The 57,671-nt window shown below is 33.5% G+C and carries 60 protein-coding genes and 1 pseudogene (2 of these 61 running past the window's edge); 37 read left to right on the top strand and 24 right to left on the bottom strand.

Going from position 1 to position 57,671, the window contains the following annotated elements; all coding sequences use genetic code 11:
- Both JE46_RS08450 and JE46_RS08445 read left to right on the top strand, forming a co-directional pair.
- Positions 1–299, top strand: the end of a protein-coding gene (locus JE46_RS08450) for a glycosyltransferase family 2 protein (RefSeq protein ID WP_031454832.1). It extends 511 nt beyond the left edge of the window; the window shows 299 of its 810 coding nt (coding positions 512–810); its start codon lies off the left edge, out of view; the stop codon is at positions 297–299.
- A 10-nt stretch (positions 300–309) separates the two neighbouring features.
- Entirely contained in the window at positions 310–1,254 is a 945-nt protein-coding gene (locus tag JE46_RS08445) for an NAD-dependent epimerase/dehydratase family protein (protein ID WP_031454831.1), read from the top strand.
- Here the strand turns inward: JE46_RS08445 and JE46_RS08440 are convergent.
- Positions 1,244–2,293 carry a glycosyltransferase family 9 protein gene (locus JE46_RS08440; RefSeq protein WP_031454830.1) on the bottom strand — a complete coding sequence of 350 codons (1,050 nt, stop codon included), beginning with the start codon at positions 2,291–2,293 and terminating at the stop codon, positions 1,244–1,246. The two genes, JE46_RS08445 and JE46_RS08440, sit on opposite strands and share 11 nt — an antisense overlap.
- A 120-nt stretch (positions 2,294–2,413) precedes the next feature.
- Complete coding sequence (locus JE46_RS08435; RefSeq protein ID WP_031454829.1) at positions 2,414–3,229, bottom strand: 2,3,4,5-tetrahydropyridine-2,6-dicarboxylate N-succinyltransferase; 816 nt, start codon at positions 3,227–3,229, stop codon at positions 2,414–2,416.
- A 264-nt stretch (positions 3,230–3,493) separates the two neighbouring features.
- Here JE46_RS08435 and JE46_RS08430 point away from each other — a divergent pair, with 264 nt between their 5' ends.
- From JE46_RS08430 to JE46_RS08405, 6 genes are all read left to right on the top strand, one after another.
- Complete coding sequence (locus JE46_RS08430) at positions 3,494–4,123, top strand: PAS domain-containing protein (RefSeq protein WP_031454828.1); 630 nt, start codon at positions 3,494–3,496, stop codon at positions 4,121–4,123.
- A 153-nt stretch (positions 4,124–4,276) separates the two neighbouring features.
- On the top strand, positions 4,277–5,014 hold the full coding sequence (locus JE46_RS08425; RefSeq protein WP_031454827.1) for a class I SAM-dependent methyltransferase: 738 nt from the start codon (positions 4,277–4,279) through the stop codon (positions 5,012–5,014).
- 46 nt (positions 5,015–5,060) lie between these two features.
- Positions 5,061–5,306: a hypothetical protein gene (locus tag JE46_RS08420; RefSeq protein ID WP_031454826.1), complete on the top strand. Its 246-nt coding sequence runs from the start codon at positions 5,061–5,063 to the stop codon at positions 5,304–5,306.
- Complete coding sequence (locus JE46_RS08415; protein ID WP_031454825.1) at positions 5,296–5,577, top strand: type II toxin-antitoxin system RelE/ParE family toxin; 282 nt, start codon at positions 5,296–5,298, stop codon at positions 5,575–5,577. Before JE46_RS08420 ends, JE46_RS08415 begins: the two co-directional genes overlap by 11 nt.
- A gap of 41 nt (positions 5,578–5,618) precedes the next feature.
- Positions 5,619–6,035, top strand: a complete 417-nt coding sequence (gene ruvX, locus JE46_RS08410) for a Holliday junction resolvase RuvX (protein WP_031454824.1) — start codon at positions 5,619–5,621, stop codon at positions 6,033–6,035.
- Between the two features lie 125 nt (positions 6,036–6,160).
- On the top strand, positions 6,161–7,654 hold the full coding sequence (locus JE46_RS08405) for a malate:quinone oxidoreductase (RefSeq protein ID WP_031454823.1): 1,494 nt from the start codon (positions 6,161–6,163) through the stop codon (positions 7,652–7,654).
- 46 nt (positions 7,655–7,700) lie between these two features.
- Here JE46_RS08405 and JE46_RS08400 read toward each other — a convergent pair whose 3' ends face one another.
- The gene (locus JE46_RS08400; protein WP_031454822.1) at positions 7,701–9,923 is read right to left on the bottom strand and encodes an FUSC family protein; all 2,223 of its coding nucleotides are present in this window, start codon (positions 9,921–9,923) and stop codon (positions 7,701–7,703) included.
- A gap of 197 nt (positions 9,924–10,120) precedes the next feature.
- Here JE46_RS08400 and def point away from each other — a divergent pair, with 197 nt between their 5' ends.
- The 3 genes from def to mazG all read left to right on the top strand — a co-directional run bounded on the left by def (position 10,121) and on the right by mazG (position 12,098).
- Positions 10,121–10,711, top strand: a complete 591-nt coding sequence (def, locus tag JE46_RS08395) for a peptide deformylase (RefSeq protein ID WP_031454821.1) — start codon at positions 10,121–10,123, stop codon at positions 10,709–10,711.
- Positions 10,712–10,751: 40 nt separating this feature from the next.
- On the top strand, positions 10,752–11,231 hold the full coding sequence (locus JE46_RS08390) for a DUF5606 family protein (protein ID WP_031454820.1): 480 nt from the start codon (positions 10,752–10,754) through the stop codon (positions 11,229–11,231).
- Positions 11,232–11,327: 96 nt separating this feature from the next.
- Positions 11,328–12,098, top strand: a complete 771-nt coding sequence (gene mazG, locus JE46_RS08385; RefSeq protein ID WP_031454819.1) for a nucleoside triphosphate pyrophosphohydrolase — start codon at positions 11,328–11,330, stop codon at positions 12,096–12,098.
- On the opposite strand, the gene JE46_RS08380 is transcribed toward mazG, so the two are convergent.
- On the bottom strand, positions 12,093–12,779 hold the full coding sequence (locus JE46_RS08380) for a Crp/Fnr family transcriptional regulator (protein WP_031454818.1): 687 nt from the start codon (positions 12,777–12,779) through the stop codon (positions 12,093–12,095). The genes mazG and JE46_RS08380 overlap by 6 nt on opposite strands.
- A 201-nt stretch (positions 12,780–12,980) precedes the next feature.
- On the opposite strand from JE46_RS08380, the gene JE46_RS08375 reads away from it, so the two are divergent.
- The 8 genes from JE46_RS08375 (at position 12,981) to JE46_RS08340 (ending at position 21,934) form a co-directional block, all read left to right on the top strand.
- Positions 12,981–15,359 carry a heavy metal translocating P-type ATPase gene (locus JE46_RS08375; RefSeq protein WP_031454817.1) on the top strand — a complete coding sequence of 793 codons (2,379 nt, stop codon included), beginning with the start codon at positions 12,981–12,983 and terminating at the stop codon, positions 15,357–15,359.
- A gap of 119 nt (positions 15,360–15,478) precedes the next feature.
- Positions 15,479–15,670, top strand: coding sequence for a cbb3-type cytochrome oxidase assembly protein CcoS (gene ccoS, locus JE46_RS08370; protein ID WP_031454816.1), 192 nt, complete (start codon positions 15,479–15,481; stop codon positions 15,668–15,670).
- Positions 15,671–15,762: 92 nt separating this feature from the next.
- Positions 15,763–17,949, top strand: a complete 2,187-nt coding sequence (gene ccoN, locus JE46_RS08365) for a cytochrome-c oxidase, cbb3-type subunit I (RefSeq protein ID WP_031454815.1) — start codon at positions 15,763–15,765, stop codon at positions 17,947–17,949.
- A gap of 7 nt (positions 17,950–17,956) precedes the next feature.
- On the top strand, positions 17,957–18,151 hold the full coding sequence (locus JE46_RS08360; RefSeq protein WP_031454814.1) for a cytochrome c oxidase subunit IV: 195 nt from the start codon (positions 17,957–17,959) through the stop codon (positions 18,149–18,151).
- Between the two features lie 2 nt (positions 18,152–18,153).
- On the top strand, positions 18,154–19,065 hold the full coding sequence (locus JE46_RS08355) for a cbb3-type cytochrome c oxidase N-terminal domain-containing protein (protein WP_031454813.1): 912 nt from the start codon (positions 18,154–18,156) through the stop codon (positions 19,063–19,065).
- Positions 19,066–19,101: 36 nt separating this feature from the next.
- Complete coding sequence (gene ccoG / locus JE46_RS08350) at positions 19,102–20,520, top strand: cytochrome c oxidase accessory protein CcoG (RefSeq protein WP_031454812.1); 1,419 nt, start codon at positions 19,102–19,104, stop codon at positions 20,518–20,520.
- Between the two features lie 186 nt (positions 20,521–20,706).
- A complete protein-coding gene (locus tag JE46_RS08345; RefSeq protein ID WP_031454811.1) occupies positions 20,707–21,156 on the top strand; it encodes a FixH family protein in 450 nt (149 codons plus the stop codon).
- Between the two features lie 76 nt (positions 21,157–21,232).
- A complete protein-coding gene (locus JE46_RS08340) occupies positions 21,233–21,934 on the top strand; it encodes a sulfite exporter TauE/SafE family protein (protein WP_031454810.1) in 702 nt (233 codons plus the stop codon).
- 54 nt (positions 21,935–21,988) lie between these two features.
- On the opposite strand, the gene JE46_RS23830 is transcribed toward JE46_RS08340, so the two are convergent.
- From JE46_RS23830 to prfB, 13 genes are all read right to left on the bottom strand, one after another.
- Positions 21,989–22,234, bottom strand: a complete 246-nt coding sequence (locus JE46_RS23830) for a type II toxin-antitoxin system RelE/ParE family toxin (RefSeq protein WP_236010795.1) — start codon at positions 22,232–22,234, stop codon at positions 21,989–21,991.
- Between the two features lie 42 nt (positions 22,235–22,276).
- Positions 22,277–22,516 carry a hypothetical protein gene (locus JE46_RS08335; RefSeq protein WP_031454809.1) on the bottom strand — a complete coding sequence of 80 codons (240 nt, stop codon included), beginning with the start codon at positions 22,514–22,516 and terminating at the stop codon, positions 22,277–22,279.
- An 81-nt stretch (positions 22,517–22,597) separates the two neighbouring features.
- Complete coding sequence (locus tag JE46_RS24255) at positions 22,598–22,837, bottom strand: hypothetical protein (RefSeq protein WP_167343423.1); 240 nt, start codon at positions 22,835–22,837, stop codon at positions 22,598–22,600.
- Between the two features lie 235 nt (positions 22,838–23,072).
- Positions 23,073–23,483 carry a hypothetical protein gene (locus JE46_RS08325; protein WP_157505893.1) on the bottom strand — a complete coding sequence of 137 codons (411 nt, stop codon included), beginning with the start codon at positions 23,481–23,483 and terminating at the stop codon, positions 23,073–23,075.
- Between the two features lie 455 nt (positions 23,484–23,938).
- The gene (locus tag JE46_RS08320) at positions 23,939–26,269 is read right to left on the bottom strand and encodes a hypothetical protein (protein ID WP_031454806.1); all 2,331 of its coding nucleotides are present in this window, start codon (positions 26,267–26,269) and stop codon (positions 23,939–23,941) included.
- A gap of 307 nt (positions 26,270–26,576) precedes the next feature.
- Positions 26,577–27,941, bottom strand: a complete 1,365-nt coding sequence (gene hemN / locus JE46_RS08315; protein ID WP_031454805.1) for an oxygen-independent coproporphyrinogen III oxidase — start codon at positions 27,939–27,941, stop codon at positions 26,577–26,579.
- Between the two features lie 120 nt (positions 27,942–28,061).
- Positions 28,062–28,538, bottom strand: coding sequence for a hypothetical protein (locus JE46_RS08310; protein ID WP_031454804.1), 477 nt, complete (start codon positions 28,536–28,538; stop codon positions 28,062–28,064).
- A 105-nt stretch (positions 28,539–28,643) separates the two neighbouring features.
- Positions 28,644–28,991, bottom strand: coding sequence for a hypothetical protein (locus JE46_RS08305; protein ID WP_031454803.1), 348 nt, complete (start codon positions 28,989–28,991; stop codon positions 28,644–28,646).
- 100 nt (positions 28,992–29,091) lie between these two features.
- Positions 29,092–29,514, bottom strand: coding sequence for a DoxX family protein (locus JE46_RS08300; protein WP_031454802.1), 423 nt, complete (start codon positions 29,512–29,514; stop codon positions 29,092–29,094).
- 119 nt (positions 29,515–29,633) lie between these two features.
- The gene (locus JE46_RS08295) at positions 29,634–31,262 is read right to left on the bottom strand and encodes an acyl-CoA carboxylase subunit beta (RefSeq protein ID WP_031454801.1); all 1,629 of its coding nucleotides are present in this window, start codon (positions 31,260–31,262) and stop codon (positions 29,634–29,636) included.
- 213 nt (positions 31,263–31,475) lie between these two features.
- A complete protein-coding gene (gene lpxD, locus JE46_RS08290; RefSeq protein WP_031454800.1) occupies positions 31,476–32,474 on the bottom strand; it encodes a UDP-3-O-(3-hydroxymyristoyl)glucosamine N-acyltransferase in 999 nt (332 codons plus the stop codon).
- A gap of 329 nt (positions 32,475–32,803) precedes the next feature.
- On the bottom strand, positions 32,804–33,247 hold the full coding sequence (gene msrB, locus JE46_RS08285; protein ID WP_031454799.1) for a peptide-methionine (R)-S-oxide reductase MsrB: 444 nt from the start codon (positions 33,245–33,247) through the stop codon (positions 32,804–32,806).
- A gap of 120 nt (positions 33,248–33,367) precedes the next feature.
- Positions 33,368–34,466, bottom strand: a protein-coding gene (gene prfB / locus JE46_RS08280; RefSeq protein WP_123922078.1) for a peptide chain release factor 2 whose coding sequence is annotated in 2 segments (ribosomal slippage) — positions 33,368–34,402 and positions 34,404–34,466 — 1,098 coding nt in all. Because the reading frame shifts where the segments join, the coding sequence is not laid out codon by codon here.
- A gap of 151 nt (positions 34,467–34,617) precedes the next feature.
- On the opposite strand from prfB, the gene JE46_RS08275 reads away from it, so the two are divergent.
- Positions 34,618–35,637, top strand: coding sequence for a threonine aldolase family protein (locus JE46_RS08275; RefSeq protein ID WP_031454797.1), 1,020 nt, complete (start codon positions 34,618–34,620; stop codon positions 35,635–35,637).
- A 57-nt stretch (positions 35,638–35,694) separates the two neighbouring features.
- Here the strand turns inward: JE46_RS08275 and JE46_RS08270 are convergent, their stop codons facing one another.
- On the bottom strand, positions 35,695–36,663 hold the full coding sequence (locus JE46_RS08270; protein ID WP_031454796.1) for a hypothetical protein: 969 nt from the start codon (positions 36,661–36,663) through the stop codon (positions 35,695–35,697).
- A gap of 12 nt (positions 36,664–36,675) precedes the next feature.
- Positions 36,676–36,996 (bottom strand): YbaB/EbfC family nucleoid-associated protein, encoded by a 321-nt coding sequence (locus JE46_RS08265; protein ID WP_031454795.1) that lies wholly within the window; start codon positions 36,994–36,996, stop codon positions 36,676–36,678.
- Between the two features lie 65 nt (positions 36,997–37,061).
- On the opposite strand from JE46_RS08265, the gene JE46_RS08260 reads away from it, so the two are divergent.
- Together JE46_RS08260 and JE46_RS08255 are read left to right on the top strand one after the other, a co-directional pair.
- Positions 37,062–39,197 carry a S9 family peptidase gene (locus JE46_RS08260; RefSeq protein ID WP_035136464.1) on the top strand — a complete coding sequence of 712 codons (2,136 nt, stop codon included), beginning with the start codon at positions 37,062–37,064 and terminating at the stop codon, positions 39,195–39,197.
- Between the two features lie 70 nt (positions 39,198–39,267).
- Complete coding sequence (locus JE46_RS08255) at positions 39,268–40,308, top strand: PLP-dependent cysteine synthase family protein (RefSeq protein ID WP_031454793.1); 1,041 nt, start codon at positions 39,268–39,270, stop codon at positions 40,306–40,308.
- A gap of 64 nt (positions 40,309–40,372) precedes the next feature.
- On the opposite strand, the pseudogene JE46_RS23825 reads toward JE46_RS08255, so the two are convergent.
- The 4 genes and pseudogenes from JE46_RS23825 to JE46_RS08240 all read right to left on the bottom strand — a co-directional run.
- Positions 40,373–40,759 (bottom strand): annotated as a pseudogene (locus tag JE46_RS23825) (peroxiredoxin family protein); the annotation flags it as partial.
- Between the two features lie 18 nt (positions 40,760–40,777).
- Positions 40,778–41,539 (bottom strand): DUF4369 domain-containing protein, encoded by a 762-nt coding sequence (locus tag JE46_RS08250; protein WP_031454792.1) that lies wholly within the window; start codon positions 41,537–41,539, stop codon positions 40,778–40,780.
- 260 nt (positions 41,540–41,799) lie between these two features.
- Positions 41,800–42,240, bottom strand: a complete 441-nt coding sequence (locus JE46_RS08245) for a KTSC domain-containing protein (protein WP_026983258.1) — start codon at positions 42,238–42,240, stop codon at positions 41,800–41,802.
- Between the two features lie 329 nt (positions 42,241–42,569).
- Positions 42,570–42,821, bottom strand: a complete 252-nt coding sequence (locus JE46_RS08240; protein ID WP_031454791.1) for a hypothetical protein — start codon at positions 42,819–42,821, stop codon at positions 42,570–42,572.
- Between the two features lie 85 nt (positions 42,822–42,906).
- Between JE46_RS08240 and JE46_RS08235 the strand changes: the two genes are divergently transcribed.
- The 12 genes from JE46_RS08235 (at position 42,907) to JE46_RS08185 (ending at position 52,289) form a co-directional block, all read left to right on the top strand.
- Positions 42,907–43,449, top strand: coding sequence for a hypothetical protein (locus JE46_RS08235; protein WP_031454790.1), 543 nt, complete (start codon positions 42,907–42,909; stop codon positions 43,447–43,449).
- Positions 43,449–43,595 carry a hypothetical protein gene (locus JE46_RS24250; RefSeq protein WP_167343422.1) on the top strand — a complete coding sequence of 49 codons (147 nt, stop codon included), beginning with the start codon at positions 43,449–43,451 and terminating at the stop codon, positions 43,593–43,595. The genes JE46_RS08235 and JE46_RS24250 overlap by 1 nt, the downstream gene beginning before the upstream one ends.
- A gap of 93 nt (positions 43,596–43,688) precedes the next feature.
- Positions 43,689–43,922 carry a hypothetical protein gene (locus JE46_RS08230; protein ID WP_031454789.1) on the top strand — a complete coding sequence of 78 codons (234 nt, stop codon included), beginning with the start codon at positions 43,689–43,691 and terminating at the stop codon, positions 43,920–43,922.
- Positions 43,912–44,292 carry a YchJ family protein gene (locus tag JE46_RS08225; RefSeq protein ID WP_031454788.1) on the top strand — a complete coding sequence of 127 codons (381 nt, stop codon included), beginning with the start codon at positions 43,912–43,914 and terminating at the stop codon, positions 44,290–44,292. The genes JE46_RS08230 and JE46_RS08225 overlap by 11 nt, the downstream gene beginning before the upstream one ends.
- Before the next feature lie 106 nt (positions 44,293–44,398).
- A complete protein-coding gene (locus JE46_RS08220; protein WP_031454787.1) occupies positions 44,399–45,517 on the top strand; it encodes a vWA domain-containing protein in 1,119 nt (372 codons plus the stop codon).
- An 88-nt stretch (positions 45,518–45,605) separates the two neighbouring features.
- A complete protein-coding gene (locus JE46_RS08215) occupies positions 45,606–47,069 on the top strand; it encodes an AAA family ATPase (protein WP_031454786.1) in 1,464 nt (487 codons plus the stop codon).
- A gap of 62 nt (positions 47,070–47,131) precedes the next feature.
- On the top strand, positions 47,132–47,500 hold the full coding sequence (locus JE46_RS08210; protein ID WP_262494096.1) for a GlcG/HbpS family heme-binding protein: 369 nt from the start codon (positions 47,132–47,134) through the stop codon (positions 47,498–47,500).
- A gap of 136 nt (positions 47,501–47,636) precedes the next feature.
- Entirely contained in the window at positions 47,637–48,230 is a 594-nt protein-coding gene (locus JE46_RS08205; protein ID WP_031454785.1) for a 2OG-Fe(II) oxygenase, read from the top strand.
- A gap of 117 nt (positions 48,231–48,347) precedes the next feature.
- Positions 48,348–49,022, top strand: coding sequence for a response regulator transcription factor (locus tag JE46_RS08200; protein WP_031454784.1), 675 nt, complete (start codon positions 48,348–48,350; stop codon positions 49,020–49,022).
- A 1-nt stretch (position 49,023) separates the two neighbouring features.
- On the top strand, positions 49,024–50,427 hold the full coding sequence (locus JE46_RS08195; protein ID WP_031454783.1) for a sensor histidine kinase: 1,404 nt from the start codon (positions 49,024–49,026) through the stop codon (positions 50,425–50,427).
- Positions 50,428–50,504: 77 nt separating this feature from the next.
- Complete coding sequence (locus JE46_RS08190; protein WP_031454782.1) at positions 50,505–51,221, top strand: universal stress protein; 717 nt, start codon at positions 50,505–50,507, stop codon at positions 51,219–51,221.
- A gap of 120 nt (positions 51,222–51,341) precedes the next feature.
- Complete coding sequence (locus JE46_RS08185) at positions 51,342–52,289, top strand: bestrophin family protein (protein ID WP_031454781.1); 948 nt, start codon at positions 51,342–51,344, stop codon at positions 52,287–52,289.
- Positions 52,290–52,507: 218 nt separating this feature from the next.
- Here JE46_RS08185 and JE46_RS08180 read toward each other — a convergent pair whose 3' ends face one another.
- Positions 52,508–53,932 (bottom strand): aminotransferase-like domain-containing protein, encoded by a 1,425-nt coding sequence (locus tag JE46_RS08180; RefSeq protein WP_031454780.1) that lies wholly within the window; start codon positions 53,930–53,932, stop codon positions 52,508–52,510.
- Positions 53,933–54,108: 176 nt separating this feature from the next.
- Between JE46_RS08180 and JE46_RS08175 the strand changes: the two genes are divergently transcribed.
- The 3 genes from JE46_RS08175 to JE46_RS08165 all read left to right on the top strand — a co-directional run.
- Positions 54,109–55,020, top strand: a complete 912-nt coding sequence (locus JE46_RS08175) for an EamA family transporter (protein WP_031454779.1) — start codon at positions 54,109–54,111, stop codon at positions 55,018–55,020.
- Positions 55,021–55,116: 96 nt separating this feature from the next.
- On the top strand, positions 55,117–55,971 hold the full coding sequence (locus JE46_RS08170) for a DMT family transporter (RefSeq protein WP_031454778.1): 855 nt from the start codon (positions 55,117–55,119) through the stop codon (positions 55,969–55,971).
- A 466-nt stretch (positions 55,972–56,437) separates the two neighbouring features.
- Positions 56,438–57,671: the 5' portion of a Glu/Leu/Phe/Val family dehydrogenase gene (locus JE46_RS08165; protein ID WP_031454777.1), read on the top strand. It continues 53 nt past the right edge of the window; only the first 1,234 of its 1,287 coding nucleotides appear in the window; it begins with the start codon at positions 56,438–56,440; the stop codon falls past the right edge of the window.

Here is a 57,671-nt window from a genome sequence, read left to right as displayed (position 1 = left end):
CAATTACGCCAACAACTCCATCATTTAACAACTGTAATTCATCTGGTTTTAAGGAGGATATGATTGCAATTAATGGTTATGATGAAAGAATGAAATATGGAGGTCCTGACAGAGAATTTGGAGAACGTCTTGAGAATTTTGGTGTAAAAGGAAAACAAATCCGACATAAAGCAATAGTTTTGCACCTGGATCATGCACGTGGTTATAAAACTCCTGAATCTTTAGCCGCAAATTTGGCCATTAGAAAAGAAGTAAGAGATAAAAAAATAGTTTGGACACCTTACGGAATTGTAAAATAATTTATTGTAAATGAAAATATTAGTTACCGGAGCAGCAGGTTTTATAGCTTCACATCTTTGTGAAAAATTAGTTTCAATGGGTCATTTGGTCTTTGGAATTGATAATTTTAATGATTATTATGATGTAAAATTAAAAGAAATCAATGCTTCTGATTTGGTAAACAAAGGCGTTACTATTTTTCGGGAAGATTTAAATTCTGATTTAAAATCGGTTTTCGAAAACCAATATGATTATATTTTTCATTTAGCAGCACAGCCCGGAATTTCTGCTGAAACACCATTGCAGGAATATGTAGATAATAATATTTATGCAACACAAAATTTATTAGATTCTGTTGTAAAGTATAATCCGGATTTAAAATTATTTGTAAATATTGCTACATCATCGGTTTATGGAAAAGAAGCCACAGTAAATGAAACAGCTATCCCAAAACCGGCTTCTTATTATGGGGTTACGAAACTTGCAGCAGAACAATTAGTATTGAGTTTAAAAATTGAAGGCAAGATAAAGGCTTGTTCAGTAAGACTTTATTCTGTTTATGGCCCACGTGAACGTCCTGAGAAATTATATACTAAACTGATTGAAAATTTATATTATGATAAACCTTTTCCACTTTTTGAAGGCAGTATTTACCATGAACGCAGCTTTACCTATGTAGGCGATATCGTTGAAGGACTGGCAGCTATCATTGGGAAAGAAGAGTTGGTAAACGGTGAAATTATAAACCTTGGAACAGACGAAGTAAATACTACACAAGAAGGAATTACAGCTGTTGAGGAAATTATGAATAAAAAATTAATTATTGATCACCACCCACCAAGAAAAGGCGATCAGTTAAAAACGGCTGCAATAATTGATAAAGCAAGGACTTTATTGAATTACAATCCAAAAGTGAGTTTGAAACAAGGTTTACAGGAGCAGGTAAATTGGTATTTTGAGAAATTTATAAACTAATTCGTTTCACAAATTCCTGTAAAGATCCTTTGTATAAATTACTATCAAATTTATTATAAAGTTCTAATGATTTACTCTTAAACTCTTTTGGATGCTTGTTTTCGTATATATCCGGAAAAAAGTCTTTCAGGTGTACTGCGATATGATTTTCTTTATCGCTCAACATGTTCCAGGACGATTTGTTTATCCATGGACTAAAAATAGTAAAGGTTTTGATATTGAGTGCTTTTGCCATGTTTACAGCGCCACCCTCATTTCCAATTAAGGCATCGCATTGTGATAAAACGGCAAGAAATGCGCGTAAACTTTTAGTGTAAAAATCAAATACAATTCTTTGTTGTGTTTGTGTTTTGCATAAATCATAAATAATTTTTGCTTCTTCTTCCTGATCAGGCATAAAATTAAAAAGTAGCTGAACGTCTTGCTCTGCAATAATGTCAAGAGTTTCGGCCATTTTTTCAGGAGGCAGGCTTTTGCTTTTCCCACTTCCTAAAACACTTATCATAATGATTTTTAATGCAGGGTTCAATCGTTCCTTAATTGCGGTTTTTGCCTGATTTATTTCGGTATGGGTCAAATAAATTTTAGGAAATATTATTTCAGTTTTAACTTTTAATAAAGCTTCGACTAATTGTAATCGATGGTAAACAGCTGAACCTTCGACATTTTTTTTCTGAATTACAGTAATAGTAAACAACAGCGAAGTATACCATTTTTTAAACCCAATTCTAATTTTTGCGCCAGAGAAATATGCCGGTAAGATACTTTCCCATTTTCCGTAAGCATCAATTACTGCGTCATATTTTTCTGGAGCTAAACTGGATCCAAAAGAAATTAGCTTAAATAAACCTTTGTGTTTTTGAGGTTCAAAAAAAACGATTTTATCAATAAATGGATTGTTTTCTACAACCGCTAAAGTATTGGGTTGGATCATGTAATGAATTTCCCAATTTGGCTGATGTTTTTTAATCGTTTCACAAATGACAGTACTTGTTAACACGTCACCAATCATTTTATTTTGAATTACAAGCACCTTCATATATTGAATCGTTTTAGTTAAGTACAAATTGCAGCAAAAATAGAAATACTTTTTAAAATAAAAATTCCAAACTCCAATCAACAGTTTGGAATTTGGAATTTAAAATATTTGAGTCTTAAATTATACGGCTACGTCATATTCGCGTAACGCATTATTTAATGAAGTTTTCAAATCTGTAGATGGTTTACGTGTACCAATAATTAAGGCACATGGAACCTGAAACTCACCAGCAGCGAATTTTTTTGTATAACTTCCAGGAATTACTACCGAACGTGCAGGAACAAAACCTTTCATTTCTACAGGAGTTTCTCCGGTAACATCAATAATTTTAGTAGAAGCAGTCAAACATACATTTGCACCCAAAACAGCTTCTTTACCTACGTGAACACCTTCAACAACAATACAGCGTGAGCCTACAAAAACACCATCTTCAATGATAACAGGAGCTGCTTGTAATGGCTCTAAAACGCCTCCAATACCAACACCGCCGCTTAAGTGTACATCTTTACCAATTTGAGCACAGCTTCCAACAGTTGCCCACGTATCTACCATTGTTCCGGCATCAACATAAGCACCAATGTTTACATAACTCGGCATCATGATAACACCACTCGAAATATAAGAACCATAACGGGCAGAAGCTCCGGGAACTACACGAACACCTTTTTCAGCGTAATCTCTTTTTAACAACATTTTGTCATTGTATTCGAAGATTCCGGCTTCCCATGTTTCCATTTTTTGGATAGGGAAATACATCACAACTGCTTTTTTTACCCATTCGTTTACCTGCCATCCGTCACCTTTTGGTTCAGCAACACGAAGTTTTCCTGAATCTAATAATTCGATAACTTCTCTGATCGCATTAGTAGTTGTTTCTTCTTGTAATAAAGCTCTGTTTTCCCAAGCTTGTTCAATTATAGTTTGTAAAGAACTCATAAGTTTAAATTTTTGGCAAAGATAGGGTATTTGTATAAAATCAAAAAGGTAAATCAATTTGAAAGTGTTATAAATATAACTTTTTGTTTTTAATTTGATAAATTCTGTTTTGTCTGAATGGGATCTGAAAATGACAATTATTTAATGTTTATTATATGATAAAAATCAGATTTGGTAATTTTTGTTCTTATTAGTTTTGCAGCACAATTTCTGATAAAAGAAAAGGAATTGAAATAATTTAAACAATCATTATAGTAAGTCAATATGAATCAGGAAAATCAGCTTCAAAACCGAATTGCAGTTATTGATAAAGAAGTCACGTGGGACAAAACACAAGTAATTATGAGTAAAACAAATGCTTTTGGTATTATAGAATATGCCAATGAAGTTTTTGTAGATGTTTCTGGTTATGAAGATTATGAACTAATGGGACAACCGCATAATATTATACGTCATCCCGATATGCCAAAAGTAATTTTCAAAGTGCTTTGGGAAAATCTGAAACAAGGAAAAAACTTTCATGCAATTGTGAAAAATTTAGCCAAATCGGGAAGGTATTACTGGGTAATTACAGATTTTGAAATTGCAAGAGATGAAAACGGAGTGATTGTGAATTATTTTGGAAGAAGACAATCCGTTCCTCAGGAGGTTATTTCTTTGCATATTGAGCCGCTTTATAAAAAGTTACTTCAAATTGAAGCAGCGAGCGGCGTTGAATTTAGTGAAAAATACCTGATTGGCTTTCTTGAAGAAAAAAAGAGAAGTTATGTTGAATATATTAAGGAGTTGATTTATGAACATGAAAAAGCGCAGTCAAAATTTGCTAATTATGAAATTAAGGCAGAAGATGAAGAAGAGGAGAGAGGTTTTTTTAGTAGATTATTCGGTAGATAATGCTACTTTATAATAAATTTTTAGTTGTTTTAAATTTGGTTAAAATCCGTTTTGAATTTTTCAGAACGGATTTTTTGCAGTTTAGGCGGTTTTATAAAAAGAGGGCTAAAATAAAAGTTATACCTTTAGGATATTGATTTAAAATTCATATTCATGAAAGATAATTTTTCAAAACAGGCAGTGGATTATTCTAAATTTCGTCCTCAATATCCTGAGGAAATGATTCAATATATAATTTCGTTTGTTGATACTAAATCGACTGCTTTGGATCTGGCTACAGGAAACGGGCAGGTTGCCCATAAACTTTCGGCTTATTTTGATAAAGTATTTGCAACAGATATAAGCCAGAAGCAACTAGACAATGCTACTCAGGCTAATAATATAATGTATAGTAAAGGATCTGCTGAGAAAACTTCTTTCGGAAATCAGCAATTTGATTTGATTGTTGTGGCACAAGCTGTACACTGGTTTGATTTTGATCCATTTTATAAAGAAATTTACAGAATATTAAAACCGGAAGGCATTTTTGCTGTCATGGGTTACGGATTATTTTCTACCAATCCGGATTCAGATAAAATCCTGAGACATTTTTATTATGATATTGTAGGCTCTTATTGGGATGTGGAAAGAAGGTATCTGGATGAAAATTATGAAACGATTCCATTTCCGTTCGATGAAATTTCGGCAGAGAAATTTCAAAATCAATTTATCTGGACTTTTGAAATATTAATAGGATATCTCCAGACCTGGTCTTCGGTTCAGCATTATATTTCAAAGAATAATCAAAATCCGATTGATTTAATTTATGATGAATTGAAAGTTTCCTGGCAAAAAAGTAATCAGGAAGTTACATTTCCATTATTGCTGAGAATTGGAAAATTAAATCCATAAGGCATAGGCAGAAAAGTTTTATATTTGTATTGTAAATGAAACTATTATGGAAGTGATTAGATTGGAATTTAAATCAGAAATTAAAGAGAAAATCTTAGAAGTATTGAGTTCATTTTCTTCTGATGAATTGAAAATTGTTGAAGAAATAACTTTTTTTGATCCTGATTTTGAGGAAAATAAGAAGAAATTGAATACTACATATGCTAAGATTAAAAATGGAACTGCAAAATTCTATACTTTAGAAGAAGTAGACGCTATGCTTGAAGAAACGATTTCAAAATATGAAAATTAGACTGCAGGAAGAGTTTTTGTTTGCCTTGGATTTACAGGTTGACTACATTTCAAAAGATAAACCAATAGCAGCCAGAAAATTTAAAAATGATTTACTGCGAAATATTAGAAAAGATCTTAAAAATCCTTTTCATTTTAAGAAGTCTCAATATTTCAACAATGAAATGATAAGAGATTATGTGTTTAAAGGTTATGTCTGTGTTTATTTTATTGATGAGTCAGAAGATTTTATTTCTGTTTTCGGATTTATAAAGCATAAAGATTCTCTTTAAGTTTCTGAAATTTACTTTCTATCTTTAATAAAAATTTAAAAATGCCCAGAATCCTTTCCATAGACTACGGACAAAAACGAACTGGAATAGCCGTTACTGATGAAATGCAGATTATTGCATCGGGCTTAACCACGATTCCAACGAATACTTTAATAGATTTCCTAAAAGATTATTTTGCAAAAGAGAAGGTAGAAGCGGTTATAATTGGTGAGCCGAAACAAATGAATGGCCAGCCATCTGAAAGTGCATCTATCATAAAAGGTTTCGTAACTCATTTTTCTAATATTTTTCCGGAGATGAAAGTCGTTCGCGTAGATGAGCGTTTTACTTCAAAAATGGCTTTTCAGACAATGATCGATAGTGGACTAAGCAAAAAGCAGCGTCAGAACAAAGGACTGATTGATGAAATTTCCGCAACGATTATGCTTCAGGACTATCTTTCTTCTAATCGTTTTTAACTTTTGAGGCAATAAATTTCACTTTATTTAGAAAAAAATATGATTTTCTAACTTTTATCATGTCGAAAAACCTTTTTTTTTGAGATTATAAAAGGTAACTTTGCATTTTTAAATAAAATAGTGTTATGCCTGACAATACAATACGTTCCAATAGTGAAGTAGTGCTTATTGGAGCTGGAATTATGAGTGCTACTCTTGGGGTAATTTTAAAAGAATTACAACCTGATATAAAGATTGAAATTTACGAAAGATTAGACATCGCAGCAGCTGAAAGTTCTGATGCATGGAATAATGCCGGAACAGGACATTCTGCTTTTTGTGAATTAAATTATACACCTGAAAAAGCTGATGGTTCTGTAGATCCTAAAAAAGCCATTAGCATTGCTGAAGCTTTTGAGGTTTCACGACAGTTTTGGTCTTATTTAGTAGAGCAAAATAAGGTGCCATCACCTGAAAATTTTATCAAAAGTGTGCCTCATATGAGTTTCGTTTGGGGTGATAAAAATGTTCAGTACTTAAAAACTCGTTATGAAGCTTTGCAGACTAATCCATTATTTGCCGAAATGTTGTTTAGTACCGATTTTGAGCAGCTAAAACAATGGATGCCTCTTGTAATGGAAGGAAGACAACCTGACGAAAAACTGGCAGCCACTACAATGGCCATTGGTACCGATGTGAATTTTGGTGCGTTGACCAGAAGTATGTTTAATTATTTAGAAAAATTAGACGGTGTTTCTTTGTATTTTAATCATGAAGTTCAAAAATTAAAACAACGTGATGATAAATCATGGAGAATTAAAATAACTGATTTAGGGTCTGGCCAAAAAAGAAAAGCATATACTAAATTTGTATTTATTGGTGCGGGTGGTGGCTCGTTGCCATTACTGGAAAAAGCCAATGTACCAGAAGGAGATGGTTATGGAGGTTTCCCGGTAAGTGGGCAATGGTTAAAATGTACAAATCCGGAGGTTATCGCCAAACATCAGGCAAAAGTATACGGAAAAGCAAGTGTTGGCGCTCCGCCAATGTCGGTTCCTCACATTGATACACGTGTAATTGATGGTGAAAAAGCATTACTTTTTGGACCTTTCGCAGGATTTTCAACCCGTTTCTTAAAAAATGGATCTTATTTAGATTTACCATTATCTATAAAAGCAAATAACTTAATTCCGATGCTATCAGCGGGATTTAATAATATTCCGCTAACAAAATATTTAATTGAGCAGGTTCGTCAGTCTCCAAAAGACAGAATTAAGGCTTTGCGTGAATATTTGCCATCAGCAAGATCTAAAGACTGGGTTCTTGAAAAAGCAGGTCAGCGAGTTCAGGTGATCAAAAAAGGTGAAAACGGAGGTGGGGTTTTAGAGTTTGGAACAGAAGTTATTAATACGCATGACGGAACATTAGCCGTTTTATTAGGAGCATCTCCAGGAGCTTCTACAGCAGTTTCGATTATGGTTGATTTAATTGGAAGATGTTTTTCAGATCAAATTAAAACGCCGGAATGGGAAGCAAAATTAAAAAACATGATTCCTTCCTACGGGCAAACTTTAAACGATAAGCCAGAGCTTTTAACAGAAATCAGAAAACAAACTTCAGAAGTTTTAAAGTTAAAATAATCAGTTAAATTTTCTGTTTACTAATATATCAACAAATCCAGATGAATTAATCTGGATTTGTTGCTTTAATCTCTTTTGTAATTTTTAATATTTTTTCGGATAAATTGCTCATCCAGATTAATTGCTCAATAACCAATTGAGCCTCCTGCATTTTTGCCTGCCTTGTTTCTTTGTCCAGTTCTTCATCTGTTGCTAAACGAGTGAAGTTTTTACGTTTCATTTCTTCAAATTGTAAGGTAACATCTTCTTTGTCAAAAAAAGTATCTGTTATAATAGTTTCGTTCCTTAAAATTGAAACGGCATTATCTAAATTAGAAAGAATTGTTTTTATGATATAGTTGAATGATTCTGATGCTGAAGTGGTTTGATGTAATTGAATATAGGTGGATAAGGAGGTTAACGAAGATAATAATGAATGGTTTAAAACCACCAGTTTGTTAACTTTAGGCAGTAATTTTTGTTTTGATTTTGGCTCTTGCATCATTCTCTGAAAAGAAGTCATTAAGTTTCCGATTTCAATAAAAGTGTGTTTTCTCGCTAGTCTGTATGAAGTGGGTACTTCACCTTTTTTATTATAAAAATCTGCAATTTCTTTAAGATATACACGGTTGGCTCTAATCGAATTTTCAACATGTATCGGAGTATTTATGAATTCCCATGCCGGCCATAAAAATTGATTCGCTAAAAATGCCAAAATTGCTCCGGCCAGGGAATCCAGAATTCGAAACTGAATTACTTCAACTACATTTGGAACCAGAATACCGTAAATGAAAACGACATACATCGTAACAAAAGTAGCACTAATCTTATAATTTTTTTGAGCGTACGATAAGCCAAGAAGCATACAAACAATAGACAAAAGACTCAAAGCGAAATGATTCTGTATAAGTGAAACGATTCCAAACGCAAGTAATCCTCCTAAGATAGTTCCAAAAATACGATTATAAGAACGCTCTTTCGTAAGGCCATAACCCGGTCTCATAATTACAACGATTGTAAGCAAAATCCAATATACATTTTGAAACGGAAGAAATTTTCCAATAATAAAACCAATCAAAATGGTAATAGTCAGTCGCAGAGAATGTCTGAAAATGGATGAAGAAAAACTTAAATTTTCTGTCAGGGTGCGGAGAGGATAATATTGAGGTGTCAGGAATTTTTCTAATTCTTTATCTTTTTCTTTTAATTTATAAGACTGCATGGCAAGTGAAAATGCACGCTGTATGATTTTAATTTTCCCTACCTGATTTTTTGCATATTTCAGCATGTTGGTCAGCATTAGAACGCCTTCTGCAGCATCTTCTTTTCCTAAGGTTTTTTCGTAATCAAAAATGGCAAATTCAAGAGCGTCAAGTTCATTTTTTAAATCATTTTTATCAATATATTTCGTGATGTGATGTACGTTTTTGGAAAGTTTTTTTAAAGTAGAAGCCAGTTTATAGGCCACATTTTGATAAGTCCGTAGAACATTTGGATGCTTGTCAAATTTTTCATGGAGTTTACTATGGTCAAAAGAAGTATATAAGGCTAATTCCTGAATTTCAACCAAAGTAATAAAAACCAACAGCATTTTTCGGTTTTGACTGCTTCCTACCGTAGCAGTTTGGTTACCAAATAATACTTCACGTAAATCTTCATGAATCTGATTAAGTTCAACCTGAATGGTTAATTGTTTTTCGATGATTACTTTTCTGTCGGCTTCAGGATTCCATAAATCGCCTCTTAGTTTTAGATATTTTGCTGTTAATCGTATTCCGTCAGCAATTTGAAGTTCAATATATTTATAAGGCTGTGCAAAATGAAATAGCAGGGATACTACTAAATACAATATTCCTCCGGTAAAAATATAACATGAATAGTACACAGCTTCCATCCCCTGATGCAAATGACCGAATGACAATGAAATAGAGAGTAAGGCCGAAAACGAAACCAAAGTTGCCCGCTGTCCATACACCGAAATCATAGAGCATAAAAAAAGTAATATTGCCAGAAAGGGATAAAATAAGTAAGGAAATGGATAGGCCAGATTTACTAATAAATTCACTCCTGAAACGATAAATGAAGTAACAACTAATCCTTTTATTTTATGACTGAGCGTACTTGGAATGTCGCTGGGGTAGGTGTAAAAAGCACCTAATGCAATGGTAAACCCAATTTCAAAATGTCCAAGAAAATTCAAAATTAAAACAGGCACTACTGATGCAATAGTTACTTTTGTGGCGTTTAAAAAGGAAGTACTGTTGGTAAATTTTGCAATACGATCTAGCATATAAATGGGTTTAAAGCAAAGGTAAGAATTGTACGAATCAATTTGGCATAATTATAGCTTTGATTTTGAAGAGCAGGTTAAAATTGATATTTAATATTTATTTTTAAAATGTTGATTGACTTTTTTTACTATTTTTGCCTGCTGAATTCATTGAATTAATTAGTGTTTTCAATAGATAAATACATAAAAAAATAGAAATGATTTTACCAATTGTAGGATATGGTGATCCAGTTTTAAGAAAAGTGGGTGAGGCAATTACGCCAGATTATCCAAGCTTAAAAGAAACTATAGCAAACATGTATGAAACCATGTACAATGCTTACGGAGTGGGACTTGCCGCACCGCAGGTAGGTATGCCTATTCGTTTGTTTGTAATTGATACAAGTCCTTTTAGCGATGACGAAGATTTACCATCTGATGAACAGAAAGATTTAAAAGGATTTAAAAAAACTTTTATTAATGCAAAAATTGTTAAAGAAGAAGGTGAAGAATGGAGTTTTAACGAAGGGTGCTTAAGTATTCCTGACGTTCGTGAGGATGTATACAGAAAACCTACTGTAACAATAGAATATTGTGAAGAGGATTTTATAATGAAAACCGAGGTTTTCGAGGGTTTGATAGCAAGGGTTATTCAACATGAATATGACCACATTGAAGGAATTTTATTTACGGATAAAATATCATCTTTAAAAAAGCGTTTGATTCAGAAGAAACTAAAAAATATTACCGAAGGCAAGACTTTTCAGGAGTACAGAATGAAATTTGCTGCCGCAAAAAAAGGAAGATAATTATAATACACCAAATTCTTAATACTATAATTTAATAAACATGAATTTAGAGAAAATTTTAGCCATTTCTGGCAAACCGGGTTTATATGTGTTGAAAGTGCAAACTCGTACAGGTTTTGTGGCAGAATCATTAACAGACGGAAAAAAAATCACGGTAAACTTAAAAAGTAATGTAAGTTTATTGTCTGAAATCTCTATTTACACTTACGAAGGCGAAAAACCTTTAACAGAAGTAATGCAGCGTATTGCTGTTAAAGAAAACAAAGGTCAGGCAATTTCGCATAAAGAAGATAATGCAAAACTAACAGCTTATTTCAAAGAAATTTTGCCGGAATATGATGAAGAGAGAGTATATCCATCTGATATTAAAAAGGTATTAAATTGGTATAACACGCTTCAGGCAAAAGGGTTAGTTACGGATGAAGCTCCTGCTGCAACTTCAACGTCAGAAGAAATAGCTGCTGAAGAACCGGTAAAAAAAGCTCCTGCCAAAAAAGCAAAAGCTAAAAAAGAAGAATAGTAGTTTTTACATTCAAATATATTGATCCTGTTAAGATATTTCTTAGCAGGATTTTTTACTTTTACAGTATTCGGTTACCACAAAAAAACTTCAAAAATGAGCAAAGAACTTCAGCTTAAAGCTTTCGAAAGATTATTGATTATAATGGATGAACTGCGTGAGCAATGTCCGTGGGATAAGAAGCAAACGTTGCAGACCATAAGGCATCTGACAATTGAGGAAACTTACGAATTAGGCGATGCTATTTTGGATAATGACCTGAATGAAGTTAAAAAAGAATTGGGAGATTTATTGCTTCACATAGTTTTTTACGCTAAAATAGGATCAGAAACAAATGACTTTGATATTGCAGATGTATGTAATGAAATCTGTGACAAATTAATTCACCGTCATCCTCATATTTATAGTGATACTGTTGTAAAAGATGAAGAAGAAGTTAAACAAAACTGGGAAAAACTAAAGCTCAAAGAAGGTAAAAAATCAGTTTTGGAAGGTGTTCCGAGAAGTTTGCCTGCGTTAGTTAAAGCAAGCCGAATTCAGGATAAAGTTAAAGGTGTAGGTTTTGACTGGGAAGAACCACATCAGGTTTGGGATAAGGTACAAGAAGAGCTGGAAGAACTGCAAGTTGAAGTTAAATCCGGAGATCAGGATAAAATTGAAGCCGAATTTGGTGATGTTTTATTTTCGATGATCAATTATGCAAGATTTCTGAATGTAAATCCCGAAGATGCTTTAGAACGCACCAATAAAAAATTCATTAAACGTTTTCAGTATTTAGAAAATAAAGCGGGAGAATTAGGAAAGCCTTTAATGGATATGACTCTGGCAGAAATGGATGTGTTTTGGAACGAAGCCAAAAAACTATAATTGTTCAGCTAGTTTTTTTAAGGAATGTATGTTTTTTAGCACGATTTTTTTGCCAACCAATTCTATAAATTCCAGTTTATTAAAGTCAGATAATAATCGGATACAGCTTTCTGTAGCAGTCCCAATCATACCGGCAAGTTCTTCTCTTGTGAGCTGAACTTTTAGTGTTTTATCTGTGTTTTCACCAAAAGCATCATGAAGATGGAGTAGGGTCTCTGCTAAACGTTGTTTTACGGTTTTTTGCACTAAGGCAATTTTATCGTTTTCAGAGTCTTTCAAATCTTCACAAACAGATTGCATCAGGTTCATAGAGAATTGATTGTTATTATTAAAGAAATGGATGATTTCAGATTTCGGAATAAAACAAACTTCCATGTCTGCAATTGCTTTTGCTGATAAATTTGCGGGTTCGTTGCTAATCATCGAGCGTTGTCCCAAAAGTTCTCCTGATTTGACCAGTTTTACAATTTGGTCTTTTCCGTTGGCACTTAATTTAGAGAGTTTTCCAATGCCGTCTTTCACACAAAAAACACCATTTGTGACTTCACCTTCTTCAAAAATAGCTTCGCCTTTTTTTATTTTGTGAGTCGTTTTACTATTAGCCAATTTGACAACTTCCTCTTTATTAAGCGCTTTAAGAGAAGAAAGTTGTCGTACGATGCATTGGTCACATTTGTTCATAGCAAAAATATTTACAGCAAAATTAATTAATAATCGCTTTCATAGGTGATAATATTTCTGAAAATACACTAAAGAAAACCATTCTTAATAATTTACTTATTTATTTTCTCAATTGAATATTGTATTTCATTGCGACATGATAAATGTCATAGTTATAGCCGCTTCTTATTTTGAATATTTGTTGTATAAAATAAATAAGTTATGAGCGGGCAGAGTTGTTTTCATTGTGGACTTACAATTGCTAAAAATGAAGTAATCAATTTTGATGAAAAAAAGTTTTGCTGTAGTGGCTGTAAAACAGTTTACGAAATTTTTAGTCTTAATGATTTAACCTGCTATTATGATTTTGAAAAATCTCCGGGTGCTACCCCACAGGACATTCAGGGAAAATATGACTTTTTGGACAATGAAGCTATTATCTCAAAAGTTTTAGAATTTCAGGAAGGAAATACTTCTATTGTTTCTTTAAATATTCCGCATATTCATTGTAGTTCATGTATTTGGCTTCTTGAAAATCTTAATAGATTACAGCCCGGCATAAGTGCCTCCCAGGTTAATTTTCCGGAGAAAAAAGTCCGCATTACATTCAATTCAGAAGCAGTTTCCCTTAAAGCAATTGTTTATCTGCTGAGTTCAATTGGTTACGAACCTTATATTAGTTTAGAAAACTATGAAACAGGAAAGACCAAAGTAGACAGAAGTTTAACCTACAAACTAGGTGTTGCTTTTTTCTGTTTTGGAAATATAATGCTATTGTCATTTCCCGAATATTTTGAGATCAGAGAGTTCTGGCTTGATAATTACAAACCGTTTTTCAGACTTTTGATTTTTGTTTTGGCATTGCCAAGTTTTCTCTATTCAGCGAGTGGTTATTATGTTTCAGCTTATTATAGTATTAAAACGAGAATGCTAAATATTGATATTCCAATCGCTTTGGGGATTATCGTGATGTTTATTCGTAGTTCTTATGATATGCTAATGGATCATGGTCCTGGCTTTTTTGACAGTTTGGCGAGTTTGGTTTTCTTTATGCTGCTCGGAAAAATGTTTCAGACAAAAACCTATAGTTTTCTGAGTTTCGAAAGAGATTTTAAATCGTATTTCCCAATTGCAGTTACCAGAATCAATTCTAATACATCAGAGGAAAGTGTGCCGATTTATGATGTTTTAAAAGGAGACAGATTATTAATTCGAAATCAGGAGTTAATTCCTGTTGATGGAATATTGATTAGTGAGAAAGCTGAAATAGATTATAGTTTTGTAACCGGAGAAGCAATTCCGATTACTAAAAAATCAGGAGACAAAGTATTTGCCGGAGGAAAACAAATTGGAAAAGTAATCGAAATGGAAGTGCTGCATTCGGTTTCACAAAGTTATTTAACACAGTTATGGAGTAATGAAATTTTTCAGAAAAAAGTTGATCAAAAGCATAAAACGATAACAGATGCAATAAGCCGGTATTTCACTCCAATCTTACTGCTTATTGCATTTGCCGGTTTTGGTTATTGGATATTCATTGATGCAAATACAGCTTTTAATGTCTTTACAGCGGTTTTAATTGTAGCCTGCCCTTGTGCACTGGCATTGACGGCACCGTTTACTTTCGGTAATATTCTCAGAATAATGGGTAAACAAAAAATGTATCTTAAAAATGCTTTGGTAATTGAACAGCTCGCAAAAGTAGATACCATTGTTTTTGATAAGACAGGAACTATTACAACCAATAAAAAATCAAATATTGTATACGAAGGAAATGCGCTATCTGATGAAAATTATATACTGATTAAAAATGTGCTTCGGGCATCCAATCACCCTTTGAGCAGGATGTTATATGATTTTCTGCCGGAAGTAAAAAGAATTAAAATGGATGCATTTGAAGAAATTACCGGAAAAGGGATTTTAGCTTCTTTTGAAAATAAAACCATCAAAATTGGCTCGGCATCTTTTGTTGAAAGTACTAATGATACTAATGAAATAGAAAAAACAGCTCTTCATATTGCGATTGATGAGATATATTACGGAGGGTTTAATTTTCAGAATCAGTATAGAGATGGCCTTGAAACGTTATTTTCAACCTTAAGCAAAAGTTATCAAATAAAAGTTCTTTCCGGTGATAATGATGGAGAAAGAGCTAACCTGGAAGCTATTCTGCCAAAAGACACAGAATTGATCTTCAATCAAAAACCGGAACAAAAGCTGGAATTTATTAAAAAACTGCAGGAAAAAGGGCAAAATGTAATGATGGTTGGAGACGGCCTGAATGACGCAGGCGCTTTAGCCCAAAGCAACGTTGGAATCTCAATATCTGAAAATGTAAATGTATTTTCTCCGGCTTGTGATGCTATTCTGGATGCCAGTGAATTTTCACGATTGAATTACTTTTTAAAGTTATCTCACAAATCAATCAGGATCATTAAAATGAGTTTTGTTTTATCGCTCCTTTATAACATCGCAGGGCTTTCATTTGCCGTTACAGGAAACTTGCTTCCGTTAGTGGCTGCGATCATTATGCCGTTGAGTACCATTACAATTGTGAGTTTTGTAACGCTGATGAGTAATTTTTACGCGAATAAAAAATAAAGCACTGGTAATTAGTGTTTTATTTTTGTTTTGACATTCTTTTAAATTTTTTGACCATGATAATTATCATATTTTAATAGGCATCAACACTCTAATTTTGTTACTATAAATTTAAAGATATGAGTGTTATTTATCTACTAATCTCGGTAAGTATTTTTGTTGCAATTTGTTTTTTCATTGCCTTTATAGCAGCTGTCAAATCCGGACAGTACGATGATGATTACACTCCCTCGGTCAGAATCCTCTTTGATGATGAAACCAAAATTACCTCTCAAAATAATAATTTACCAATCGAAGAAAAACAAGTTTAATTATGAAATGAGCAAAATAGAGTTCATCGTAAAACCATAACGATATGCTAGTTGCATATAACCAATAAAAAATAAAAAAAAATCAACAACTTATGGAAATGGAACAATTTTACTACGACAACAAAATCGTAAAAAAATTCATTTATGCTACCATTCTTTTTGGGGTGGTAGGTATGTTAGTGGGGCTGACCCTGGCGGTTATGTACCTTTTTCCCAATATGACCGACGGGATTTCGTGGCTTAGTTATGGTCGTTTAAGACCTTTGCATACCAATGCAGTCATTTTTGCCTTTGTAGGAAATGCTTTTTTTGCCGGGATGTATTATTCGCTGCAAAGATTACTGAAAGCCAGAATGTTCAGTGATTTTTTGAGCAACCTGCATTTCTGGGGATGGCAGCTTATTATTGTTGCTGCTGCAATTACGTTGCCATTAGGTTATACGTCTTCAAAAGAATATGCTGAATTGGAATGGCCTATTGATATTGCAATTGCGTTAATCTGGGTGGTAATGGGAATCAATATGATAGGTACAATGATTCGTCGTAGAGAACGTCATTTATATGTAGCGATTTGGTTTTATCTGGCAACATTTGTTACAGTTGCAGTTTTGCATATTTTCAATAATATCGAAATTCCGGTTTCAGGATTAAAAAGTTATTCTGTTTACGCAGGTGTTCAGGATGCTTTGGTACAATGGTGGTACGGGCATAATGCGGTGGCATTTTTCTTAACGACTCCATTCTTAGGATTGATGTATTATTTTATTCCTAAAGTGGCCAACCGACCTGTATATTCTTATCGATTGTCAATCATCCACTTTTGGTCTTTAATCTTTATTTATATCTGGGCGGGACCACACCATTTATTATATTCTGCTTTGCCAAACTGGGCACAGAATTTGGGTGTAGCATTTTCAGTTATGCTGATAGCGCCGTCCTGGGGAGGTATGATCAACGGATTATTAACCTTAAGAGGTGCCTGGGATAAAGTTCGTGTAGAGCCGGTATTGAAATTCTTTGTAGTAGCCATTACAGGGTACGGAATGGCAACTTTTGAAGGACCAATGCTTTCTTTTAAAAATGTAAACGCTATTGCACATTATACAGACTGGATCGTAGCGCACGTACACGTAGGGGCTTTAGCCTGGAACGGATTTATGTCTTTCGGTATTATTTACTGGCTGATTCCACGAATGACCAAAAGTCAATTGTTCTCTACGAAATTAGCGAATTTCCATTTCTGGATTGGAACTTTAGGAATTATCTTGTATGCTTTACCAATGTATGTTGCAGGTTTCCAGCAGGCATCGATGTGGAAACAATTTAATCCGGATGGTACTTTGACTTATGGAAACTTCCTTGAAACTGTTACAGCCATTATGCCATTGTACTGGATGAGAGCTATAGGTGGAAGTTTGTACTTAATCGGAATGCTGACGCTGGTTTACAATATCATCATGACAGTTAGGGCAGGTAGTACAATTGAAGACGAATTGGCTCAGGCTCCTGCCTTGCAGACTATTAAAAGCGGCAGAATAAGTGGAGAGAAATTCCATTCATGGTTAGAGAGAAAACCGATTCAGTTAACCATTTTGGCAACCATTGCGATTTTAATTGGAGGTATTATTCAGATTGTTCCAACGATTATGGTAAAATCGAATGTTCCAACCATTTCAAGTGTAAAACCATATACGCCTTTAGAACTGGAAGGCCGTGATTTATACATTAGAGAAGGCTGTGTGGGCTGTCACTCTCAATCGGTTCGTCCTTTCAGAAGCGAGGTAGAGCGTTATGGACCACAGGCCAAAGCAGGAGAATTTGTTTACGATCATCCATTCTTATGGGGATCAAAACGTACAGGTCCCGATTTGCAGCGAGTAGGTGGTAAGTATAATGATAACTGGCACTTTAACCATATGTGGAATCCACAGAGTACATCTGCAGGATCAATTATGCCGGGTTATAAATGGCTGTTTGATAACAAACCATTGGATATCTCCTTAATCGAAAAGAAAATGAAAGTTATGGTTACGCTAGGAGTTCCTTATTCAGAAGCAGAAGTTGCTAATGCGCAGAAAACATTGAGAGATCAGGCTCTTACTATTGAAAAAAGTCTTGAAAACGATCCTGATTACGTAAAAAGTTATGAGGATAGCAGAAAAAGAGCTGCTGCAAAAGGCGAAAAATTTGTTCCTATGAACGAAAGAGAAATTGTAGCCCTGATTGCTTACATACAAAGACTTGGAACTGATATTAAGGTAAAAGAAACTTCAAAATAACAGCATTATGTTTGAACAGATAAAACACAATATGGAAACCATATCGGGTATAGAAATTTACCCGATTCTTTCTCTCCTGATTTTCTTTTTCTTTTTTGTAGGGCTGGGACTTTGGGTGTTCTCTTATAAAAAAGATAAAATTAATGAAATGAGTCAGATACCCTTGGCTGATGGAAGTAGTTTAATTTTAAAAGATAAATAAAAATGAAAAAGTTTTTCCCAGTATATGTTAGATTACCATTGGTTTTCTTTATCGTATTTGCTTTGATGGAATATTTTATAGACTCAGGTGACAGGCCAGCTTTTATTAAATACCCAATGGTCTCCGTCTTTTTATTTGTCTTTTTGTTTATTTTGATTGCTATCGAAATTACATTAAGTGCTGTAAACCGCGTAATGTACCAATTATTGTCTCCCGAAGAAAAAGAAAAACTGGCATACGAAGAAAGTCTGAGTTTGCAGGAAAGTACATGGTACAAGAACTTAATGCACAAACTTACCAAGACAGAACCAATTGAAAAAGAAGGTGACTTGTTGATGGATCATGATTATGACGGAATCAAAGAATTAGATAATAATTTGCCACCATGGTGGGTGTATTTATTCTATATCTGTATCGTTTTTGGAGTGTTTTATGTTTTCTATTACGATGTTTTTGGTGGAGACAATCAGGAAATGGAATTGAAGAAAGAAATGGCTCAGGCAAAAATTGAGGTAGAAGAATATCTAAAAACAGCTCCGGATCTTATGGATGAAAAAACAGTGGTTCTGCTTACAGATGAAGGAAGCTTAGCTGCCGGAAAAGAAATTTTTACCACTAATTGTGCAGCCTGTCACAGGGCAGACGCAGGAGGGCAGATTGGTCCTAACTTAACAGATGATAAATGGATTTTGGGTGGCGGAATTAAAAATGTTTTCCATACCATTACCAATGGAGGTCGTGACGGAAAAGGAATGGTTTCATGGAAAACGAACGGTATGAAACCAAAAGAAATTCAAAAAGTAGCAAGTTATATTTTGTCTTTGCAGGGAAGTAATCCAAAAGATGCAAAAGAAGCTGAAGGAGAAGTTTGGGTAGACGAAAGTGCTCCAAAAAATGATGCAGCAGCAAAATAAAACAACAGATAGTACAGCAGTTAAAAAATAATTACCATGTCAAATTTACCAGACGAAGCTTTTAGAGATACCATCGGAACTATTGATGAGGGCGGGAAACGAAAGTTTATTTTCCCTAAAAAACCGTCTGGTAAGTTTTACGAGTATCGCAAAATAGTCAGTTATGTTTTATTGGCGATTCTAATTGCAAATCCTTTTATAAAAATTAACGGAAATCAATTTATGATGTTCAATATCATAGAACGTCGTTTTAATATTTTTGGATTTCCTTTCTGGCCGCAGGATTTTTATCTTTTTGTGATTTCTATGCTAGTTGGAGTTGTCTTTATCATTTTGTTTACTGTTGTTTTTGGAAGGATATTTTGCGGATGGATTTGTCCACAGACCATCTTTCTCGAAATGGTTTTCCGCCGAATCGAATATTGGATAGATGGAGACCGCGGTGCTCAATCACGTCTGGCAAGACAGGAATGGAACGCGGAGAAAATCCGAAAAAGGCTCACGAAATGGATAATTTTCTTTTTGATTTCCTTTGGCATAGCCAATGTTTTTCTGGCATATTTGGTTGGCAGTGATACTTTGTTTCTGATGATTGAACAAGGGCCTGTTTCGCAGGCAAGTAATTTTATTGCATTACTAATTTTTACAGGTGTTTTTTATTTTGTTTTTGTATGGTTCCGTGAGCAGGTTTGTATCATTGCCTGTCCGTACGGAAGATTGCAAGGCGTACTTTTAGATAATAAATCGATAAATGTAGCTTATGATTTTGTTCGTGGCGAAAAAGAAAATGGCCGTGCAAAATTCAATAAAAAAGAAGACAGGGCTTTAACCGGAAAAGGCGATTGTATCGATTGTCATCAATGTGTGCATGTCTGTCCAATGGGAATCGACATTAGAAACGGAACACAGTTAGAATGTACCAATTGTACAGCCTGCATTGATGAATGCGATTCGATAATGGATTCAGTTGGTTTGCCAAAAGGATTGATTCGTTATGCTTCTGAAGATGAAATAGAGAAAAAAGAGCCTTTTAAATTCACAGCCCGAATGAAAGGGTACACGGCTGTTTTATTTATTCTGTTGAGTGTTTTTGTCGGAATGTTGTTTTTAAGAACCAATGTCGAAGCCATTATATTACGTTTGCCAGGACAGCTTTTTCAGCACAAAGGCGATAAAATCAGTAATGTTTACACGTATAAAATCGTAAACAAGACTATGAAGTATTATAGTGATATTCATTTTGAGTTAATCGATCAGAAAGGCGAAATCAGCAAGGTGGGAGAACAGCATTTTAAAGTAGCAAAAGAAGGAATTTCGCAAGGAACGTTATTCATAGAAATTGATGAAGTTCTTTTGGAAAGCGATAAAACCAAAGTTAAAATTGGGGTTTATAATGGTAACGAATTATTGGAAACATCAACTACAAATTTCTTAGGGCCAAGAAGTTTTAATTAAACAACAAACTTGTTTTTAGGTATAATAAAAAAAATAACACATAGAAAGATAGATTAAAATTTCAATAAAAAGGCTTTAAAAAAAAACTAGTTTTCACACAGAGCTATGTGTTTTTAAATAAGTGAAACGCCTTTTTTAGTCTATGAAAACTATGATTCTATGTGTTGTAATTAAAATAGCAATATTATGAAAATCAATTGGGGAACAGGAATTGTCATAGCATTCGGATTGTTTATGACCTTCATTTTATATTTTGTTTTTGAAGTACAATCCAACAGCAAATACGACAACGATTTGGTTGTTGAAGAGTATTACAAGCACGATTCGCATTTTCAGGAGGAGATGGCACGAATTCAGAACGCACATGATTTGCAGCACAAGCCTTCGATTAAATATGTGGAAGAAGGAGTAAAAATCACTTTTCCGGAAACTTTTGAAAGCAATAAACTAAAAGGAAATGTTTTGCTGTATCGTCCTTCAAACAAAAAGTTTGATTTCAATACTCAGATTGTCCTGACCAATTCATCTTTGCTTATTCCGCAGAAGAAATTGGTAAAAGGTCGTTGGGATGTCAACATGGAATGGCAGTACGAAGGCAAAAAATACTTAACCAAAGAGGTTATTTACGTTAATTAAAAAACGTGAGCAGGTAAAATTGAAGTTATTTTTAGTTTTTGAATCTGCAAAATCTGTGATAAAAAATAAAAAATAAATGTTGTATTCCGCTTTCATATTAGGACTTATCAGCAGTTTGCATTGCGTTGGGATGTGTGGTCCCATTGCGATGATGCTTCCGGTTGATCATCAAAATGAAGCTAAAAAAGTAACTCAGATTATCACCTATCACTTAGGCAGACTAACAGCTTACGCCACAATCGGATTAATTTTCGGATTATTAGGAAGAGGTTTTTTCCTGGCTGGATTACAACAGAAAATGTCTATTTTTATTGGTCTGGCGATGATAATTGCGGTTTTGATTCCGGAAAGAATCTTTTCAAAATACAATTTCTCAAAACCGGTTTATAAAGTTATTTCAAATATAAAATCTACTTTAGGGAAACAATTCAAAAACAAAAGCTACAAATCTCTTTTTACGATTGGATTATTAAACGGTTTCCTGCCTTGCGGAATGGTATATGTGGCTTTATTTGGAGCTATAGCCATGCAAAGTGCCGGTTTTGGTGTTTTGTATATGCTTTTGTTCGGATTGGGAACAGTACCTTTAATGACAATTGTAGTCTACATGCATTCTTTACTGAAACTGCCCTTTCGAAATAAAATTCAAAAAGCAATTCCTTATGTGGCTGTTGTAATTGGGGTTTTATTTATTCTGAGAGGTTTAGGATTGGGGATTCCGTATGTTTCTCCATCTAATATGAGTTTGTTTGTACAGGGGAGTCCAGATTGTCATTAGGCTAATATTGAATTTATATCAATTTGTTCCACAGTTACTTGTTTCTGGGTAAGGTCACTTTAACCTTCTTTTCGTAGGGTTTTGTCTATTAGAAAAAAATGAGATTATTTCAACTTGATTATTCTGAAATCTATAATAAAGTGTATTATGATTTAATATTATAACCCTTCGAATACCTTTTTTGACATCAGAGATTTGGAATAAATTTGGATTTTCTGAAATGAAGCTTAATGTTTCCTCAATTTTAATAGCGAGATGATGTAATTCTTTCTCGGTCCAGTTCTCTTCTAAGTATTCAATTGTTTTTTCTAATTCCTTTAGAGCAAAGTCTGTCCAAAGTATTTATAGCCATTTTTCATATAGCTTTCTTGCGCTTGAATGAGAACTTAATTTTCCGGAATTAGCATCATTCAGGCCTTGCTCGATAGATTCTTTTTCACTCTCAGAAATGGAATCCCACCAATCTTTCGATTCATTATTTCTCAAAGCAATAATTTTTTCTATAATCGTTGAATCCTCCAGTGTAGAAAGCCATTGGATTAATTCCAATTTTTTGTTCTGTATGTTCAATTCAAGTTTCATAATCTGAAATTTTAATATTCAAAAGTACAAAATAGTTGAGATGTTTCTTGAGATGCTTTGTTAATTTCAACAGTTTTTTAGTTAATCTTCGTTTCTAGCGTAAACAAGATAAAAATGTTCTTTTGATTTCCATATATCATTTAATATACCTTGCTGTGAAACAAAGTAATTGTAGTTGGTATTTTGAAAGTAAAGATCGCCGTCAAGTTCACCCGTTATTTCAATAAGCAATTGAATTTCATTTTCTGATGGATCTTTTTCAAATATAACATTTAGGGTATAATTATGATCGGTATTTTTCGTGATGAAAATATATCGCATATTACTAGTTATGTGAAACAAAAGTGCACGAACTATATATGGTAAAAGTTCAGTTTCTAAAATCATATTCTTTTTAAGATAGGTTAGCAGAATCTTGATAAGATTGCAGAAATGTCTCGCAGGCTTTGTGACAGCCGGAAGATTTAGTCCCCAAACCATTCTGTTCAAGACTACCGTCAAATATACAAAAAGATCATTCCATTGTTACTAAAACCCTGTTTGTACAAAACTGCTGTTAGTTGAAGGTTATTTTGTCAAATTGTTCTTTTAGGTTTAATATAGCGTCTGAAGGAACTATAGTTTTATAAATGTTTGTAATATTTCCACTTGTAACTTCTTTGTCTATTAATTTAATTATTTCAAATTCTTCGTCACTCCACATTTGTTTAAACCAGTTTTTATTAATAAGAATTAAAGAAAGCCAATCGTCTTTCCATGTTTCCTTATACCAAGGATGACCTGCTCGATCAATTTTATTAATTAAGTCCAAAATCCTTGATTTTAATATTTTTTCCATCTCTTTATCAAGTCCATCAATAAATATAGTTTCCAGTGTAATTTTTTTGAAAGTGACAATATTGGATATAGATTGTTTTTTAGAAACGCGGTTTATTTGACCTATCCATCCATCACTTAAGTATTTCATTCTGTACTTTGTTGATAGTATCTTTTTGAATGAGTTAATAAAATTGCATTTGTTTTTTCGTGCAATCGTATAACCTGTAATAAAACTATGAACATTATTGATGTCAATTGGATTTATATACATCCCAGTTCTTGTCACGAAATGGATTAATAGCAATTTATCCTTCTTTGTCATTTTGTTGCGTAATTTTTGGATTAAGTTGCACCTAATTTATTTATATACGAAATAAACATTCAATCTGGTGTTCGTTTGCAACGAGTACCTGCTTTACTTTATAGAAACTAAATAAAGCGTTTGCAACGCGGCTGTTTACATGGATTCCCTACAAATTTATAATGAACTTTTGGTTTAATAACCGCATTACAAATGCTACAATTTATCTTTTAATTTATGTAGGCACTCGTTGCAAACGAGTACCAGAGGGATAGCTACAATTGTGATTAGTATAAATTCTCTTATTTAGGTAATTCCGGTTTTGTGTGAATTAAGTTAAAATCATTTTCAAAAACTTGTTCATAAGGTTTTAGGATTTTCTTCTTATTGTCACTCAAACCAAATGTTCCAATCCAGTGTAAACCCATTTTAACTTTATCTTTGTCTGCTAAATATGTTCTAAATAATAGTTCCCAACCTGCGAGCATAGCTAAAATTATAATTAAAATAACTAAATTAATTTCAGAATAGCCATTGGATTCAATATAAGTTTTAAGTTCGGAATAATATCGAACAATTACTGGTGTTAGCATTGATCCACACAATAAAACTACGGAAGGTCTTATGCAATATTTGGATGCAGAAATATAATCCAAGCGTTTGTTATTAAGATGAGATTTTATATAGTCATCTTTTTTATTTTTCCATTCATCTAAGTCTTTTAAGAATTTATTTTCTAATCTCTGTCTTTCCAAATCTTTAGCAGTTTCTGCAAGTTTGGAATTTAATGATTCAATTTCTGTGTTTTTTGAAGATACCTCTTCAATTGCTAAAGTTTTTTCAGTTTGAAGACTTTCATTTTCTTTTTTAAAATTCTTGATATTCTGTTCTGCCCTTATTTTTTTAGTTTCCAGAATTTCTTTTTCAATTTTGACGGATTTTATGTTTTGTAGTACTTCTTCATTTTTTTGAACTAAAATTTGGTTTTCAATTGCTATATGACTTTCAATTATTTCAGCTTGCTTATCATAGTCATCGTTAGCTTTTTCTAATTTATCTAATAATACTTGATCTCTTAAAATGTTAACTTTTGTTTCAAAAGAAGTTGCATGATAGTTATCATTAATTATTTGGAGCGCTTTTGAGCGTGTTGTTGAATAATCAATTTCAAATGACCTAAATTCTGGTATGGAAAATGTATCAATAAATCTTTTATTTGCGGAATAGTCATTTTCTATGAATGGTCTTATCAGTTGTAAAAAAACGCTTGGATTTACAACATAATTAATTTCCCAATTTCTCTTATAATATATTCGTTCGAATTTTGCAAGAATGAAATCGGAGCTTATAAAAAAAGCATTACTTTCAAGAAATTTTGTTTTCTTAGGATTTAAGGAACGGACCTCTCTTAATGCTACAACGTCATGTTTAAATCCAGAAAATGATTTTGTTTTTCTATTTTTTACTTCCTCATAGAATTTTTGGTAAGCATCAACATCTGTTTCAATATCGACTAATTCATTTTCCGATATTTGTCGAGGATTATATTCTATTAATCCTAAATCTTTCAAAATTAAGTCGACATGTTCATATTTTTCAAGAAAAACAGCAGGATCTGTTTCATTTTCTATATTTTGTTTGTGAAACAATTCTTCCAAAGGACTTAATCCGTCAACCAAAATTGCAACTCGACTAGTTTCCCTAGTCCACTTGGCAGCTCGTATGAATAATGCACGAGCATCAAAGGCTCGTTTGAATTCAGCAAGAGTTTCAGGGTGATACATTAGTTTAAATGGCAAACGATTTTTTTTAACTTCATCTAAAATTTCTCTAGCAGACGCATCTTCACTATTTTTATGGAGATCTAATATTCCGAATATAAAATTTGTGTCAAGAAAAAGGCGTAAATTATTATAACGTTTGTGTAAAAAGTTTACTGTTTCTGCATCTGAAGTTAATGCAAAACTTGTAAAAGTTGCATCTGCTAATTGAGAAATATAATTTGCTCTAATTTCATCTGCATTAATTATAAATTGATTTATAGAAGATATCAAGATTTCTTTAGTAAATGGATTTCCATTTTCTTCTAAGATAGACTCAACAATTACTACCAAATTTTTTTGATCATCTTCATTTATAGTAATATTGGGATTTAAAAAGTTCAGGGTTTGGATACCATGTTGTTCAAAAACGTGACTTAAATATATTTTAAGGAGATTCCAAAGTTTATTTAAGCCCTCTTCTGAAATATCAGTTATGAAAATTTTAATTTCTTCAAACCATTGTAATTGTACATTTTTTTCGAGATCACTAGCATCAACTAATCTTTGTTTAAGCTTAATAGAAACAGCTTGTGTAACAAAATACTCACGAGTAGTTGCGTCACGAGTTATCTCTTCTTTGTCGAGTAATTTATCTAAATTTGAAGTTATTATACTATTTCGGATAGAAATACCGTAAACCTCTTTTATTTTTAGTTCTACTTCGCTTTCATTTTTAGGATTTTTTCCTGAAACATTATTTAATGTATGTGTGATTAAATTCTGTACTATTTGATCAAATTTTTGATCATGAGATAAAGCTTTTATATGACTTAATTTTGAAAAAACTTTTTTATAATCGATTTGCTGCATTTATTAAGGCTTGGGAATAGTTAGATTACTCAAAATTACATATTTATATTTATCATGAAAATCTTACCCAAATTTTTATTAACAGACTTTTACGCATAGAGACTATGAGCTAATTGTGCATCATTTCTTCCAATTTGCTTATTTACAAAACAAACATTCACATGTCTACCCAAATTTAGCTGTATTTAAAAAGGTTTGTTTCATATTAATTTCCCCAAATATTATCTTTTAACCTCTAAATTACCATTTCGCGTATCTTAATTATAACAAAGAATATCTATTCAAAGTAAATAAAAACCTGTCTCTTTTAAACAGTCATCGAAAACAAATTCTTTTCCGGAGATTTTCTTTTTAAATGCAGATCAAAAGCCATGCAGATGTTGCGTACAAATGGTCTTCCGGCCTCTGTGATTCTAATTGTATTTTCTTCAATTACAATCAACTCATCGTTTTCTATTTCTTTTAAATCCAGTAAAACAGCAGGAAGTTCTTTAAAATATAAGCTTTCATCACTCCAGGAAGTTTCCTGTTCGCAAGTCAAATTCAAGATATGTTTTCTGATAATTAAATCTTCATCTGTTAAAACATGCCCTTTGATGACAGGAAGCTGATCCCATTCTAATAATTGATAATAATCTTCAAGACTTTTGGTGTTTTGGGCAAAACTATACCAGCTGTCGCTGATAGAAGAAACACCTAAACCAATCATAAGCTGCGTTTTCGAAGAACTGTAACCCATGAAATTTCTATGCAGTTCCTTGTTTTGTGTGGCTTTGTATAAACTGTCGGATGTCAAGGCAAAATGATCCATTCCAATTTCGTGATAGCCGTTTTTAGAAAGTAATTGTTTTCCAATTTCATATAATTTTCTTTTTTCGGCATCTTTTGGAAGGTCTTCTTCATTAAATCCACGCTGACCATTTCCTTTTATCCAGGGCGTATGTGCATAGCTGTAAAATGCCAGACGATCCGGTTTTAAAGAGTTCGTTTTTTCAACAGTATCTACCACATCTTCAATGGTCTGAAATGGCAAACCAAATATAATATCGTGACCGATTGAAGTATAACCAATTTCTTTGGCCCAGAAAGTAACTTTGGCAACATTATGAAACGGCTGAATACGGTGAATCGCCTTCTGCACTTTTTCAGCATAATCCTGAACGCCAAAACTCACACGGCGAAAGCCTAAATCGTATAATTTTTTAAGCTGTTCGTAAGTTGTGTTATTGGGATGTCCTTCAAAACTAAATTCATGTTTTTCAGCTTTAAATGCAAAAGAAAAAATACCATTTATGAGCTGTTCTAAATTATTTTTAGAAAAGAATGTGGGAGTTCCGCCTCCCAGATGAATTTCCTTTATGATTGGTTTTTCGTGAAGAAGTCTGCAGTACAAACTCCATTCTTTCAAAAGCGCTTTAATATAGGTTTCTTCGACAGCATGATTTTTTGTAATTCGTTTATTGCATCCGCAAAAAGTACACATGCTTTCGCAGAATGGTAGATGAATGTATAAACTGATTCCGTTTTGTGAATTGCTTTCTGAAAAGGCTTTTTGAAGAGATTTAACCCATTTTTGTTCGGTAAAGTTGTTTTCATTCCAATAAGGAACAGTCGGGTAGCTTGTATATCTTGGTCCCGGAACATTATATTTTTGAATCAGTGAAATTTCCATAACAAAGCATTTTTAGAATACCAAAATTACTTCGTCATTTGAAAGATTAAAATGATAAATATCATATTAGACCCTAAATAAAAAGAGACTCATGATGAGCCTCTTTTCTGAATTAAATAACTAACGTGAAATAGAATCTTGAATGATTTTAAGCCATTTTTTTGCAAACATATGATCCTGGTAGGCGCTTATCTGCTTGATGCGGTCATCATCAAAATCATAGAATGGTATTGTAATTTTTTTAGATGTTTCCTTTTCCTGAAATTCGAAATCAATTTTGAGAATAGTATCTGAATTTCCATCTGTAGTTAAAGTCAATTTACAGGAAGAAACACTCTTTAAATCCAAAAATGTTGATTCCTGTTGATTTGGATTGAAATTCATCAGGATAAACTTTCTGTTTTTTTGATCTATAGTAAGCGTTTTATTGCTTTGAGATTCAGTTAAATCAAAATCCTGTGGATGTGTTGGATTGAACTTCTTTTTAATATTTAGAATTTTTGATTTGTTTGCAGCGTTCGATCGTGCTGAAAAATAGATTGGAATGGCTACTATGATCGCAATCACAATGCCAATTATGGTTACACTTGTTTCCATGTCTTTTTGAATTAGGTAAATAAATGAATTATAAACAGTTTATAAGTAGCTGTTTATTGTTTTTTTAGAAGAATGAATTCTTCGGATTGAAATTCATGTATTTAACTACCAGAAAAAATGGAAGGGGTAGAGCATCAGTAAAACCTTTTTGCTCTGAGTGAAAAATTGATTTGAAAAGTTTGAAGCTGATTTAATTGCCTGATAATCTGGTACAGCAACTAACAAAGTATCAAACCACTTGATTATAGCAGGATAGTCTGTTTTGATATTTGCAGCAAATTGATAATTTGACTGTGGCTGTATAAAGGCTAAGGAATCTGTATAATCTTTAGAGAAATTGGTGTCCGTTTTTTGACTTTCGATTTTGTGCACAGCAATTTGGTTTGCCCGAGTAGCAAAAAATCCCAAAATTAGTAGGGAAACAAAAATGACGGCCTTACGAATCCAATTCATGGTGGCGAATTTAATTCATAAAACACAATTAATGAAATTTAAATTGCTAATTACTTCTTAAAAGTTATCCTCAACTTTTATGAGTTGAGGATACGGTATGTTATTGCTGCATTTTGAAGTAATAATCTGCTGAATGTTTTCCTCCGCCATAGAATAGGAAGAAAATACAAAGTAATAATACAACTATTGCTAAAATCAGGCTTTCGGAGTGCATGCGTCCCATAAAGTTTACAAGGACAGCACCAAATAATATAGGTAGCTGAGCTGCAATTGCCCAACGTGTCAGCAATCCAAAAACAATCATTATTCCTCCAATCATGTGGGCTGGAGCGATGTAATGCAAAAGAAACATTCCGCCCCCATATTGATCAATAGGAGAAATCAAATCATGTAAATATTGAGCATTAGTTACAAATGAAACTCCTTTCATAAACAAAAAAACACCCAAAACAATACGTATTAAATCTACTGGTAAATAAGTGTGCGAATTTGCCCATTTATTCAAACTTTTTACATTTTCCATGATGCTACGTGATTAAAAATTATATACTAAGTTACTAATTTTTAGTGATATATTTATTTTTAAGTATTTGGAAATAAGTTTTTTACAATTTATTTAACGCATTCTGAGAATTCTTGAAATCAGACCTGAATAACACCCATATTGAATGGTTTTTGAATAGGAGCGTGGTTGGCAGCTTCGATTCCTATAGAAATCCATGTACGTGTATCAAGAGGATCAATAATAGCATCTGTCCATAATCTTGAAGCGGCATAATATGGAGAAGTCTGCTCATCGTAACGTGCTTTTATTTTGTTGAATAATTCAGCTTCTTTCGCCTCGTCTATGATTTCTCCTTTTGCTTTAAGCGAAGAAGCTTCAATTTGTGCCAGAACTTTTGCGGCCTGAGTTCCTCCCATAACTGCCAGTTCTGCACTTGGCCATGCAAAAATTAATCTTGGGTCATAGGCTTTTCCGCACATAGCATAATTTCCTGCTCCGTATGAATTACCTACAATAACAGTAAATTTGGGTACAACCGAATTACTAACGGCATTGACCATTTTGGCTCCGTCTTTTATAATTCCGCCATGTTCAGATTTTGAACCAACCATAAAACCTGTAACATCTTGTAAAAAGACTAATGGGATTTTTTTCTGATTGCAATTTGCAATAAAACGGGTGGCTTTGTCAGCGCTGTCGGAGTAAATTACACCGCCAAACTGCATTTCGCCTTTTTTGGTTTTGACTACTTTTCTTTGATTCGCAATAATTCCAACAGCCCAGCCGTCAATTCTGGCATAGCCTGTTATTATAGTTTGACCATAGCCGTCTTTGTAAGCCTCAAAATCAGAATTGTCAACCAAGCGATTGATGATTTCCATCATGTCGTATTGCTCGTTTCTGGCTTTTGGCAGGATTCCGTAAATATCCTTAGGTTCTAAAGCAGGTTTTTCAGCTTTGATTCGGCTATAGCCAGCTTTATCATAATCGCCAATCTTATCTACAATATTTTTGATTTTATCTAATGCGTCTTTGTCGTCTTTTGCTTTATAATCGGTAACACCAGAGATTTCGCAATGTGTAGTTGCTCCGCCTAAAGTTTCATTGTCAATAGTTTCACCAATTGCAGCTTTCACCAAATAACTTCCGGCAAGAAAAATACTCCCGGTTTTATCTACGATCAAAGCTTCATCGCTCATAATAGGAAGGTAGGCACCTCCGGCAACACAGCTTCCCATAACGGCAGCAATTTGGGTGATTCCCATACTGCTCATTTGAGCATTATTCCTAAAGATGCGTCCGAAATGTTCTTTATCCGGAAAAATTTCGTCCTGCAATGGCAAATATACTCCGGCACTATCTACTAAATAAATAATGGGCAGTCTGTTTTCCATGGCAATTTCCTGTGCACGTAAATTTTTCTTTCCGGTAATAGGAAACCAGGCACCGGCTTTAACTGTTGCATCATTGGCAACAACTATGCATTGTTTACCTTTGATATATCCTATTTTGATGACCACTCCTCCCGAAGGACAGCCGCCATGTTCAGCATACATTCCTTCTCCAACGAATCCACCAATTTCGATACTTTTAGAATTTTCGTCCAACAAATAATCAATGCGTTCACGGGCTGTCATTTTGCCTTCAGCACGTAATTTCTCGATTCTTTTTTCGCCTCCGCCTAATTTTACTTTGGCAAATTTTTGTTTTAATTCAGAAAGTAACAGTTTATTGTGATCTTCGTTTTTATTGAAGTTTAAATCCATATTATATTGATGTTTTTACAAAATAGTGTTGGCTAATTTACAAAATCAATTGCAACCTGCGTAATAAAATATTCTCTAAAAATGAGATAAAGGAGTACTATGATATCCAAAAATAAATAATTTTCGGATGATTAAATAGAATATTAAAAACTTCTCATAAACAAAAAAACAGAAGCGAAGCTTCTGTTTTTTTATATTTTGATACGTATTTGATTATTTTTTAGAATCGCAAACCAGTCTTTTTAAAATAGCCCATTGTTTTAATGCGTCACGAGCTTCTACAGCAGGATATCCGAGCATTGTTTTTCCTGCAGGAATATCTCCGGTAACACCAGAGCCAGCGCCAACAATAGCTCCGTCGCCAATAGTGGTGTGATCTTTTATAGAGGCACTTCCGCCAATAATAACCCCATTTCCTAAAGTTACAGAACCGGCTAAACCGCTGTTTCCGGCCATAATACAAAATTTACCAAGTTTACTATTATGCCCAATTTGAACTAAATTATCAATTTTGCAACCATCACCAAGAACAGTTGAACTAAATTTCCCTCGGTCAACGCATGTGTTTGCACCAATTTCAACTCCGTTTCCAATTATTACATTTCCGATTTGTGGAATTTTTACTAAACCTTTTTCACTGCAAGGACGAAATCCAAAACCATCAGCTCCAATTGTTGCATTTGGATGAATAATACATTCCTGACCAATATGACAACGTTCGCGAACTACAGTTCCTGACCAGATAACAGTATTGCTGCCAATGGTACATTCGTCTAAAATGGTAACGTTTGGATAGATTGTAACATTCTTACCTATTTCTACTTTTGGCCCTATATAACAACCGGCACCAATTCGTGTACCTTCGCCAACAATAGCTGTTTCATCGATAATTGCTGTTTTATGAATATTATTGTGAAATACCGGTGTAGGCGGAGCAAAAAGAGCTAAAATCTGAGACATGGCCAAATCCGCATTTTTGACTTTAATAAAAGCACGATTTTCTCCAGGTTCAATCGAGATATCTTCATTAACAACTGCAATGGAAGCTTTCGAACCTTCCCATAATTTTTCGTATTTTTTATTCCCTATAAATGAGATATGACTAGAGGTGGCTTTGTCTAATTGCTCTGTAGCTGTAATACACTGAGATGTGGTGCCATAAATTACGCCTTTTATGACTTCGTTAATTTCTTGAATTGAATAGGATTTCATCTAATGAATTAATTGCTTTATAGGTTATTTTTTGCCAAATAAAACCAATTAGATTTTAATTACCTAATATTTTTTTTCAGTTTGTTTAAAATTATGAATATATATTGAAATTTTAACATTTATTAAGTTGTTTTCTAATGATTTTTTAATTTTGCTTATCGTGTTCGTTGGAGGGATATAAAGTATAACAGACTATAATTCAGTATTTTTACTAAGTAAAAATGAGTTGTTTTGTTATTGATAAGCAGTAACTTACATTTTTTTGTTAAGCATTTCAAGAATAAAAAAAAAGCAATTCATTTTTAAAAGGAATTGCTAGGTGTTTTTTATTATTTTACTTTAGAAAGTGAAACAGCATTTATGCAATATCTTAGCCCGCTTGGTTGAGGTCCATCAGGGAAAACATGCCCTAAATGTGCATCGCAGGTATTGCAGACTACTTCAACACGAATCATTCCGTATGATTTGTCGGCATGATAGCCAATAGCATTTTCTTTGATTGGTTGCGTAAAAGAAGGCCAGCCTGTTCCTGATTCAAATTTTTCAGATGCGTCAAAAAGTAAAGTACCGCAACATTTACATTCATATATTCCCGGATCAAACAGACTGCAAAGTTCAGAACTGAAAGATCTTTCAGTGCCTTTTAAACGGGTTACCTGATACTCTTCAGGAGTTAAAAGCTGTTTCCATTCTTCTTCTGTTTTTTCAACTCTTTTATCCGGAGTTGGATTTCCTTTATTTGTAAAATGAATTACGTCTGCCCATTTAATCATAATAGTATACTTTAAATGAAATTATTTTTTGAAGTTAACCGTTAAGGTATTAAGAAAAATAAGCTAAGCAATGCTTAGAATCTTAATGCCTTAACGGTAAAATTTTTAAATGGATTAAATTTATTCCTCTTCTTTTTGCCCCATCATCATTAAGAAAGCTTTTAAAAACGGATCAATATTTCCGTTCATAACGCCATCAACATCACTGGTTTCATAACCGGTACGAACATCTTTTACCAATTTATAAGGCTGCATTACATAATTACGTATTTGCGAACCCCATTCGATTTTCATCTTTCCGGCTTCAATATCTGCACGTTGGGCCTGCTGTTTTTTCAATTCAATTTCATACAATTGAGAACGAAGCATCTGCATGGCACGCTGTCTGTTATCCTGCTGGGAGCGTGTTTCTGAACACTGAATCTGAATTCCGGTTGGTTTGTGTACCAATTGGACTTTCGTTTCAACTTTGTTTACATTTTGTCCTCCGGCACCGCTGGAACGAGAAGTTGTAATCTCAATATCCGCAGGATTAATATCAATTTCAATACTGTCATCGACAAGAGGATAGACATAAACAGATACAAATGATGTATGTCGTTTGGCATTACTGTCAAAAGGAGAAATTCTAACCAGACGGTGTACACCATTTTCACCTTTCAGATAGCCAAAAGAATAATCACCTTCGAATTCTAAAGTTACGGTTTTTATTCCGGCAACATCACCTTCCTGAAAGTTAAGTTCCTTTATTTTATAGCCATAACTTTCTCCCCACATCATGTACATACGCATCAGCATTCCAGCCCAGTCACAACTTTCTGTTCCGCCTGCACCGGCAGTAATCTGAACTACTGCGCTAAGGCTGTCGCCTTCGTCAGAAAGCATGTTTTTAAATTCGATGTTTTCAATGTGCAGCTGCGTTGTATTGTAATTTTCATCCAATTCCTCTACAGAAAGTTCTCCTTCTTTATAAAAATCATAAGCAAGCTGAAGTTCATCTGTGAGTTCGACAGCTTTATTGTAATCTTCGATCCATTTTTTTTTGTTTCGAAGATTTTTTACAATGATTTCTGCTTCTTTTGGTTTGTTCCAAAAATCAGGAGCAAAAGTTTTTTCTTCTTCGTTTGCAATTTCGATTAGCTTGGCATCAACGTCAAAGATACCTCCTCAACGCACCAAGGCGCTCCACAATACCTTTTACTTGTTCGGCTGTTGTCATAAATTAATAATAGTTTTATATGTTTTTTACAAATATTACGTTAATTTGGTTGAGTAATAAACCGCAAGTTAAAATTTATTAAAACTCGCTGTTAATAACTATCAGTTATACGTAATTTTGCACTACAAAAATAAGATATAGTTTTTAGAATATGGAAATAAATTTAATCAGCGATACTATTACCAAGCCTAGCTACGAAATGCTGCAGTATATGTTCAACGCTCATGTTGGCGATGATGTATACAGGCAAGATCCAACGGTTATCGAATTAGAGACCAGGGTAGCTGAATTTTTTGGTATGGAGGCTGGGCTTTTTTTTCCGTCAGGAACTATGGCGAATCAAGCCGCAATTAAACTTCACACCCAACCCGGAGAACAATTAATTGCGGACAAGTATGCTCATGTTTATCATTATGAAGGCGGTGGAGTTTCTTTCAATAGCGGAGTTTCATGCTGTTTATTAGATGGAGACAGAGGAATGATAAAAGCATCACAAGTTGCTGCTGCGATCAATGATCCGGAGTTTTATCACAGTCCGTTAACGAGTTTGGTTTGTGTAGAAAATACTACCAATAAAGGTGGAGGAGCCTGTTATGAACTGGAAGATTTATGGGAAATAAAAAAAGTTTGTGATGCCAATAATTTGAAGTTTCATCTGGATGGAGCCAGAATTTGGAATGCATTGGTTGCAAAAAGGCAGAATCCCAAAGAATTTGGAGCTATTTTCGATACTATTTCAGTTTGTTTGTCAAAAGGATTGGGGGCTCCAATAGGGTCAATTCTGTTAGGAACCAAAGCAGATATTCACAGAGCGTTAAGAATCAGGAAGATACTGGGTGGTGGGATGCGTCAGGTTGGTTATTTAGCTGCAGCAGGATTGTATGCGTTGGCACATAATATAGAAAGACTAGCCGAAGATCACCGCAGAGCTAAGGAGATTGCAGCAGTTTTAAGTACGAAGTCATGGATTGCGGCAATCGAACCTGTAGAAACTAATATTTTAATTTTTTCTCTGGCAGAAGGGTATAGTGATAAACTTTTAATAGAGAAATTAAAACAGAAAAATATCCTTATTAGTTCTATGGGACACAATAAACTTAGAATTGTAACACATTTGGATTATAAAGAAGTAATGCATACCTATGTGATTGAGACGCTTCAGAAGTTTTAATTTCTGTAGTTTTTATATTTGTTTTAAAAAAAAGCAGGATTTAAATCCTGCTTTTTTTTAATTACTTACCCTATCAATAATAGTAAGCGCATTAATTATTGATTTATCTGATTTAAGTTTTAAATATTTATGTTTTTTTGTTAAGATATTGTATGTTAATAAAACATAATCAGAATCTTTTTGTAAATAGCAGAGGTATTCAGAGGTTGATTTATCTATAAAACCTTTACCCTGCGAAATACCTCCAATTCTTAAAGTTTCATTTTCTAAAAAATCTTCATAAGAGTTATCTGCTAAATTAATTTTTGTAATTGTTGCAGTTCCGCTTTGGCTGTTGCTTTTTAAGCAATATGCAATGTCGCTATTATATGATGCAGCTTTGCAGAATAATGAGTTTGAATTATCAAATAATGATACTTTTTTTGCAGTATAATCATCCGTGTTAATTTCAAAGGTATTCTTAGTCCAGTTGGTGCTGTAAAGTTTATTCCCGTTTAAAAAACTTGATTGCGAGGTACTTTGGTCAAAATTTAAGCCTAAATAAGAAACTTCGAAAGTATTGGGATCAATTTTTACAAAATATGAATTGTTTTTAGCAGTATTATAAAGATCTCGTATTACAATTCCATAAAGTGTTTTTTTTGATTCATCCCACGTTAGTGAAATGAGAGAGGGCTCATCGCCGGCTATCTCATTTGGATAAATTAATTTTTTTGATGTTGTTTTTCTTGTTATTCTATCAAAAATAAAAAGATTATCATTTGGTGCCGGGTAATGTTCGACTAAAAAGATTTTATCTGTATTGGAAGCAACAGTATTTAAATTGATGATATTGGTTTTTATGCCATCGAAATGATCGTAAGACGTTATTTTTCCACTATTGTTTCCTATTTTATTTATTTGCCCCCATTGATCTACAGTTAAATAACTAAAATCATCATCCTTTGGGTTTGATGGATCATTTACGCAGGAAAATAAAAATAAACTGGCAAAAGTAATTGCCAGAGTTTTGTATGTTAGTTTCATATGTAGTTTAGATTACTTAAAAAGATTATCCATTCCCGGAATCATTGGCATATCCATTTTAGCAACAGCATCAAGCTCTTGTTCGTTTACCCTGGTTGCTTTTTCAATTGCTTTATTTAGCGTCACAATTAAATAATCTTCCAATTGTTCTTTATCTTCAAGTAAAGAGTCATCAATAGAAATTGATTTTACTTTTCTGTTTGCTGTTAATGTTACTTTTAATAATCCGTCGGCACTTTGCTCATCAATTAAAACTGTATCTAAGCGTTTTTTTGTATCTTCAATTTTTTGTTGGGTTTCTTTAAGTTTTCCCATCATTCCCATTAAATCCATTTTTGTTGATTTTAAATTATTTCAACAAAATTAGTTTATTACAATATATAATAAAGTAATATTTTATGAAAAAATTAATCCTGTTCTACTCTCTATGTGTTATTTTTGCCGTGTCTCATATAAAAACCAATGCCCAATCAATGCTAAACAATATACCGGCTCCACAAGCCAAATTAATTCCTAAATCATTAAAAAAGCATAAAGAAGTCCGAATCGATAATTATTTTTGGCTCAATGACAGAGAGAATCCGAAGGTTATTGATTATCTAAAACAGGAAAATGCCTACTATGAAAGTATGACCTCGCACACTAAAGGTCTTCAGGATGCTTTATACGAGGAGATGAAAGGCAGAATTAAGGAAGATGATTCTTCTGTTCCTTATTTCTATAATGGGTATTACTATATTACCCGTTTTGAAACAGGACAGGATTATCCTATTTTTTCAAGAAAAAAAGGAAGTCTTTCTGCTGAAGAAGAAATCATGTTCAATTGCAATGAATTGGCAAAAGATCATGCTTACTTTAAATTAGGAGGTTTAAGTGTTAGTCCCGATAACAAATTTGCGAGTTTTGCTGTTGATATTGTGGGGAGAAGAATTTATACAATTCAGATTAAAAACTTAGAAACCGGAGAAATTCTCGCAGATAAAATAGAAAATGCAACCGGAGAATCAGTTTGGGCAAATGATAACAATACCATTTTTTATGTCAGACAAGACGAAGTTACTTTACGATCTGATAAGGTATTCAGACATAAATTAAATACAGATGCAGCAACTGATGTTTTGGTTTTTAATGAAACAGATGATACGTTTAATGTATCAGTAAGTAAAGAAAAATCAAGAAAATATATTGTTATTGGTTCAGGAAGTACTTTAACGACAGAATACAGGATTTTAAATTCGGATAATCCTGATGGTGAATTTGCAGTATTTCAGACGCGTGTTCGTGGTTTAGAATATAGTATTTCGCATTACGAAGACTCATTTTATATTTTGACCAATAAAGATAAGGCAACCAACTTTAAGTTGATGAAAACGCCAGAAAACAGAACAGAGAAAAAATTCTGGAAAGATCTTATTCCACATCGTGAAGATGTTTTATTGGAAGATATCGAAATATTCAAAAATTATTTAGTGGTTGAAGAACGCTCAAACGGCTTAAATCATATCCGAATCATGCCATGGAATGACGAACCGGATTATTATTTGCCTTTTGGAAGTGAAACATACAACGCTTATACTACAACAAATGTTGATTTTGATACGGATGTTTTGCGTTACAGCTACCAATCGCTGGCAACGCCATCGTCTGTAATTGATTTTAATATGAAAACGAAAACCAAAGAAATCTTAAAAGAGCAAGAGGTTTTAGGTGGGAAATTTGATAAAAACAATTACATCGAAGAAAGAGTCTGGGTAACAGCGAGAGATGGAGTTAAAGTGCCTATTTCTATGATTTACCGTAAAGGACTAGAGAAAGATGGTAAAAATCCGTTATTGCTATATGCGTATGGTTCATACGGAATCACGATGGATACTTATTTTTCATCAACAAGACTTTCTTTGCTTGATCGCGGATTTGTGTTCGCTATAGCCCATATTAGAGGAGGTGAAGACTTGGGAAGGCAATGGTATGAAGATGGAAAACTGTTAAAAAAGAAAAATACCTTTACAGATTTCATTGATTGCTCTAAATTTGTAATAAACGAGAAATATACTTCTGCTAAACATTTATATGCAGAGGGAGGATCTGCTGGAGGACTTTTGATGGGCGTTATCGTAAATGAAGCCCCTGAATTATATAACGGAGTTATTGCTCAGGTGCCTTTTGTAGATGTTATTACGACAATGTTGGATGACAGTATTCCGCTGACAACAGGAGAGTATGACGAATGGGGTAACCCAAATAATAAAAAATATTATGATTATATGTTGTCGTATTCGCCATATGATAATGTAAAAGAGCAAAAATATCCTAATATGTATGTTTCTACCGGATTGCATGATTCGCAGGTTCAATATTGGGAACCAGCCAAATGGGTGGCTAAACTTAGGAGTTTAAAAACAAATGACACTGTACTGTTTTTAGATACTAACATGGATGCTGGTCATGGCGGGGCTTCAGGGCGTTTTCAAGCTTTAAAAGACTTAGCAAAGGAATTTAGTTTTTTATTAGATTTAGAGAAAATACAAAGCTAATTAGAAATTTTTTGTTAAATTTGCAACCTATCAAGGTTATTTAAAATTACCTTTGATTAACTATTTTTTTATGAAAGAAGAAATAAATGCTTATAATAATGTTTTAGAGTTAATAGGTAATACCCCACTTATTAAACTAAATAAAGTCACCGAAGGGTTAGAAGGAAATTTCTACGCAAAGGTAGAAGCTTTTAATCCGGGACATTCGTCAAAAGATAGAATAGCATTATATATTATTGAAGAAGCTGAGAAAAGAGGGATTTTATCTCCAGGTGATACCATAATTGAAACAACATCCGGAAATACAGGTTTTAGTTTGGCTATGGTAAGTATTATAAAAGGTTACAACTGTATATTGGCAGTAAGCTCAAAATCATCCAAAGATAAAATTGACATGTTGAGAAGTTTAGGGGCAAAAGTTTATGTTTGCCCGGCTCACGTTTCAGCAGATGATGAAAGATCGTATTACAACGTTGCAAAACGTTTACATGAAGAAACAAAAGGTTCTGTTTATATTAATCAATATTTTAATCAGCTAAATATTGATGCACACTACAATACTACTGGTCCTGAAATCTGGAAACAGACCAAAGGACAAATTACTCACCTTGTTGCTTGTAGCGGAACCGGGGGAACAATCTCAGGGACTGCAAAATTCTTAAAAGAACAAAATCCAAATATTAAAATCCTAGGTGTTGATGCTTTTGGATCGGTATTGAAAAAATATCATGAAACAAGAGAATTCGATAATAAAGAAATATATCCATATAGAATTGAAGGCTTAGGGAAGAATTTAATTCCTTCAGCAACTGATTTTGATATTATCGATAAGTTCATGAAAGTAACGGATGAAGAGAGTGCTCATACAGCCAGAGAAATTACCCGTAAAGAAGGTTTATTTGTAGGGTATACTTCAGGTGCTGTAATGCAGGCAATTAAGCAGTATGCAGAAGAAGGAGAATTTACAAAAGACAGTAATATTATTGCTATTTTTCCTGATCATGGCTCTCGCTACATGAGTAAGGTATTCAGTGATGACTGGATGAATGAACAAGGATTCTTCGATAGTGTTAACGAAGAAGAAGTTCAAAAAATTGAATTTGTAAAGTAATTAAAATTTACTTTTAGACATAAAAAAAAACTCCAGATGAAAATCTGGAGTTTTTTTGTTGGTATTATTTTGCTAAAAGCTCTAAAATTTTTGCTCTTAATTCAGGACCTCTTAAATCCTGTGCAACGACTTTTCCTGATGAATCAAGTATAAAGGTTGCAGGGATAGATTGTACATTATATTGCTTTGCAATAGGTTCTTCCCAGTATTTTAAATTTGAAACCTGTGTCCAGCTTAAATTGTCTTTTGCTATGGCTTCTTTCCAGGCTGATGCTTCCTTGTCTAAAGAAACACCTATAATGTTCAGTCCTTTCGAGTGCAGTTCTTTGTATATTGCTACAACATTTGGGTTTTCTTTTCTGCATGGTCCGCACCATGAAGCCCAAAAATCTACAATTGTTACTTTTCCTAAACTTTCTTTGAGTGATACTGTTTTGCCTTCAGGATTAGGAGCTGAAAAATCTGATCTTCATTTAGCGCTGCCAACCGGAGGAGCTGATGCACCTACTGCAGGCATTTTCATTTGGCCAATTTTTTCTTTAATAGCTTTTCCAGGCTTTGTGTTTTTTAAAGACTCATCTAAAGAGTTGTATAAAGCTTCTGTTTTTTTGAAATCTGCCGCAGGGTCATTAATTAAACTTTGGATAATTAAAGCTGAGATAAATGATTTTGGGTGAGTTTCAGCATAAGCTGTGTATTTCTTTTTAGATTCAGCCTGAACATCAGTTTGAATAGCCATATATTCTTTCATTAAACCATTGATAACTGCTGTGTCTTGTTTTTGCTGAGCAGCCTGCATAGTTTGCGTATTTTTTTTCTGAAAATCCATTAATCTTTTTTGAACTTTAGTAAGATCTTCGTTGAATTTTACATACTCGTCATTACTGTAAGTTCCTGAAATTTTTGATTTGTGAATACTATCTTTATCAACTTCAATTTTAATTTCACCAGTTTCTAAGATAAACGGAACCGGACCTTGTAAATCCTGAACAATCAAAGTGTGAAAAGCAGGCTCAGTAACTTTTCCTTTTATTTCAAATTTTCCATTTTCAACTTTAACAGTGTCAAGTGCTAAAGGAGCCATTGTTGTTGGATCCTGCCCTTGAAGAATTATTGTTTTTCCGTTCTCAATTCCTTTTGCAGTTCCGGTGATAAGGAATTCTCCGTCTTTAACTTTACTGCAAGAAATTATCGCTGCAGAAGCGGTAAGTAAAAAAAATATTTTTTTCATTATAAAAAATTAATTAGTTAATTGATTTGTGCAACAAAAGTATTTAAAAATATAGAACATCAATAATTTTACTACCTAAAATTTTGTTATAGTTTTTTTTATGTCAACTGCTTTATATATAGCGTTTTAATTGCTTTTTTTTAATTAAAAAAAAGCTAATAATTTTATTATTCAGAATTAAATCAATGATTTTATCACTTTTTAGCATAAAAAAAGCATTCTGTTGTCAGAATGCTTTTGAAAATAGTATTGTAGAATTTCTATTCCTGATTTGTTTTCTTTCTCCAGGTAAAAGAGTTCAAAATGTGTCTTTTTGCGAATCTTCCAGGAGAATCTGCATTAACCATTTTTACGTAAGTAGCTTTTGGAACACTAATGTATTCGTAAACACTTCCGTTAGAAAAATCGATGATCAAACGACCTTCAACAAACTTATAATCTGTAATTGAACAAGTCGAAATCGTTTCAGTGTATTCAGGTAAATTAGCTTTAATCGTCTCAGGATTAATACTCACTAAAAAGTGGTATGCCTCAATGATAGCTTTACTTTTTTCTTCTGCAGCTTTCAAACCGGCATCATCTCCCTGAAATTTATCAGGATGAGATTCTTTCATCGCATTACGATAAATGGTTTTTAAATCTTTTAATTCTGCAGTTTTGTCTACGTTTAGTAACTTTCTGTATTCAACTATTTTTTTCATAAATAAAGGTAACTACTTGTCTATTAGTTTGAAATTGATGTTAATTGTTCAAAAAGACAAATTTTTTGCAAAGGTACACTTTTTTTTAACTTTTTACTTTTGATCGAAAAAATATTCAGAAAATAAGCAAAAATTAGATAATGAGTCAATTAGAAAATTAGATAATGTAAAAAAACAAGGAGCTGATTCCCGCTATCCGTTACAATCTTTTATGCCGAACACCGGCAAAAAAGGATTTTCACTTTTATCGGGGCTAGGGCACTTGTTTTTATAAGACGTTTAGATTTTAACCTGAAACTTGAAACAAAAAAACTTGAAACAAATTTTAATTATTTATTCTCAGGTTTATGATTGGCCTTATCGAAATTTTTCGATTTTTTCGGATATTTATCATAACTGATATCGCTTGGGTTTTCGATAACCGACTTAATTGTGATCCAATCACCTTCTTTAAAGTTAGATTGTACGATTTTATAATCTAAAAGATATTGACCACAAAAATAATTGTTGTTTTCATCTTTTTCGATGATGCCGGTATAAACTCCTTTTTGCGGCATTTTTTCTTGTGAATCTTTAGACATAGTTTTTTTATTTTAAATTGAGCTGCAAAGTTAATCAAATTTGGTTTGTTTTAGGGAGTTCGTGACAATCTCAGTATATTTGCACATGCAAAAAAACTTTAAGCCACATCCTAATTCCTTCAAAAATACATTTTGTGTTTTTAATGAAGTCTTGCCGGAAGCCGTTAAAGGATTGAAAGTTCAGTTTGAAAGCAAAGCAGGAAGCACTTATTATTATACCGAAGCCGGAATGTACCGTGTTTCGAATCATTGGGGAAGATTAGCCAACAGTAAGTGGAGATTAATTGCCATGGAGCCGGAAACTCCTTCTAAAACAAAAACAGGTTTTGCTGCGTGGAATGAATTTTACCCGGATAATGCTGAAGAAAAGTTGTATTATATCGAAGCGGATTATGATAAAGACACCGTAATTTATCAGCACAAGAATAATTCGGATTATGATAAAAAAGCAATTCTGAGAACGAGTTTTGAAACCACAAAGCGTATCAAACAAATCCGGAATCTGCAACAGCTGACATCCTGGGCAAAACATTTTGACTATGATGATATTGCAGATTTAAGAAAGCAAATCATTGAGGAGTTGATTTATACAGAGAAGACTTTAGACGAAATTAAAAGAGAAATATAATGGGACGCAACAACGAAAGGAATATCAAGAAGCATAATGACAAATTGCATAAAGCCCAAAACAAAGTAAAACAGGCAGAAATTGCTAGGAAAGAAAAGCTAAAAGAAATTATTAAAAAGTTTAACGAAAACAAAACTGAAGAGTAAAGTTTCAAGTTACGTTACGCAACCTGAAACCTGAAACTTGTCCCGAGACTTTAGTCGAACTGGCGAAGCAAACAAAGATTAACAACAAAAAATATGAATACGAAATTTGAAAGTTTAAAGGCAAGCGTACAGGAAATCATTGATCTGATTGCTGCAGAGAATAATAGAGAAGCGAATAATAAATTGCTTGATGTAAGTGAAGTATTAGATGAAATGCTGGATTTTGCAGAAGAAGATGAAGAGTTGAGAGAAATAAGCCGATATCAGGTTTTATTGAATCAGCTGCATGTAAAACTTAACGGCGAAGAGCAGGTTGATGGAGAATAAAAAATGCTTTTGCGATACAGGTTTATTGTTCGCGAAATGTTGTGGATTGTATTTTGAAAAGAATCAAAAAGCCCCAACAGCATTAGCTTTGATGCGTTCGAGATATTCGGCTTACGTGACTCATAATGCCGATTATCTTTTGGAAACAACTTATGTTTCAGAAAGAAAATTTTATTCAAAAAATGAAATTTTGAAATGGGCAGTGAACAATAAATGGCAAAAACTGGAAATTCTAAGTTTTACCGAAAATACGGTCGAATTCAAAGCTCATTTTTTAGATAGTAATCAAAAACCTCAAACACATTACGAGTTTTCGACTTTTAAATTTGAAAATGGTGCATGGTTTTATCTTGATGGAAAGTTTGAATAATTGTCAGTATTGTCGCTAATTACTGTTCGTTTTATTCAAATACTTTAACTAAAAATTAGTAAACGTTTCTTTTTTCATAATTCTAAAAAAACGTACTTTTAAAATTATGAAAAACGAATTTAAAAAAGGTTTTTATTTCAAGACGTACGAAGCGCCTTTTCAGTCTCCGTTTGAAAAACTTTTTGGCATTTTCAAAGAGTTAATTACTCATACTTCGGGTGATTTTGACGAAGCTATAGACTGGCTTCGTGAGTTAGATAAGGAATATAAGCTAACAGACGAAAACTACTCAATCGATGATTTTATTGAAGATCTCAAGAAAAAAGGATATATAAAGGACGAAGCAAAGCCTGACGGGACTTCCGGTTTTGGAATAACAGCAAAAACAGAAAGGGCTATTCGCCAGCAGGCTTTAGATCAGATTTTCGGAAACTTAAAACGCGCAGGAAGCGGAAATCACAAAACCAAACATGCCGGAAACGGAGACGAACATACCGGTGAATTCCGTGAGTTTAATTTCGGAGACGGTATAGAACGTATTTCTTTGACAGAAAGTTTGAGAAATGCACAAATAAACAATGGCGCTGAAAGTTTCATGCTGACCGAAAATGACCTGGTTGTTGAAGAAACCCAGTTCAAAGCACAAATGAGTACCGTTTTAATGATTGACATTAGTCACAGTATGATTTTGTATGGCGAAGACCGGATCACACCTGCTAAAAAGGTAGCAATGGCTTTGGCCGAATTAATCACAACACGTTATCCAAAAGATACACTTGATATTTTGGTTTTTGGAAACGATGCCTGGACAATTCCAATTAAAGATTTGCCGTATTTGCAGGTTGGTCCTTATCATACCAATACCGTTGCAGGTTTACAATTGGCAATGGATATTTTGCGTAGAAAACGAAATACAAATAAGCAAATTTTCATGATTACCGACGGAAAACCAAGCTGTGTACGTGAGCGTGACGGTTCATATTATATGAACAGCAATGGCCTGGACGAATATATTGTTGATAAATGCTACACACAGGCACAACAGGCTAGAAAATTACACATTCCGATTACAACTTTTATGATTGCCAGAGATCCTTATTTACAGCGATTTGTGAATCATTTTACCGAAGCCAATCAGGGAAAAGCATTTTACACCGGACTAAAAGGTTTGGGAGAAATGATTTTTGAGGATTATGAAACGAATAGGAAGAAAAGGGTTCGTTAAGTTTTAAAGGTTCTGTAGAGATGCATTGCTGTGAATCTAACACCATTCTAAATCAAAATGTAATAAAACAATCGATATTTCAATAAAAATGGAAATAAAAAATATAAAGACATTAGGACAATTAAAAGCTGCAGGATATAAAAGCATAAGTATAAAAGACGAATTACGAAATAACCTGCGTGAAAAAATTAAATCTGCAAAACCGGTTTTTGAAGGTGTTCATGGTTTCGAGAATACCGTAATTCCGGAATTGGAACGCGCTATTTTATCTCGTCATAATATTAATTTATTAGGACTTCGCGGTCAGGCTAAAACCAGACTGGCGCGTAAAATGATCGAATTATTAGATGAATATATTCCGTTTGTGACGGGTTCTGAAATTAATGACGATCCTTTCAATCCGATTTCACGCTTTGCTAAAGATTTAATTGCCGAAAAAGGGGATGAAACCCCAATTTCATGGCTGTACAAGAGTGAGCGTTTCTTTGAAAAATTAGCAACGCCAGATGTAACGGTTGCTGACTTAATAGGAGATGTTGACCCTATAAAAGCTGCTAATTTGAAGTTGTCTTACGCAGATGATCGCGTGATACATTTTGGAATGATTCCGAGAGCGAATCGTTGTATTTTTGTGATTAATGAATTGCCGGATTTACAAGCCAGGATTCAGGTAGCATTATTCAATATTTTACAGGAAGGAGATATTCAGATTAGAGGCTTTAAGTTGAGAATGCCGCTTGATATGCAATTTATTTTTACGGCAAATCCTGAAGATTATACCAATCGGGGAAGCATTGTAACGCCTTTAAAAGATAGAATTGGTTCGCAGATCCTGACACATTATCCGGAAAGTGTAGCAATTGCCAGAACCATAACAGAGCAGGAAGCAAAGCTGGATGAAAATCAGGCAGATATAGTATATGTTCCTGGACTCGCGAGAGATATTTTAGAACAAATAAGTTTTGAAGCACGAGAAAGTGAATACATCGATAATAAAAGTGGTGTAAGTGCCAGAATGAGTATTACAGCCTTTGAAAATTTAATTAGTACCGCAGAGCGTCGCGCTTTAATTTCTGGTGTTGATAAAACTACACTTCGTTTATCAGACTTTATTGGAATCATTCCTGCGATTACAGGAAAAGTAGAATTGGTGTATGAAGGAGAGCAGGAGGGAGCGGCAGTTGTAGCCCAGAATTTAATAGGTTCTGCTATTAAAACTTTATTTTCTGATTTCTTTCCGAAGATTGAAAAATTAGAAAAACCCGGTGAAAAAACACCATATTCTGATTTAATTGAATGGTTCTTTGCAGAAAGTGGTTTCGAATTACTGGATGAAGCTTCCGATAGCGAATATCAAAATATTTTGGATGAGGTTACTCCTTTAGATATATTAGTAAAAAAATATCAGTCTCAATTAGATAAAAAAGATCAGTATTTCATGAAAGAATTCATTTTGTGGGCATTGGTAGAACATAAAAAACTAAGCAAAGATCGTTTTGCAACAGGCCATCAGTTTAAGGATATGTACGGAAGTTATATCAGTAAATTATAGTTTAAATAACCAAATTAAAAAGAATAATTATGAATATTACATTGGAATAAGCTGAAAAAGCAATAGCTGCAGCAAAAAATATGGCCGTAGAAATTGATACAAAAATGGACATTTGTGTGGTAGATGCCGGAGCCAATCTGGTTGCATTTGCCAGAATGGATGGTGCATGGATTGGGTCGATAGATATTTCTCATAAAAAAGCCAAAACAGCTGCCTGGTTTACTATGGATACTGCTGCTTTGGTAGATGCAGTGCAGCCGGGAGCACCACTTTATAACATTGAACATTCAAATGGAGGATTAATTACTTTTCCGGGGGGTGTTCTGATTAAAAATTCAAATGGAGAAATTATTGGTGCTATTGGAGTTAGTGGCAGCAGTGTTGAAAACGATCATACTGTAGCTGTAGCCGGTGCTGAAGTTCTAAAGTAATTTTCATAAAAGATATCAAACCCGACAGGTTGCAAAAAAACTTGTCGGGTTTATTATTTCCAAAAACAGCCATTCCCAGTTTTATTTCGGTTACCTTGCTACGTTGGCTGTATTTGCAGTTTTTCCCAAACAATAAATGGAAAATAGTTTCGAAGATTTGATTGCGAGTTATATTGAAAATAAAGTAGGTATTTCAGAGCATTTTTTAAGTAAAGAATTAGCTGATAATCTTAAACAAAATCTACTCGATTTAAATCAGAAGATTTTGCTGTCAGAAGCTGGAATTGGAAATTCAGAAAAGCTTTCTTACGATGGCGCAATCAGGAGCGATTCTATTTATTGGTTAGATAAAACACATAACAATGTTTTTGAAAATGCTTTTTTTGCCCAGATCGAGGCCTTTATCATTTATCTAAATGAGAGTTGTTACGCCGGAATCACGGGTTATGAATTTCATTACTCCTTATATGAAAAAGGTGATTTTTACCTAAAACATCTGGATCAGTTTAAAAATAATCCAAGTCGGAAATATTCCATGATCAGTTATCTCAATAGTAATTGGAAAGAATCTGATGGTGGGGAATTGATGATTCATCAGGAAAATAATAATCAAAAGATTTCACCAACTCAGGGAAAAACAGTGTTTTTTAAAAGCAATGAATTGGTACATGAAGTTTTGGTGACCCAAAATACGAGAATGAGTATTACAGGCTGGCTTAAAAGCGATTAATTTGTTTTGAATAGTAGTTTATTTCTTTATTTTCTTCATAATAAAATCATAATTCAGGTTTAAGTAATTTGTATTTACGTTTCAATCCTTATTTTTGTTATTCATACATTTATTCAAATGAAATTACTCATAGTCGAAGACGAACCAAATCTACTTTCCATTTTACGAAAAGGATTCGCTGAAAATAATAACGATGTCAGCGTTGCTCTTGATGGTAAAACGGCATTGGAAATGATTCATAATTATACTTTTGATGTAGTAGTTTTAGATGTAATGCTTCCGGATGTTAACGGAATTGAAATTTGCAGAAGATTACGTGCCAGCAAAAACTTTGTACCTGTTTTGCTTCTGACAGCCCTTGGAACTTCTGAGAATATTGTTACAGGACTCAATGCCGGTGCTGATGATTATTTGGTTAAGCCTTTTAAATTTGGAGAACTCGATGCAAGAGTAAATGCATTGAACCGAAGAGCCAATCAGGATATAGACAGAGTCGATGTCATCACCATTGGCGATCTCGAAATAAACGGCCGTGCAAAAACGGTTAAAAGAGATGGAGAACAGATAATTTTAACTGCCAAAGAATTTAAATTACTGTATTATTTAGCGAAAAACAGTGGCAGGATTGTATCGCGGGATCAGATTTTGGATAATGTCTGGGATATTAATTTTGATATGAATACAAACGTTGTTGATGTTTATATTACGTATTTAAGAAAAAAAATAGACAAACCCTTCAAAACCAAACTTATTCATACCATGAAAGGTTTGGGTTATGTTATACAGCCATAAAATGGATATTAGAAAAAGAATTACTTTTACTTACGTAGCACTTTCTACCTTTAGTACTTTGCTATTGAGTATAATTGTATTCGTTTTATTTAGAGAAAATAATCGTTATCATTTCTTAAAAAGACTTGAAGACAGGTCTAAAATTGTGGCTTCTATTCATTTTCAGCATGATCCCGAAAAAATAAAATATTACAGTAATTTAAAGAAAAACGGGCTCGAAGAACTTATTGAAGAAGAAGAATATGTTCTTAAAATCAACAGTGCCAATAGTTTTGATTATAACACTAAATTAAATCTACCGAATGAATTTTACTCCAATATTCTGCAGACCGGCAAAGATTATTTTGAGATTAACAGCAAATATTATTTAGGTCAGGTTTTTACAGAAAGAGATCAAAAATATATTGTAATTGTTGGGGCACGTGATCGAAGAGGGAAAACGACAACCGTTTATATTGTAAAGATATTGCTGTTTGGAGGCATCGGTTTTATACTGCTGGCCTTCTTTTTAGGACGTTTTTTGGCAAAAAGAGTGATCAATCCAGTAGCCAGGATTACGAAAGAAGTAAATAGAATTAGTGCTTCGAATCTCCATAACAGATTGCCGGAAGTTAAAAATGCTGATGAAATTTCAGATCTTACAGAAACGTTCAATGACATGCTGGACCGACTTGAAACTTCTTTTGAAATTCAGGCAAATTTTATTAACAATGCATCACACGAGTTAAAAACGCCGATTACAACCATAATTGCTGAAGCTGAAATTATGTTGATGAAAGAACGTCCGGTTTCAGAATATGTTCAGTCATTAGAGAATATTTACAGTCAGGCTTCCAGATTAGGAAATTTAACTGAAAGCCTTCTTAAGCTAACGCAAACAGGGTACGACGGAAACAAACAAGTTTTGGATATTGCCCGAATCGATGAGTTATTATTGGAAGTTAAGTCAGATTTGGATAAAATTTTTCCTGACAACCGCGTGAGTATCAAACTTAATTTTGCCCCTAAAGATTCCAATTTGTTGTTGATTCCGTGCAACAAACCACTTTTAGAACTGGCCATCAATAATATTATTACCAATGGTGTAAAATATTCTGATAATAATGAGGTTTTTGTAACGCTTTCAGCCAATAATGAGGCAATAAAAATTTCGATCAATGATATCGGAATAGGGATTCCGCCAGAAGATATCCCGCATTTGTATGAGCCTTTTTTCAGAGGAAAAATTGCAGCCAAATATATTGGTTACGGGTTGGGGCTTCCACTGGCTTCCAAAATTATCCGTATGCATGATGGGGAAATTCAGGTACAATCAGAACAGGATAAAGGAACGATTGTGACTATCATTTTTAACAAATCAAACATTAAAAAGAGGAACATTAAAAATTCTAATGTTGAATCTTAGAAAATTCTAATTTTAGATTAAGACCCTTCTAATTTTCAGGTAGTTATTTTGTCTGTATATACTAAAAGATTATACATATGAAAAATTTCCTTATACCCACTACTTTAAAAGACGATACAATTTCTGCTGTAAAATGGGCGATAAACCAAGCAAAAAAATCAGATTGTGAAATTGTTTTAATGATGATTGCAGAAACACCCGATTCTTTTTCATCATCTAATTTTTTGCGAGAAATGCGAACCGGACTAACCAAAAGTCAGGAAGAGGTTTTAGCAACCTGCAGGTATATGATCGATCATACTCAAAACTGCAAAATTAAAATTCATAATCAATACGGGATTTCTTCTCCTGTTTTTAGAGGGATTATTGAGCATTTTTCTGTAAAATTAATAATCTTATCTAATTCGTATAAACAGGAAACCAAGCGTATTCATCATTATCTGATACAATTAGCAGGAAATCAAAAATGCCCAATTCTGCATTTAGGCAACGAACAATTCAGGGAAGATTTCAATAAAGCACTTTATATTGAAAATAGCAATGCCAACATGCATGTAAAAGATGTACAGCAGTTTCTTAATGATAATTTCTCTTATGAAATTGTAAGTCAGGCTTCAAAAACTGAAGATCTCGAAAATATGACGCCTTTATCTGAAGCAATTTCAAAATACGAAATTGATCTTTTGGTTGAAACCCGAAAAGGAGAAAAAATCAAATTTAAAAAAACAAAAAAACAAAACATTAATGAAAAACTCGGGCTTCCGATACTTTCATTATATGAGGAGCTGGTTTAATAGTTTTAGTGAATAGTAATTAGCTTTTGAACTCAATAAATATTTAAAAAATACAGAACTGATAACTATTCATTAATTACTAAGACTCAATCGCTGTAATATTAATTTAAAACCGAAAATATGTTATTAAAGAAAAGAATACCAATGAAGTACGTTCTCGGGAAAATTAAAGTAGAACTTGCCCTAGTAGCCGCATACACTATAGTATTTGAGGTTTTTCACCACTATTTTGTTACGCTTCCTGTAGATATTCCGATTGCTATTCCAACCATGATTGGTACAATTATATCGTTATTATTAGCCTTTAAATCCAATCAGGCTTACGATAGATGGTGGGAAGCCCGAATTGTATGGGGAGCAATTGTAAATGATTCCAGAACATTAATCCGCCAGGTTTTAACCTTTTATAAAGATCCTGATTTTTCTGTTGGAGCCAGTGAATTCAAAGAGAATTTTGCTAAAAGACAAATTGCATGGTGCTATAGTTTAGGTCAGGCACTTAGAAATAAAGATGCCATAAAACCACTTAAGGGATTGATAAGTGAAGAGGAATTAAAGTACATCAAAAATCATCAGAATATACCAAATGCGATTTTGATGCTGCATGCACGTGATCTTCGAAATGCAAAAAATGACAAAAGAATCAATATGTATCAACAGGTAGAAATTGATAATACCTTGTCGAGACTATGCGATGAAATGGGTAAATGTGAACGAATTAAAAACACCATTTTTCCAACCACTTACAGCATGTATATCCGATTAACACTGTGTTTGTTTATTTTGTTACTGCCTTTTGGATTAACAAGTGTATTGAGCTGGTTTGCTATTCCATTAATTGTCGCTATTGCCGCTGCTTTCTTTTTAATCGAAAGAATGGCAATTCATTTACAGGATCCTTTCGAAAACAGGCCAACAGACACACCTGTTACGACTATTGCAAACACAATCGAAAAAAATATTAAACAAATGCTGAATGAATATCAAAGCGAATTTGATATTCTAAAAGAGTTTGATTTAGAAGACGAACCTAAAAAAGTGGACAGCAACGCTTATTTTGTTTTATAAATTAAAGTTAATTTTGGTATTTTAATTGTTGACCGGACAGTGAGTAGTTGTACTGTCCGGTTTTTTTGGTTTAATAGATATTTGAAACACACAGATGAATAGATTAAAGTCTAAATTAAAAGAGGCTTTTAAAATCTGGATTTTCAATATAGCTGTATGTTTGTATATAAGTAAGTGTGTTTATGTACAAAGAAAAACGATGTCGTTATGTGTTAATTTTAAATACTTTTGGCAGCCAGTTTACCTAGTGTTTGTATAGATTGACGTAATTCATTTGTCCATGGCAAACCAAAACTCAAACGCATACAATTGGAGAACTGATCCTGAAAAGAAAAAATACGACCCGGAGCAATGCTGATATTGTGTTTCATGGCCAAATGATAAAATTCGGCAGTATCTATTTTTTTATCGAGTTCGATCCAAAGAAAAAAACCGCCCTGTGGCTGACTTACCTTTGTGCCTTTTGGAAAAGATTCTAAAATAGTGTTGATGTAATTACTGCAATTATGATTCAGGATCTGGCGAATTTTACGAAGATGATTTTCATAGCGGCCGTTTTTCAAAAAATCACCCACAACTTCATGTGTAATGGTAGGTGAAGAGATGGTATGGTATAATTTTGTCCGTAAAATTTCTTTTTTGAATTTCCCCGGAATAACCCAGCCTACACGATATCCCGGTGCCAAAGTTTTAGAAACCGAACTGCAGCACATCACGATTCCGCTTTTATCATACGTTTTGCAATTTGTTGGCCTGGCTGAGCCAAAATATAAATCACCGTGAATATCATCTTCAATTAACGGAATATTATGTAATTCCATTAAGCGTACGGTTTCTTCCTTGTGTTCATTAGGCATCATACTTCCTGAGGGATTGCTGAAATTACTCATTAACACACAAGCCTTAATTTTTTTAGTCGAAATAGCTTTTTTTAAAGCATCTAATTCTATTCCCGTTGTTATATTGGTGGGCAGTTCCATGACATACAAACCTAGAGATTTCGCCAGCTGTAAAACGCCAAAATAGACGGGGCTTTCTGTAATAATAGTATCTCCCGGTTTTGTAACCGCCATTAAGCAATGTGATATCGCACTCACGCAGCCCGGAGTGGTTATGATGTCATCTTCCGTTAGGGATCCTCCCCATGCAAAAGACCAGCGTGCGATTTCTTTTCTAAGATTAACATTGCCCTGTATTTCTTCATAACTGGTACCACTATTGGGTAGTTGCCGCATTGCCTGAACCATGCCCTTGTTTAGTTTTGCTATCGGAAGAAGTTCATTTGATGGAAAACCTAATGAAAGCATGGTAACGTTTTTATCTGTCATATTTCCATAAACCAAATCAATTAAATCTTCTCTTTCAATATTTTGTGTGGTCAGAATAGGGGAGCTGGCTGTTGGTTCGGGAACAATTCTTGCCGAAATATTGCTTACATAATAGCCCGATTGTGGTCTTGATTCGATTAGAGATCTGCTTTCGATTTCATAATACGCTTTACTGACCGTACTCATGCTGTAGCCTGTTTCTGCACATACTTCCCTAATCGAAGGTAATTTGTCTCCCACACTTAAAAGACCCGATTTTATTTGTTTTTCAATAACATCGGCAAATTGTAAATACAGGTAGTTTGAGTTTTTCATATGAGATAATAGTGTTTAATGAAACATCGTATCGCGATTTTTATTCTTTCAGTTTATACGATTTTGGTGATTTCATAAAATAAAACTGTTATGGTGCAATTTACAAAAACTGTATCTGTATTGCTGTTTTATTTTTAAGAAATTTGCTTCATCAGATATACATCAAAAGAAACATCATGAAAACTACAAAATATTACCTGGCAGCGATTACTGCTTACACCGTTTGGGGATTTTTTAGTCTTGTGCTAAAACCAATTCATGAATATGCTTCAATGGATATTTTATTTTACCGCGTTTTTAGCTGTAGTATTTTAATGTTGTTAATTGCTTTTTTGTTCAAACGCAAAAAAATTAAGGAGACAATTGAGGTTTTCAATTCTTTATCTGCTTCTAAAAAGAGATACACCATCTTACTTAATATTGGCGGAAGCTTCTTTCTAATGGCCAACTGGTTTACATTTATTTATGTAATGAACCATGTAAGTGTGAAAGCTACCTCACTTGCATATTTGGTTTGCCCAATTTTAACAACTCTGCTGGCCTATTTTGTACTGCATGAAAAACTGGGAAAAACACAATGGCTTTCGGTTGGATTAAGTATTTCGGGCTGTTTATTGTTGTCGTATGCAGACATTATGGATATGTTTTTTAGTATCATTATCGGATTTACTTATGCGTGTTATTTAGTAAGCCAGCGTGTTAATAAAGGCTTTGACAAGTTTATTATCCTGACATTCCATATATCTGTGGCGGCTTTGTTGCTGGTACCGTTTTATCCGGCATATAGCGGTCCGGTACCTACTGAACTTACGTTTTATTTTTGTATCGAAACCATTGCTGTATTTTTTACAATTATACCGTTGTTTTTAAATTTATATGCATTGGGTGGAATCAATTCTTCAACAGTTGGAATGCTGTTAAATATTAACCCGATGATTGCTTTTGGTCTGGCTTGTTTTATTTATAAAGAGAAAATAACTCCGCTACAGATTCTGGCATATAGTATTATTTTCCTGGCGGTATTGGTTTTTAATTCGAATCATATTTTTGCTAAGAAAGTAAAAAATGTAGTAGCCGCTAAAAATTAAAAAGCATACAGAACATTAAAGTTTGAGGGAAGTTTTGGTAATCTTCTGCTTTTTTTGAATGAGTTTAAACACTACTTTTACAGTAAAAATAGTAATATGTTATTTCTGGTTTTAAGTATCATTTGCAGTGTGACAGTTGGTGTCATTTTTAAAATAATACGTAATTACAATTGCAATCCGGCTCAGATAATTACTTTCAATTATGTATTCGCACTACTATTTTGTTATTTTTCGTTTACTCCAAATCTGGTCGAGGTTACCACAAACGCTCCGTGGAATATTTACTTGGCAGTTGGTTTTCTGCTGCCTGTTGTTTTTTTGTTTTTAGCAACATCCATTAAACATATGGGAATTGTAAAAACAGATGCTGCTCAACGATTATCACTCTTTATTCCAATACTGGCTGCCTGGTTTATTTTTAAAGAAGAATTCAATCTTTATAAGTTAGTTGGACTTGTAACTGGTTTTTTTGCACTTTTACTCATTTTAAGAAAACCAACCCAAAATGAGCAGAATAAATGGCATTATCCGGCCATAGTTTTATTAGGTTTTGGTTTAATTGATGTTCTTTTTAAACAAATTGCACTCTATAACGCTTTACCTTACACAACTTCATTATTTGTTGTTTTTTGTATTGCTTTGTTGGTTTCTACATTTGTGGCTATTTATATGTATGTCTCCAAAAATGTAAAATTTGAATCTAAAAATATTCTTTTTGGAGCACTGGTAGGTCTTTTTAATTTTGGAAACATCCTATTTTATCTTAAAGCACATAAAGCATTTTCTGAAAATCCGTCGACAGTTTTTGCCGGAATGAATATGGGTGTAATTGTTTTAGGAACTCTTGTCGGAATCTTTTTTTTCAGGGAAAAATTATCTAAAATCAATTTTATTGGGATCATTTTAGCCTTAATTTCGATTTTTTTCATTGTTTTTTCTCAAATAAGGTAAAATTTATTCTTTTGTAAAAGCTTAATTTACAAGGTTTTTGTAAATATTTTTGCTTTTTTTAAAATAAACTCTACCAATTCTATAGAATTTATAAAATATATTTATAAATTTGCCATAACAATGAAGAACTATAGCCAACATATGATGTCTTTCAATTGCAGCTCCACGATGTGCTGTATGTTGAATCATGTCTTGAAATGGCGTTAATAGAGAAAGTACTTGTTAGTTATTTTTTTTTTTAGCCTTTCATACCCGTGAAAGGCTTTTTTTAGAATTTATTTAAAAACATAGATATGAGATCAAATAAATACACCAATACACTGATGCAATGCTGTCTGATGAAAATCCCATGTCGCAGCTACAGTAATTAGAGACAGGAAAACGTAAACATCTTTTGTACATAACAGAAGACTTTAAAATATAAAATTTCAAAATCAATTGAATAAAATCTTAAAACTAAAAAATTATGAGCCTAGAAATAATTAAACAGAATCCTTTTCAGTCTATGATTGATCGTTTTAATATCGCAGCCGATATTTTAAACCTTGATGATTCGATCATACAGAAATTACAAAAACCGGAAAAACAAATTGTTGTAAATTTTTCGATTACACTTGACAATGGTAAAATTCAAAATTTTGAAGGCTACAGGGTAATTCATAATACGGCGTTAGGACCATCAAAAGGAGGAATACGTTATGATAAAGCTGTAAACCTTGATGAGGTAAAAGCACTGGCTGCCTGGATGACGTGGAAATCTGCTGTAACCGGAATTCCGTTTGGAGGAGCAAAAGGTGGAATTATTTGTGATCCGAGAGAGCATTCAAAAACAGAATTAGAAAAAATTACAAGAGCGTATACAAAAGCATTATCTGATATTTTTGGCCCGGAAAAAGATGTTCCTGCACCGGATATGGGAACAGGTCCGGACGAAATGGGCTGGCTAATGGATGAGTTTTCTTTGGTACACGGAAAAACGATTCATGCTGTGGTAACAGGAAAACATTTGCATTCAGGGGGTTCTTTGGGAAGGGTAGAAGCAACAGGAAAAGGGGTAAGTATCATTACGCTTCTGGCACTGCAAAAATTAAAATTAAGACCGGCCAGATCTTCAGTTGCCATTCAGGGATTTGGAAATGTTGGATTACATTCAGCTTTATTTTTATATGAAAAAGGATTAAAAGTGATTGCCGTAAGTGATGTTTCAGAAGCGTTTTATAATCCGGAAGGACTTAATATTCCGGAACTGATTTTGTATTATAACCTCAACAATAAAAGTATCAAAGGCTATCCAAACTCTGTTGCGATCAAACATGAAGAGTTATTGCTTTTGGATGTTGATGTGCTGATTCCTGCTGCGAAAGAAGATGTAATTACACAAAAAAACGCAGGTGATATCAAAGCAAAAATAATAGTAGAAGGTGCCAATGGCCCTGTTTCGTCTGATGCTGATAAAATTCTGCATGATAATAATGTACTGGTTGTTCCGGATATTTTGGCGAATGCAGGTGGGGTAACGGTTTCATACTTCGAATGGCTTCAGAACTCGCTTTTGGAATCCTGGAGAATCCATCAAATTAACAAGCGACTGGAAGATATTTTAGAAAAAGGTTTTGAAACTGTTTTCAGAGTTGCAGCAAAACATAACGTTACACCTCGTATAGCTGCCTATATTATTGCTTTGCAAAAAGTTGCCGACA

This window comes from Flavobacterium chungangense LMG 26729 (assembly GCF_000735715.2).
In the GTDB taxonomy this organism is placed as follows: Bacteria; Bacteroidota; Bacteroidia; order Flavobacteriales; family Flavobacteriaceae; genus Flavobacterium; species Flavobacterium chungangense.
Note: the sequence above shows the minus strand (reverse complement) of the source record. Positions and strands in the feature narration are given on the sequence as shown.

Bases quoted from the DNA above. Each gene is read 5' to 3' on its own strand.
- JE46_RS08445 (WP_031454831.1), top strand. From the start codon at position 310: ATGAAAATATTAGTTACCGGAGCAGCAGGTTTTATAGCTTCACATCTT.
- JE46_RS08440 (WP_031454830.1), bottom strand. From the start codon at position 2,293: ATGAAGGTGCTTGTAATTCAAAATAAAATGATTGGTGACGTGTTAACA.
- JE46_RS08435 (WP_031454829.1), bottom strand. From the start codon at position 3,229: ATGAGTTCTTTACAAACTATAATTGAACAAGCTTGGGAAAACAGAGCT.
- JE46_RS08430 (WP_031454828.1), top strand. From the start codon at position 3,494: ATGAATCAGGAAAATCAGCTTCAAAACCGAATTGCAGTTATTGATAAA.
- JE46_RS08425 (WP_031454827.1), top strand. From the start codon at position 4,277: ATGAAAGATAATTTTTCAAAACAGGCAGTGGATTATTCTAAATTTCGT.
- JE46_RS08420 (WP_031454826.1), top strand. From the start codon at position 5,061: ATGGAAGTGATTAGATTGGAATTTAAATCAGAAATTAAAGAGAAAATC.
- JE46_RS08415 (WP_031454825.1), top strand. From the start codon at position 5,296: ATGAAAATTAGACTGCAGGAAGAGTTTTTGTTTGCCTTGGATTTACAG.
- ruvX (WP_031454824.1), top strand. From the start codon at position 5,619: ATGCCCAGAATCCTTTCCATAGACTACGGACAAAAACGAACTGGAATA.
- JE46_RS08405 (WP_031454823.1), top strand. From the start codon at position 6,161: ATGCCTGACAATACAATACGTTCCAATAGTGAAGTAGTGCTTATTGGA.
- JE46_RS08400 (WP_031454822.1), bottom strand. From the start codon at position 9,923: ATGCTAGATCGTATTGCAAAATTTACCAACAGTACTTCCTTTTTAAAC.
- def (WP_031454821.1), top strand. From the start codon at position 10,121: ATGATTTTACCAATTGTAGGATATGGTGATCCAGTTTTAAGAAAAGTG.
- JE46_RS08390 (WP_031454820.1), top strand. From the start codon at position 10,752: ATGAATTTAGAGAAAATTTTAGCCATTTCTGGCAAACCGGGTTTATAT.
- mazG (WP_031454819.1), top strand. From the start codon at position 11,328: ATGAGCAAAGAACTTCAGCTTAAAGCTTTCGAAAGATTATTGATTATA.
- JE46_RS08380 (WP_031454818.1), bottom strand. From the start codon at position 12,779: ATGAACAAATGTGACCAATGCATCGTACGACAACTTTCTTCTCTTAAA.
- JE46_RS08375 (WP_031454817.1), top strand. From the start codon at position 12,981: ATGAGCGGGCAGAGTTGTTTTCATTGTGGACTTACAATTGCTAAAAAT.
- ccoS (WP_031454816.1), top strand. From the start codon at position 15,479: ATGAGTGTTATTTATCTACTAATCTCGGTAAGTATTTTTGTTGCAATT.
- ccoN (WP_031454815.1), top strand. From the start codon at position 15,763: ATGGAAATGGAACAATTTTACTACGACAACAAAATCGTAAAAAAATTC.
- JE46_RS08360 (WP_031454814.1), top strand. From the start codon at position 17,957: ATGTTTGAACAGATAAAACACAATATGGAAACCATATCGGGTATAGAA.
- JE46_RS08355 (WP_031454813.1), top strand. From the start codon at position 18,154: ATGAAAAAGTTTTTCCCAGTATATGTTAGATTACCATTGGTTTTCTTT.
- ccoG (WP_031454812.1), top strand. From the start codon at position 19,102: ATGTCAAATTTACCAGACGAAGCTTTTAGAGATACCATCGGAACTATT.
- JE46_RS08345 (WP_031454811.1), top strand. From the start codon at position 20,707: ATGAAAATCAATTGGGGAACAGGAATTGTCATAGCATTCGGATTGTTT.
- JE46_RS08340 (WP_031454810.1), top strand. From the start codon at position 21,233: ATGTTGTATTCCGCTTTCATATTAGGACTTATCAGCAGTTTGCATTGC.
- JE46_RS08335 (WP_031454809.1), bottom strand. From the start codon at position 22,516: ATGAAACTTGAATTGAACATACAGAACAAAAAATTGGAATTAATCCAA.
- JE46_RS24255 (WP_167343423.1), bottom strand. From the start codon at position 22,837: ATGCGATATATTTTCATCACGAAAAATACCGATCATAATTATACCCTA.
- JE46_RS08325 (WP_157505893.1), bottom strand. From the start codon at position 23,483: ATGAAATACTTAAGTGATGGATGGATAGGTCAAATAAACCGCGTTTCT.
- JE46_RS08320 (WP_031454806.1), bottom strand. From the start codon at position 26,269: ATGCAGCAAATCGATTATAAAAAAGTTTTTTCAAAATTAAGTCATATA.
- hemN (WP_031454805.1), bottom strand. From the start codon at position 27,941: ATGGAAATTTCACTGATTCAAAAATATAATGTTCCGGGACCAAGATAT.
- JE46_RS08310 (WP_031454804.1), bottom strand. From the start codon at position 28,538: ATGGAAACAAGTGTAACCATAATTGGCATTGTGATTGCGATCATAGTA.
- JE46_RS08305 (WP_031454803.1), bottom strand. From the start codon at position 28,991: ATGAATTGGATTCGTAAGGCCGTCATTTTTGTTTCCCTACTAATTTTG.
- JE46_RS08300 (WP_031454802.1), bottom strand. From the start codon at position 29,514: ATGGAAAATGTAAAAAGTTTGAATAAATGGGCAAATTCGCACACTTAT.
- JE46_RS08295 (WP_031454801.1), bottom strand. From the start codon at position 31,262: ATGGATTTAAACTTCAATAAAAACGAAGATCACAATAAACTGTTACTT.
- lpxD (WP_031454800.1), bottom strand. From the start codon at position 32,474: ATGAAATCCTATTCAATTCAAGAAATTAACGAAGTCATAAAAGGCGTA.
- msrB (WP_031454799.1), bottom strand. From the start codon at position 33,247: ATGATTAAATGGGCAGACGTAATTCATTTTACAAATAAAGGAAATCCA.
- JE46_RS08275 (WP_031454797.1), top strand. From the start codon at position 34,618: ATGGAAATAAATTTAATCAGCGATACTATTACCAAGCCTAGCTACGAA.
- JE46_RS08270 (WP_031454796.1), bottom strand. From the start codon at position 36,663: ATGAAACTAACATACAAAACTCTGGCAATTACTTTTGCCAGTTTATTT.
- JE46_RS08265 (WP_031454795.1), bottom strand. From the start codon at position 36,996: ATGGATTTAATGGGAATGATGGGAAAACTTAAAGAAACCCAACAAAAA.
- JE46_RS08260 (WP_035136464.1), top strand. From the start codon at position 37,062: ATGAAAAAATTAATCCTGTTCTACTCTCTATGTGTTATTTTTGCCGTG.
- JE46_RS08255 (WP_031454793.1), top strand. From the start codon at position 39,268: ATGAAAGAAGAAATAAATGCTTATAATAATGTTTTAGAGTTAATAGGT.
- JE46_RS08250 (WP_031454792.1), bottom strand. From the start codon at position 41,539: ATGAAAAAAATATTTTTTTTACTTACCGCTTCTGCAGCGATAATTTCT.
- JE46_RS08245 (WP_026983258.1), bottom strand. From the start codon at position 42,240: ATGAAAAAAATAGTTGAATACAGAAAGTTACTAAACGTAGACAAAACT.
- JE46_RS08240 (WP_031454791.1), bottom strand. From the start codon at position 42,821: ATGTCTAAAGATTCACAAGAAAAAATGCCGCAAAAAGGAGTTTATACC.
- JE46_RS08235 (WP_031454790.1), top strand. From the start codon at position 42,907: ATGCAAAAAAACTTTAAGCCACATCCTAATTCCTTCAAAAATACATTT.
- JE46_RS24250 (WP_167343422.1), top strand. From the start codon at position 43,449: ATGGGACGCAACAACGAAAGGAATATCAAGAAGCATAATGACAAATTG.
- JE46_RS08230 (WP_031454789.1), top strand. From the start codon at position 43,689: ATGAATACGAAATTTGAAAGTTTAAAGGCAAGCGTACAGGAAATCATT.
- JE46_RS08225 (WP_031454788.1), top strand. From the start codon at position 43,912: ATGGAGAATAAAAAATGCTTTTGCGATACAGGTTTATTGTTCGCGAAA.
- JE46_RS08220 (WP_031454787.1), top strand. From the start codon at position 44,399: ATGAAAAACGAATTTAAAAAAGGTTTTTATTTCAAGACGTACGAAGCG.
- JE46_RS08215 (WP_031454786.1), top strand. From the start codon at position 45,606: ATGGAAATAAAAAATATAAAGACATTAGGACAATTAAAAGCTGCAGGA.
- JE46_RS08205 (WP_031454785.1), top strand. From the start codon at position 47,637: ATGGAAAATAGTTTCGAAGATTTGATTGCGAGTTATATTGAAAATAAA.
- JE46_RS08200 (WP_031454784.1), top strand. From the start codon at position 48,348: ATGAAATTACTCATAGTCGAAGACGAACCAAATCTACTTTCCATTTTA.
- JE46_RS08195 (WP_031454783.1), top strand. From the start codon at position 49,024: ATGGATATTAGAAAAAGAATTACTTTTACTTACGTAGCACTTTCTACC.
- JE46_RS08190 (WP_031454782.1), top strand. From the start codon at position 50,505: ATGAAAAATTTCCTTATACCCACTACTTTAAAAGACGATACAATTTCT.
- JE46_RS08185 (WP_031454781.1), top strand. From the start codon at position 51,342: ATGTTATTAAAGAAAAGAATACCAATGAAGTACGTTCTCGGGAAAATT.
- JE46_RS08180 (WP_031454780.1), bottom strand. From the start codon at position 53,932: ATGAAAAACTCAAACTACCTGTATTTACAATTTGCCGATGTTATTGAA.
- JE46_RS08175 (WP_031454779.1), top strand. From the start codon at position 54,109: ATGAAAACTACAAAATATTACCTGGCAGCGATTACTGCTTACACCGTT.
- JE46_RS08170 (WP_031454778.1), top strand. From the start codon at position 55,117: ATGTTATTTCTGGTTTTAAGTATCATTTGCAGTGTGACAGTTGGTGTC.